Below are 56428 nucleotides of genomic sequence, written 5' to 3' on the forward strand. Positions count from 1 at the left end.
CGTAATTGGTCACCACGATCACGGTCCGGGCCGCCACATGGCGCATCGCCGCCTCGGCCATGGTCCGCGCCGCCTTGCCCACCGCAATGATGATCGGGTCCCTAAACGACCGGCCCGCAAGCGCCGCCTCGACCGCATGACCGGGATCGGCGGCCGCCACGCCTTCGAGGAAAATCTCACGTGCTCGCGCACGCAGCTCTTTGATTTGAGAAGGATCATTCGTCATGGCCGGATGTTGGCATGTTGCCCAAGCGACGTCCAGCGCCCTTGCCAAGCCGCGCGCTTCGCGTCAGGTTTCACGTCAGGTTTGGTGGGGACAGGCGCGCCGTGAGACCCCGCCCGGAGATGGACCCCACAGGAGCCGACAGATGCATGAGTTTCCCCTCACCCGAGAGCTGGTCCTGATCGGTGGCGGACACAGCCATGCGCTGATCCTGAAGCGCTGGGGCATGAAACCGCTGCCCGGCGTGCGCGTGACGGTGATCAATCCGGGAGCGGTCGCGGCCTATTCCGGCATGTTGCCCGGTTTTGTGGCCGGGCATTACGAACGTGCGGAACTGGAGCTCGATCTGGTGCGGCTGGCCCGCTTTGCCGGTGCACGTGTGCTTTTGGGACGCGCGACTGGGATCGACCAGGACAACCGTCTGGTGCATATCGAAAACCACCCGCCGATCCGCTACGATACCGCCTCCATCGACATCGGCATCACCTCCGCCATGCCTGAACTCGACGGGTTTGCCGATCACGGCGTGGCAGCCAAGCCGCTCGAACGCTTTGCAACCCAATGGGACGCGTTTCAGACCGCCGCGCGCCGGGGCGAGGTTCCGCCGCAGATGGCGGTGATCGGCGGCGGCGTTGCAGGGGCGGAACTGGCCGCCGCCATGGCGTACCGGCTGGGCGATCTGCCGCAGATGGAGATCACCCTGATCGACCGGGGGGAGATTCTCTCCGAAATGCGCGCGCCGACCCGTCACCGCCTGCTCGAAACGCTCGCACGCCTGCGCGTCACACTGCGGCCACAGACGCAGGTCATCCGCGTCGAGGCTGATCGTGTCACCTTCAGCGACGGCAGCACACTCGGCAGTTGCTTCACCCTCGGGGCGGCAGGCGCGCGGCCTTATGGCTGGCTCGCGGACACGGGGCTTGATCTGCACGACGGCTTCGTCTCCGTCGGTCCGACGCTGCAATCCTCCGACCCGCGCATCTTTGCCGCAGGCGACTGCGCGCATCTCTCGCACGATCCACGCCCCAAGGCGGGGGTTTACGCGGTGCGCGAGGCCCCCGTGCTGTTCGACAACCTGCGGGCCTGCCTGAGCGATGGCACCAATGCGACATTGCGCAGCTATCTCCCGCAAAAGGACTATCTCAAGCTGATTTCTCTGGGCGGAAAATCCGCGCTGGCGGACAAGGCGGGTCTCGTGACTTCCGGTCCGCTGATGTGGCGTTGGAAGGATCGGATCGACCGCAAATTCATGCGCAAACTCAAGGATCTGCCCGCAATGACGCCTCCCGCCCTGCCCGCGCAGATGGCCGAAGGTCTGCGCGATGAGGCCCTCGGCAAGAAACCGATGTGCGGGGCCTGCGGCGCCAAAGTAGGCGGCGATATCCTGCACCGGGTTCTGAGCGAACAGCCGGGCGTGGAGCGGCGCGACGTGCTGCATCTGGCGGGCGATGACGCGGCGCTTCTGACCCATGGCGACACCTGGCAGGTGGCCTCCGTCGATCACCTGCGTGCCTTTGTCGAGGATCCTGTCCTGATGACGCGGATCACCGCCATCCATGCGCTCGGCGATGTCTGGGCCATGGGGGCCAGTCCACAGGCCGCTTTGATGACCGTCACCCTGCCGAAGATGAGCAGCGCGTTGCAGGAAGGCTGGCTGTCGGAGATCATGCAGGCCGCGCGCGACGTGTTCACCGCAGAAGGTGCGGAAATCATCGGCGGGCATACCGCGATGGGAACGGAATTCTCCGTGGGTTTCAGCGTCACCGGACTTCTGGACCAACCGATCACCTTGAAGGGCGCGCGTCCCGGCGATCAGATCGTCCTGACGAAACCTCTGGGCACCGGGGTGATGCTGGCCGCCGAAATGGAGATGAAGGCCAACGGGCGTGACATGGAAGCCGCCTATGCCTCGATGGTGAAAAGCTCCGGCGAGGCGGCACAGATTCTCGGCAATGCGCATGCAATGACCGATGTGACCGGTTTCGGACTGGCCGGACATCTTCTGGGCATCTGCCGCGCTTCCGAGGTTGGCGCCACGATCCGGCTGGACGATGTGCCCCTGCTGCCCGGCGCGTTGGATCAATCGGCGGCGGGGATGCGTTCGACGATCTACCCGGCAAACCGGGCCTATGCGGCAGAATATCAGGGACCGGAAGGCGCGCGTGCGGATCTCTTGTTCGATCCGCAGACGGCGGGCGGGCTTCTGGCCTGTCTGTCGTCGATACGAGCGGAGAAATGCCTCATCGCCCTACGCGCGGCGGGCTATGAGGCCGCACTCATCGGCGAGATCACCGAAGGGCCGGTGCGCCTGACCGTCGAGGCCTGATCAGAGCTCGGCCAGAAAACGCGCGATCCGGCCCGCCGCATCCTCGCGCGCACTTTCGCTCATGTCACAAAGATCGAACCGTTCCAGCACTTTGGGCGCATGGCGGGCACGGGATTTCTCGTAACGCGGATCGTAATGCAGCGCCATGAGCGCCCCCGCGAGATCGACGAAATCCCCCTTCGCCGCCATCTTCCGCCAGGCTTCGACACGCGCATGGCCTTGCAGCGGGATAAGTTGATCGAGGCGCGTTTCCATGAGAGACACATCTTCCACGAGATCGGCATAGGCCTCCGAGAGATAGCGTGCCCGGGCGCTCAATTGCGCGGTCACGTCGATGCGCGGCGCGGCGCACATGGCGGTCCAGAGCGAGGGCGGCACAGACAGATCGCCGATCCGTGAGCTTTCCGCCTCGACCAGCACGGGCGTCGCGGGATCGAGCTTGGCCAGCGCAGCGGCCAAACGGCTCTCGAACCCTTTCTGCGCCGGCTGTTCTCCCATCCCGCCAAAGATCGACCCGCGATGATTGGCCAGCCCTTCGAGATCGAGCACCTGCGCGCCGCGCGCCGCCACCCGGTGCAAAAGATCGGTCTTCGCCGTGCCCGTATTCCCGTCGATCAGCACGAACCGATGCGGCAGCGGTGCCTCATGCAACATGCCGATTACGGCTTTGCGCCAGTTCTTGTAGCCGCCCTCGACCACCTCGACCCGCCAGCCAATCTGGCGCAGGATGGTGGCAAAGGAATTCGAGCGCTGCCCGCCCCGCCAGCAATAGACCAGCGGTCGCCAGCCCCCCTCCTTCTCCGCCAATGGCCCCTCGATGTGATTGGCGGCATTACGCGCGACCAGAGCCGCACCGATCTTGCGCGCGAGAAAGGGCGATTGCTGTTTGTAGACCGTGCCGACCCGTGCCCGCTCGGCATCGGAAAGCACCGGCAGGTTGATCGCGCCCGGCACATGGTCCTCGACAAACTCGGATGGCGCACGCACGTCGATCACCGTGTCGAACGGCGCATCGAGAAAGGCTCGGACGGAAGAAAAAGCGATGCTCATAGGCCTTTGTAGCGCCCGTTTTATGAGGGGAACAGAGGGCTTTCGCATCGCCCAGAAAGATCCGATTGCAGACCGGGAGCTCCACCTCAACGAAGCCCGCAGAAAAATTACGATTGCGACCCTTGGTGCAACCTTTGTGATGCTGCGCGAAACTGCACGACCAATTCGAGTATTTTGGGAACTTTCAACTTGCAAATGGTGCGGGTGAAGGGACTCGAACCCCCACGCCAAAGGCGCCAGAACCTAAATCTGGTGCGTCTACCAATTCCGCCACACCCGCATTGTCGCAGCAGATAACAAAAGCGCAACACAAGGAAAAGAGCCAATCGCGTTCACAGGCGAGGCGGCAAAAAATCCTGTCCGTTAACACAAAATTAACCTATTCTCATGAGCATCTGAGGCAGAGACATCCAGAGGCCCTGACATGACCTATAAAGGCAGCGGGCACGATCATGAGCAGGGCGACGGGCGTGCTCCGTCGAAACGGCTCCACGTGCATGACATTTTCCCCAATTATGACAAGGGTTTGCCCCTTGGCACCGAGGTGATAACCGCCGATGGCATCCTGCCGGTCGAATATCTCGAACCGGGCGACCGGGTGGTCACGCGGTCGGGGATGCGTACACTTCTGGGCATCGACACACCCGCACCGAAACGGTTCAAACTGACCTTCGAGCGCGAAGAAATCATCTATGCCGACGGGCTGATGCTGATGAGCGAGACGGGATTGCCGTTCCCTGCCTGATTTTTGGGCGCATACCAAATGGAAAAGCCGCCCTTCCGGAGGCGGCTTTTGTTTTGGGTATTAGCCCTGCAATGAAGATCATGCCCCGAGCGCGCGGAAGACCTTCGGCAGTTCTTCGGGAAGATCCTCGGCGATCAGGCCGGGACCGAAACTGCGAGCCGCCTCCACATGGAGCCATGCGGCCGTCTCCGCTGCATGGTGGGGCGCAAAGCCGCGCGCCATAAGACCCGTGATCAGCCCCGCGAGGACATCGCCAGAACCGGCGGTCGCAAGCCATGGTGCAGCGCGCTCATAGACAGCGGCATTGATGGAACAGCGCCCGTTTGGCGAAGCGATGACCGTATCCGGACCTTTGAACAGCACCGTGCAGCCAGCGCGTTTGGCGGCCTCGCGCGTGGCGTCCACTTTACTATAGGCGGGGCCTTTGGTGGGCGGCTCGGCGAGTTTGGCGGCAATGTCGGGAAAGAGGCGTTTGAATTCGCCTGCATGGGGCGTGAGAACACAGTTCTCATGGAGATCGGCGAAACCCGTCTCACTTTCCGCAAGCGCCGCGAGCGCATCGGCGTCGAGCACGGTGGCGCGTTTCGCGGCAAGCACATGCGGCAGGAATTCCCCTGCCCGTTCGACCCCAAAGCCGGGGCCGATGCAGAGCGCGTTGAGACGTTTGTCAGAGAGCACACGGGTTAGAATTTCCGGCGCGTCGATCTCGGTCAACATGATGGCGGTGATCTGGGCGGAGACTTCGGTGACGGCCTCATGCGGCGTGCCGAGGGTGACGAGCCCCGCGCCGACACGCAGGGCCGCACGCGCCGCGAGACGGGCGGCACCGGTTTTGCCAGAGAGACCGGAGAGGATCAGGGCGTGGCCATGGGTGTATTTATGCCCCGTTCCCTTCGCGATACATCCTGAGAATGGCGCCTGAACGTCGAAAACGCATCCTTTCGGGAGGATCGTTACCACAGATGGCAACTTCGGGCCGGATGAAAGCCCGATATCCTTGGTCACGACCTTTCCGCACATGATCGGTCCCTGCGCCAGGACATGCCCTACCTTTCTGCAATGAAATGTCACTGTCAGCGTTGCGGCGAGCGCGGAAGGCGCCACACCTTTGGCCTCGCTTTGCACCGCAAACTTCTCCATCCCGAGAAGGCGTCCACTGTCGCCGCACAATCCCGAGGGAAGATCGACACTGACCAATCTGTGTATCGGCCCAGTGTCGAGATCAAACGCGTGCCACAATTCGTTATGAAGCGTGCCAAGGGGGCGGGTGAGCCCGGTGCCGAAAAGCGCATCCACAGTAATCGACGCGCCGAGCATGTGTAATCGCAATGCCTGCTCAGCCTTGTAAATCGTCTCCCAGTCTCGGTGAACATGGCCGCCCCCCGCCCCCCACCGCTCATAATTCACCTTTGCATCCGGCGGGAGCTTTGCGGGATCACCATAGAGAAACACCTCCACCGCCCAGCCGCGTTGCCTCAGGAGGCGGGCAATGACGAAGCCGTCGCCGCCGTTATTGCCGGGACCGCAGAGCACGACGGCTTTGTGGGACGACTGTGCAAGCTCCGGCCATTCTTCGAAAACCGCCTCGACAACGCCCTGCCCCGCCCGTTCCATCAGTTCGAGCCCGGTGACCTTGCCGCTGGCAATCGCCGCCTGTTCAATGGTGCGCATTTGTGCGGATGTAAGGAGTTCGGTCATCGCTTTGACCTCCGTTCAACTGTTGCGACCGCGTCTGAAGACGCTGGATGAATGGCGCGCATTTGTGCACTGGTCAGTAATTCTGCCATGTTTTGCCTCAAAAGTTTACAAAATGCCCTTTTTAAGGTCGCATAGCTCAAATACTGTGCATGCATATGCGAATCCTGTGGGCGTTTTACGCCCCCTCAGGTTAGTCGATTGTGACCGCATAAGAGAAATGGTCTGACAGTCAGCGAACGAAGTTTAGGGAGTCGAAGATCCATGAAAAAGATCGAAGCTGTGATCAAGCCCTTCAAGCTCGACGAAGTGAAAGAGGCGCTGCAAGAGATCGGCGTTCAGGGTCTCTCCGTGGTCGAGGTCAAAGGGTTCGGACGCCAGAAAGGCCATACGGAGCTGTACCGCGGCGCGGAATATGTGGTGGACTTCCTGCCGAAAGTGAAAATCGAGGTCGTCCTCTCCGACGATCAGGTCGACGGCGCCATTGAGGCGATCGTGACCGCTGCCAAGACCGACAAGATCGGCGACGGCAAGATTTTCGTCTCGCCTGTCGAACAGGCAATCCGCATCCGCACTGGCGAGTCTGGCGAAGACGCGCTGTAAGGGAGGGCGCCGGGCGCGTCGCAGGGGGACCCGGGCGTGCGCCTTTCGCCACAAACGCAATAACTCAACCAAAGGGATAAGGTCGAATTATGAGCATCCAAGACGTTCTCAAGACCATGAAAGACGAAGACGTCCAGTACGTCGACGTCCGTTTTACCGACCCGCGCGGTAAGCTGCAGCACGTGACGCTGCGCCACACCGAAGTGGACGAAGACTTCTTCGAGGAAGGCTTCATGTTCGATGGCTCTTCCATCGCTGGCTGGAAGTCCATCGACCAGTCCGACATGAAACTGATCCCCGATCCGGCAAGCGCCTACATCGACCCGTTCTACGCCGAGAAAACACTCTGTGTGCACTGCACCGTGGTCGAGCCGGACACTGGCGAATCCTACGACCGCGATCCGCGCGGCTGTGCGCAACGCGCCGAAGCCTACCTGAAATCCTCCGGCATCGGCGACACATTCTACTGCGGTCCGGAAGCTGAATTCTTCCTGTTCGACGATGTGCGCTACTCCGTCGCCCCGAACAAAGTGGGTTACGAGATCGACGCCGATGGCGCCGCCTGGAACACCGACGCGGAATTCGAAATGGGCAACCTCGGTCACCGTCCGGGCTACAAGGGCGGTTACTTCCCGGTGAACCCCTCCGACGACGGTCAGGACATCCGCGGCGAGATGCTCACCACCATGGCCAACATGGGCATGAAGGTCGACAAGCACCACCACGAGGTGGCGACGTCGCAGCACGAGCTTGGCATGATCTTCAGCACGCTCACCGAACAAGCCGATAACCTGCAAAAATACAAATACGTGATCCACAACGTGGCTCTGGCCTATGGCCGCTCCGCCACCTTCATGCCGAAGCCGATCAAAGGCGACAACGGCTCGGGCATGCACGTGAACATGTCGATCTGGAAAGACGGCAAGCCGCTGTTCGCCGGCGACAAATACGCCGACCTCTCCGACGAAGCCCTGTGGTTCATCGGCGGCATCCTGAAGCACGCGAAAGCGCTCAACGCCTTCACCAACCCGTCCACCAACTCCTACAAACGCCTGATCCCGGGCTTTGAGGCTCCGGTGCTGCGCGCCTACTCCGCTCGCAACCGCTCTGGCTGCGTACGTATTCCGTGGGCGGAATCCCCGAAAGCGAAACGTGTGGAAGCCCGCTTCCCCGACCCGTCTTCGAACCCGTACCTGTGCTTCGCGGCCCTGCTGATGGCTGGCCTCGACGGCATCAAGAACAAGATCGACCCGGGCCCCTCGTCCGACAAGGACCTCTACGATCTGCCGCCGGAAGAACTGGCCGAAATCCCGACCGTCTGCGGCTCGCTGCGTGAGGCGCTCGAAGAGCTGGAAAAAGACATGGACTTCCTGCTCGCTGGCGACGTGTTCACCAAGAGCCAGATCGAGGGTTACATCGACCTCAAATGGGAAGAGGTTTACGCCTTCGAACACACCCCGCACCCGGTCGAGTACGAAATGTACTACTCCTGCTAAGCGGGACATCGGTTTTCAGACCAAGAAAGGGCTCCCTCTCGGGGGCCCTTTTCTTTTGGGCGGTGTTCAGGTTATCCCGTCTACATGATCCACCTCCGCCCCCATCATCTCCTTTGTCTGCTCACCTATGTCGGCAAAGGCTACTCCCCTACTTTCGTCGAAAATTACGACCGGATCGTCGCGCGTCTCAACGACGGGGAGGAGATTGAAATCACGGACGGGCCGGACGATATTTGCGCACCGATTGCCTGTGACATGAGCGAACATTGCCACGGTGCCTCCGTGATCTCGCGCGATGCTTTAGCGGCGCGGGATGTGGGGCGTATTTTGGCGATGGAGATCGCCCCCGGCACACGGACCCAACTCTCTCCCGAGACAATCACCCGGCTCAGAGCGGCCTTTACCAGCAATGAAATCCGCGACGCCTGCACCGGCTGTGACTGGGAGGCGCTATGTACGCAGATTGCGGCAAAGGGCTATGTCGCAACCCGGGTTTTCCCGTCCGTTGGGTGAATCCTTTACCTTTTGTTAACCTTTGTTAGAATGGGTCATTCATTTCGACCGGACTCATTCTCATGAAACACGTTCTTCTGGCCCTGAGCCTCATTACCCCTTGGTCTGCCTTTGCGGACGGCCCTGCACGAACGCCCCCGCCCATCGACCTGTGGCAAAGCCTGCTGACGAGTCAGCGGCAAACCGCGCCACAAATTTATGAGGCCGCCTGCTGCAAAGTCTGTCGCAAAGGATATGCCTGCGGCAATAGCTGCATCAGCCGGGACAAGGCCTGTCACCAACCTCCGGGCTGTGCCTGTAACGGTTGAGGGACACAACACCCGACAGTCGTCATCCGGGCAAACGAATGGCGCCGCCGTTTACCCCCTCCGATAGATCGACTTCGACAGGTAATCCTTGCGCGGCCCCCTGACCCGCCAGACGGCGGACCAGAGCGGCCAATTGGAAAAATCGTAACGCACAGCATAGGCATCCGGGGCGCAGTCGTGGTCCGCCCGGGGAGCGGGATCGTTCGGGTCGAACCGATGGAAAAACTGCCCGTCGTCAAAAAACACGGCAATCCCTATCGGATCGGTCTGCCAGAGATAACGCCGCTCCGCCGTGAAACCCGTCTCCCGCCCCGGCAGGCTCAGTGTGCCGCCTTCGGTACAAAGTAGCCCGCCCTCCTGTGGCTCGAACCGGCAGAAGCCTTCGAGCCGCGCCGTGCCCTTTGCCAAGGCATCCTCGATATGTCGGGACAGACACCACTCCCCCGCGAAATCGTCCAGTATGATCATGCCGCCTTATAACCCGCCGTGCCGCTCGATGGCGAGGCGTTCGAGCGCACGGGCACTGTCGCGTACGGCCTGCACCTCCTCATGGGACCAGGAACGTCGATGCGTTGCAACCGCGGATATGCCACCGAAGGGGCGGCCACGAAACCGGCAGGGCACCCCAACATAGGCCATGATTCCCATGACGGTGACCGCCCCCGTATCTTTGACCAGCGGATGCACGAGCGTATCGTCGATGACAAGTTCACGATCGAGATCGACCACCAGATGACCGATGGTGTTTTCTGGCGGCAAAACCCGATCGAGTTGCAGCCCCACCGGATGATCGGTGTTGCTGAGCACCTCAAGCTGCGTGCCCACCTCTGACGGCAAAGCACGGTAGATCAGCACACCGGAAGGCGCGATTTGTGAGTGGAGATCGAATGCGATCTCCCTCACTTGAGGATCATCTTCAACAAACACAGACTATCTGGCCTCATCCCTAAAGCCGAGAAAGCACTTCGCAACGCACTTGTGGCACAAGACTGTTACAGGAGGCTCTCATAGAACAGCAGTCTAACACGCGTGGACCGGGTCCTGAAAGTGTTTTGCGCGGCTCGGCGGCTTGCGTGCAAGCCCCCTTCGCCGTATGAGACCCGCGACGCGTTTGCAATCGAAAGGCCTGCCGATGATCCCCCGTTATGCCCGCAAAGAGATGGTCGACATCTGGGAACCCGCCACCAAGTTCAAAATCTGGTACGAGATCGAGGCTCATGCCTGCGACGCACAGGCGAAACTCGGCGTGATCCCGCAGGAAAACGCGGATGCGGTGTGGAAGGCCAAGGATGTCGAGTTCGACGTGGATCGCATCGACGAAATCGAGGCCGTGACCAAACATGACGTCATCGCTTTTCTCACCCACCTCGCCGAACATGTCGGTTCTGAAGAGGCGCGGTTTGTCCACCAAGGCATGACCTCCTCGGACGTTCTCGACACCTGCCTCAACGTCCAACTCATGCGCGCCGCCGACATCCTTCTGACCGATCTCGACAAGGTGCTCGCCGCGCTCAAAACCCGCGCGATGGAGCACAAATATACCGTCCGCGTCGGTCGGTCCCATGGCATTCATGCCGAACCGACCACCATGGGCCTGACCTTCGCACGGTTCTACGCCGAAATGGACCGCAACAAGGCCCGGCTTCAGGCCGCGAAAGAAGAGATCTCCACCGGCGCAATCTCCGGTGCGGTCGGTACCTTCGCCAATATCGACCCGGCCGTTGAGGAACATGTCTGCGAGAAAATGGGCCTCAAGCCCGAGCCGATCTCCACGCAGGTCATTCCGCGCGACCGTCACGCCATGTTCTTCGCGACCCTCGGCGTCATCGCTTCCTCGATCGAGAACGTCGCCATTGAGATTCGCCACATGCAGCGCACCGAAGTGCTTGAGGGTGCGGAATTCTTCTCCATGGGGCAGAAAGGCTCCTCGGCCATGCCGCACAAGAAGAACCCGGTCCTGACCGAAAACCTCACCGGTCTCGCACGCCTTGTCCGCATGACCGTGGTGCCCGCAATGGAAAACGTGGCGCTCTGGCACGAGCGTGATATTTCGCACTCTTCCGTCGAACGCGGCATCGGGCCTGATGCGACGATCACCCTCGATTTCGCGCTCAACCGTCTCGCAGGCGTGGTCGAGAAAATGCTGATTTTCCCGGAGAACATGCTCGCCAACATGAACAAGTTCCCAGGGCTCGTAATGTCCCAGCGCGTTCTTCTGGCGCTCACCCAGGCCGGTGTATCGCGCGAGGACGCCTATACGATGGTGCAGCGCAACGCCTTGAAAGTCTGGGAAGATCGCGTCGATTTCCGCGAACAGCTTGTGGCCGACAAGGACGTGGTCGCGGCCCTTGGCGTCGACGGGATCAACGAGAAATTCGACATGGATTATCACACCAAACACGTCGACACGATCTTCAGGCGGGTTTTTGGCGAATAACCCCGCCACAGCTCCAAGCGCAAAACCCTGAGAAAATCACCGATTCTGTGATACGATCTCCCGAAAGCACTTCGTTTTCGGGAGATTTTCATGTTGAAACGCACGCTTCTCGCCCTCGCCCTGCTCGCCCCTCTCTCCGCTCCGCTTGCGGCGCAGGATTTCACTTGCCCCCATGAACAAAAACTCGCCTCCTGCGCGGAAGGCTACACATGGGACAAGGAATCCGGCACCTGCGTCGAACAGATCGTCGGATAAGGAACAATTCTCGGCAAATTTTTGTCCGCCAGTCACCTCTCGTTAAGCCTCGTCGTGGATGTTGGGATAACGACGAGTGAATCGCGAGTGGAGCGCCTGTGGACGGATTGCCGCAAATGAACGACATGGGGAGCCTGCCCGATCTCGGTAATATCGGAGGAATGCCCGATTTCGACATACCTTCGCCAGTGTCACGTATGCCCGCGCACCTGCCGAAAAGAGCGAAAGCGGCGATCATCGTCAAATTGCTCGCGGGCCAGGAGGTCAGGCTGCCGCTGGTGAATTTCCCGGAGGAGATGCAAGTCGAGTTGGCGCATCAGCTCACCGAACTGCGCTATATCGACAAGCACACGCTGACCTCCGTGGTCGAGGAATTCCTCGAAGAGATTGAGGCCATCGGTCTCTCCTTTCCTGGCGGGCTGGAGGGCGCTTTGAAGGTGCTCGACGGCACGATCTCTCCCACCACTGCCTCGAAACTGCGTTCGAACGCCGGGTTCTCGTTCACCGGCGACCCGTGGCAGCGCATCTCGGACGTGGACATCTCCCGCCTGCTGCCGATCCTACAGGAGGAAAGCGTCGAAGTGGGGGCGGTGCTCCTCTCGAAACTCAAGGTTTCGAAAGCCGCCCAACTCATGTCCATGCTGCCCGGAGAGCGCGCCCGGCGTGTCGCCTATGCCATCTCGCTCACCTCCGGCGTTTCTCCCGAGGTGGTGCAGCGGATCGGCATTTCGCTGGCTGCCCAGCTCGATGCCCAGCCTTCTGCCGCCTTCGAGGAAGAGCCGCCGGAACGGGTCGGTGCCATCCTCAACTTCTCCTCCTCCACGACCCGCGACGGCGTGCTCGAAGGGCTCGATGAGACCGACAGGGATTTCGCCGCGCAGGTGCGCAAGAACATCTTCACCTATGCCAACATCGCCACCCGGATCGACCCGCGCGATGTCGCCAAAGTGGTTCGTACCGTCGAACAGGATGTGTTGATCAAGGCGCTTGCAGGCGCTGCGGGCGAGGCCGCCACCTCCACCGAATTCATCCTCTCCAACATGTCGAAACGCATGGCCGAAAGCCTGCGCGAAGAAATGGCCACCCTCGGCAAGGTGAAAGAGAGCGATGCCGAAGAGGCGATGAACGCCGTGGTCGCAGGCATCCGCGACCTCGAAGCCACGGGCGAGATTTTCCTTTTGACCGGGGATGATTGATCGACCGGAGATGACAGGGCGCGGGCCCTGTCACGCTTCATCTGCGTGCTTGCACGTCCGATATTCCCCTTCGAGAATGGACATGATCACATCGTCCTGCCAGACGCCGTCCATCAGAACCGTTTCGCGTTCGACACCCTCACGCCGGAACCCTGCCGCCTCATAACAGCGGATCGCGCGCGCGTTAAAGGCCAGTACCCGAAGATCGACGCGATGAAGCCCCATCTCCCCGAATGCCTGCTCAAGCGCCAGCGCGATCGCGGCCCGTCCGATCCCGCGCCCGAGAAACGCCTCCGCCACCAGCCCGATCGCCAGCCGCGCACGCCTGTCCTCCCGGTTGAGGTCATGCAACCGCACCTGCCCGGCCAGCCTGCCATCCACCTCGATCACCTGTCCCCAATCCGACTCACGGATTTGCTGCAACCACTGTTCCGCCGCCCGACGCGAGGTCGCCCCGGCAAACTTGCCGGTATAACCGTACATCCGCAGGATTTCCGGCGAAGGCGGATGGATCATGCGCGCCTCCACATCGGTATCGCAAGGCGCACGCAAGCGCACGGTCGGAATGGGCATCGGAAAACCTTTGAACAAATCAGTCCGGCAGAGTTTACGTCTCAACGGTTGCGAAGCAACACCGACCTTCGTCAGCATCGCACAACCGGCTTGCCCCGGCCATATGGACAAATCCGCCGCCCGCCCCTAGCGTCCGCGGATGATCTGGTTTTCCCGCCTGCCCGCGCAATCGCGCGGCATCCTCTACATGTTGATCTCCGTCACCGTGTTTTCCTCGATGGACATGACCGCCAAGCTTCTGGGCCAGCGGGTCGATCTCTCGCAGGTGCTCTGGGCCCGTTACGGCGGCCAGCTCTTGGTCCTCGTGCTGATCTTCGCCCCACGCCTTACACGCGCCCTGCGGACCGAACACCCCTGGCTGCAACTGGCGCGCGGGTTGATGCAACTCGCGGCCGCCGCCTGTTTCTTCAATGCCATCCGCACGCTGGGTTTGGCGGAGGCGACCGCCGTCGCCGATCTCGCCCCGGTGCTGATCACACTGGGCGCGGCGCTCCTTCTGGGCGAAAAGGTTGGCGCGCGCCGCATGGCCGGGATCGGCGCGGCACTGATCGGCGCACTGATCGTCATCCGTCCGGGTGCTGCGGTGTTCTCCCCCGCTTCGCTCTGGCCTCTGGGCTCGGCAACCTGTCTCGCGGGCTATGCTCTGGCGACGCGCTACATCGGCCTCAAGGAAAGTCCGCTCACCGGGTTGTTGTATTCCGGGCTGATCTGCACCGGGGTGATGAGCCTTATCGTGCCCTTTCGCTGGGTTGCTCCGGACGGGCCAGCAATCGCGCTCATGGTGCTGATCGGCTGTCTCGGCACCGTCGGTCAGTTGATGATGATCCGCGCCTATGCGGTCGCTGAAGCCTCTGCGATTGCGCCTTTCACCTATGTAGGGCTTCTGGCGGCTTCCGGTTGGGGGCTGTTAATCTTCGGCACGGTGCCAGACCGCTGGACCGTTTTGGGCGCCCTTGTGATCGTGGGCGCCGGGCTCTATGTCTGGCATCGGGAACGCAAGAGCGGCACGGCGGAACCCGTGCCCGAGGAGATGGGGCAGCCATGAAGATCAGGCGCGGAGAGATCGAGGGCACATTGGGCCAGTACCTTGGCAACCTCGCCACGCGCGGCCTGTTGTCTCTGGCCCTCGCTCTACCCTATCGCATGCGCGTGCGCACCATGGGCTGGTTCATGGCGCATGTGTTTGCACCGCTGGCGGGCTATACCAAACGGGTGCGCGCAAACCTGCACCATGTGATGCCGGATATGCCGGAGGCCGAGATCAGGAGGCTGATGCGCGCGGTGCCGGACAACGCCGGGCGCACCCTGATCGAGATTTATTCCGGCCCCGAGTTCATCGCCAGGATGAAGGACATCCGGTTCGAGGGGCCGGGCGCAGAGATCCTGCGCGAGGCGCGTGACAATCGCCGTCCCGTGATCCTGCACACCGGGCATTTCGGCAATTACGACGTGCCACGCGCCGCCCTCATTGCCCATGGCTACGATGTCGGCTCGCTCTACAATCCGATGAAGAACAAGTTCTTCAACGAACATTATGTGAAGGCGATCGGCACCATCGGCCAGCCGTTGTTTCCGCGCGGACGTCGGGGCTATGCCCAGCTTTTGAAACATCTGAAATCCGGCGGCATGATCGGGTTCCTGTCGGATGTTTACGTCAATGAGGGCGCAATGCTGACATTCTTCGGCCAACCCGCCCCGACGGCGCTTTCGGCGGCCGAACTGGCGCTGAAATACGACGCGCTTCTGGTGCCGATCTACGGCGTTCGACTTGAGGATGGGCTACATTTCCGGGTGCAGGTCGAAGCCCCCGTGCCACACACCACGGCCGAGGAGATGGCGCAGGCGCTCAACGACAGTCTCGAAGCAATCACCCGTCAGCATATGGAACAATGGTTCTGGATTCACCGCCGTTGGAAACCCGAACGTCAGGCGCGTCGGCGGGCGAAACTTGAAGAAGCGGCGCGTCATAGCGTGGCTGAGGGCAAGTCGGACAGGAAATAGGCGGCGCGTTCGGTGCCGGGCGCCGGGCCGCTCAGGTTGCTCGCCTCAATCGAGACGACTGGCCGCAAGGATCGGTCCTGGTCCTGCCGGCGTTGCGGCCTGAAGGATCACGGCCACGCTGTCCGGACCGTTCGTGTCGACGGTCACGACCAGAGGCGCAAGCCCGTTCCATTCCGCCAGCGGCCGCCAATCGGTGACGATATTGCTGTAATCGACCACGCGCCCGGCATTTTCGCCGCGCTCAATAGTGACACGTTCATGCGGATCGAAACGCACGATCTGGAGCCGCATCGCGGATGGCAGAGGGCCTTCGGGTACTGCCGTGATCGACAGACGCTCACCCTCACGGCTCAAGGTAAGATCGACCGGCGCGGGCGGCGTGCTCATCTGGCGCAGCACCATGTCGGCCAGCCGCATCGGTTTCGCACCGACCAGAAAATCCGCCCCCTGCACGATGATCTGCGGCGTGTAGATGGTGCGTTTTCCGATGGCGTGGGCATAGGCCTTCTGGCGCAGGGTGAATTGCGGTTGCGCAAACTCATCGCGCCAGCCGATGTAGTCCCAATAATCGACATGCAAGGAGAGCGGCAAGACCCCCTGACGGGTCGCAAGCTCCTGCATCATCGCATCGGCGGGCGGACAGGAGGAACACCCCTGCGAGGTGAAGAGTTCCACCACCACGAGATTGTCGTCCGGGTCGGCCATTGCGGGCAGGGAGGACAGAGTGGCCAGAACCCCCGCGACCAGAAACTTCCCACGGGATCGGGGGAGGATACGGGTCAGGTGTGTCAGGATCTGTTGCATGAAGGCTCCGTCAGTTGCCCTACAGGTCTAAGCCGAGAACGCGCCGGAGGCCAATCAAGGATTTGCGAGAAGCTGTTACAGCGAACAAGATTTCCCGAAAACCGAATGTAATCAAAGAGGGGCGGCACATTGCTGCACCGCCCCCTCGATTGCTTTGACCACTCAGATCGAAACCGGGATCAGAAATGTGCCGATTTCGACGTGGCCGGCACTTGCAGCGGCGGTGCGAATTTGGTCAGGTCGATGCCTTCGACCGCCTTCTTGTACTCGTCGAGCGTCGGCGTACGGCCCAGAATGGCGGAGAGCACCACCACCGGCGTCGAGGCGAGAAGGCTTTCGCCTTTCTTCTCAGCAGAGTCTTCCACGACCCGGCCCTGGAACAGGCGGGTCGAGGTCGCAAGCACGGTGTCGCCCTTCTCGGCTTTCTCCTGGTTACCCATGCAGAGGTTACAGCCCGGACGTTCGAGATAGAGCGTGTTCTCATACTCGGTGCGCGCCTGCGCTTTCGGGAAGAGATCGTCGAACTCAAACCCCGAGTATTTCTGAAGCACTTCCCAGTCGCCCTCTTCCTTCAACTCGTCGATGATGTTGTAGGTCGGTGCCGCGACCACGAGCGGGGCCTTGAATTCGACCTTGCCAGTCTCTTTTTCGAGGTTCTTGAGCATCTGAGCGACGATTTTCATGTCGCCCTTGTGCACCATGCAGGAGCCGACAAAGCCCAGATCGACCTTTTTCTCCGCGCCGTAGTAGGAAACCGGGCGAATGGTGTCGTGGGTATAGCGCTTGGACACGTCGGGGTTGTTCACGTCCGGGTCGGCGATCATCGGCTCGTCGATCAGGTCGAGATCGACCACAACTTCGGCGAAGTATTTCGCGTTCTCGTCCGGGGTCAGCGCCGGTTTCTCGCCGGATTTGATCTCGGCGATGCGCTTGTCCGCCTTGTCGATCAGGCCCTGAAGCGTGCCCGCCTCGTTTTCCATGCCCTTGTCGATCATCACTTGAATGCGGGATTTCGCCAATTCCAGCGAACCGATCAGCGTGTCGTCATTGGAGATACAGATGGAGGCTTTCGCCTTCATCTCCGCGGTCCAGTCGGTGAAGGTAAATGCCTGATCGGCCAGCAGCGTGCCAATATGAACCTCGATCACACGGCCCTGGAAGACGTTGTCGCCGCATTGCTTGAGCATCTGCGCCTGGGTCGCGTGCACCACATCGCGGAAATCCATATAGTCCTTCATCTGACCTTTGAAGGTCACTTTCACAGAGTCCGGGATCGGCATGGTCGCCTCACCGGTCGCCAGCGCCAGAGCCACGGTGCCGGAGTCAGCCCCGAAGGCCACGCCTTTGGACATGCGGGTGTGAGAGTCGCCGCCCACGATGATGTCCCAATCGCTCACGGTGATATCGTTCAGCACTTTGTGGATCACGTCGGTCATGGCGTGATAGTGATGCTCAGGGTCGCGCGCGGTGATCAGGCCAAATTTGTTCATGAAGGCCATGAGCTTGGGGATGTTGGCTTGCGCCTTCTTGTCCCAAACCGACGCCGTGTGACAGCCAGACTGATAGGCACCGTCCACGCAAGGCGAAATCACGGTCGCGGCCATGGCTTCAAGCTCCTGCGAGGTCATGAGACCCGTAGTGTCCTGAGACCCCACGATGTTGACTTTCACACGCACGTCAGACCCCGCAAGCAGCGGTTCCTTGGCCAGCACACCCACGGCGTTCTTGTTGAAGATCTTTTCAACGGCGGTGAGGCCCTGCCCCGGATTGGTGATCTCTTTCGAGGGTGCAAAAACCAGCGGCGGCTCGACACCGAGAGTTTCGGCGGCAATGGTCTGGAGCTTTTTGCCGAAGACGACGGCATAGGAGCCACCGGCCTTCATGAATTCCATCTTCTGCGGTGTGAAGGCAGACGAAACATCGGCCAGTTCAGTGCCGTCAGCGTCGTAGAGTTTCTTTTCCTTGGTGTTGATGGTCAGCACCTTGCCGGTTTCGACCGAGTATTTCTGCTCCAAAATCGGATCGCCATTCTCATCGAGCACCGGCTTGCCGTTCTCGTCGAGCTTCTTGACCCAGTTCTTGAGATCGAGCCCAATGCCGCCGGTCACGCCGACGGTGGTGAGGAAGATCGGCGAAATGCCGTTGGTCCCGGCCACCACGGGCGCGATATTGACGAAAGGCACGTAGGGGGAGGCCTGTTTGCCGGTCCAGAGCGCGACGTTGTTGACGCCGGACATCCGCGACGAACCCACACCCATGGTGCCCTTTTCCGCAATCAGCATGACGCGGGCTTCGGGGTGCTTTTTCTGAAGCTCCTGAATTTCCGCCTGCGCCTCGGGCGTGATCATGCATTTGCCGTGCAATTCACGGTCGGAACGCGAGTGCGCCTGATTGCCCGGGGACAAGAGATCGGTGGAAATGTCGCCCTCGGCAGCGATATAGGTGACGACCTTGATCTCTTCCTCGACCTCGGGAAGTTTGGTAAAGAATTCGGCCTTGGCGTAGCTTTGCAGAATGTCCTTGGCGACCGCACTGCCGGCCTTATAGGCGGCTTTCAGGCGATCGGTATCGGCCTCATAGAGGAAGACCTGAGTCTTGAGCACGTCTGCGGCTTTTGCGGCCAGCGCAGCATCGTCGCCCAGCGCGATGTCGAGCAACACTTCGATGGAAGGCCCACCCTTCATATGGGACAGCAACTCAAAAGCGAAATCCGGGGTGATCTCGGCCACCTTGGCCTCGCCCAGAATGATTTTCTTGAGGAAGGCCGCCTTCACACCCGCGGCAGACGTGGTGCCCGGCAGGGTGTTGTAGATGAAGAAATTCAGACAATCCTTGCGGTGTTCGCTGCCCTCGTCTTCGATATGTGCGATCAGCTCTTCGACCAGCGCGCCATCGTCGATGGGCTTGGGGTGCAGACCCTCACCTTTGCGGGTTTCGATTTCGGTTAGGTAGTCGGTGTACAAGCTCATGACGATCCCTGAGAGTTGGTGACGAAAGCTCGGGAGCCGGGCCACGATTTGCTGTGAAACCCGACTCCCCAGATTTGTATGCAAAAGTATACCATGCGATTTCCTCTTGCAAGACACCCGGCACTGTCGAAGTGGATTCTCTGCGCTTTTTCACTCCTTTGCGTGCCCTCACATCCGGGCATCTGTGCACATCTCAGACTCCTGCACACGTCTGCCCGAATCATTGTGCAGATGTGATCAGCATCATGGACAAAGCCCGCAAAAAGACTAAGTTTCGGGCAGCACCACGCAGGCGGAATCACGCATTCCGCCACGCAGTTTCACATATCCGGAGGTCCCCATGACTGTTGTTGTCGGTAAAGATACCGCAAAAACCCGCCGCGAGCTTGAGGTGAACGGACAGAAAATCGCCTATTACTCGATCCCTGCCGCGCAAGATGCCGGTTTTGGCGATTTCTCCAAACTCCCCGCATCCCTGAAAGTCGTTCTCGAAAACATTCTGCGTTTCGAGGACGGTGGCTTTTCCGTCTCCACGGATGACATCAAGGCCTTCTCCGAGTGGGCCGAAAAAGGTGGGCAGAACCCGCGCGAGATCGCCTATCGCCCGGCCCGTGTCCTGATGCAGGACTTCACCGGCGTGCCCGCCGTCGTCGACCTTGCCGCCATGCGTGACGGGATCAAGGCGCTCGGCGGCGACGCGAAAAAGATCAACCCGCTGGTGCCCGTCGATCTCGTGATCGACCACTCGGTGATGATCGACGAATTTGGCAATCCGCGCGCTTTCCAGATGAACGTGGACCGCGAATACGAGCGCAACATGGAACGCTACCAGTTCCTCAAATGGGGTCAGACCGCGTTCGAGAACTTCCGCGTCGTCCCCCCGGGCACCGGGATTTGTCACCAGGTGAACCTGGAATATCTGGCCCAGACCGTCTGGACCGACACCGACCCGGATGGCGCCCTCGTCGCCTATCCTGACACGCTCGTCGGCACAGACAGCCACACCACCATGGTTAACGGCGCGGCTGTTCTCGGATGGGGCGTCGGCGGGATCGAGGCAGAAGCCGCCATGCTCGGCCAGCCGATTTCCATGCTGATCCCCGAGGTCGTGGGCTTCAAACTCACCGGCGAGATGGTCGAGGGCACCACCGGCACGGACCTCGTGCTCAAGGTCGTCGAAATGCTCCGCAAACATGGCGTTGTCGGCAAGTTCGTCGAATTCTACGGCAACGGCCTCGACAATCTGCCGCTGTCTCAGCGGGCGACGATTGCCAACATGGCCCCGGAATACGGCGCGACCTGTGGTTTCTTCCCGATTGACAATGAAACCCTGCGCTACCTCCGTCAGACCGGCCGCGACGAAGACCGCATTGCTCTCGTCGAAGCCTATGCGAAGGAAAACGGCCTCTGGCGCGGGGCCGATTACGAGCCGATCTATTCCTCGACCCTGCACCTCGACATGGGCACCATCGTTCCGGCGATCTCCGGCCCGAAACGCCCGCAGGACTATGTCGCGCTGACGGACGCCGCCGCGTCCTTTGCGAAAGTGGTCGCCGATTACCGGGGCATCGACGTCTCGGACGAAGCCAAGGACATGCTGGACGAAGGCCCCGCTGCGACGAAATCCGTCGAGATCAGGAAATCCCAAGCCGTCAAAGGTCAGGATTACGAGTTGCATGACGGCTCCGTGGTGATCGCCTCAATCACGTCCTGTACCAACACCTCGAACCCCTATGTGATGATCGGCGCGGGGCTTGTCGCGCGCAAAGCCCGTGCTCTGGGCCTCAATCGCAAGCCCTGGGTGAAAACCTCCCTCGCGCCGGGCTCGCAGGTGGTGACCGAATATCTGGAGGCCGCCGGTCTTCAGGAAGATCTGGATGCCATCGGGTTCAACCTCGTGGGCTATGGCTGTACCACCTGTATCGGCAACTCCGGCCCCATCGCGCCGGAACTCTCGGAAGCCATCGCGGAAGGCGATCTGATCGCCACATCCGTGCTCTCGGGCAACCGCAACTTCGAAGGCCGCATCTCCCCCGACGTGCGCGCCAACTACCTCGCCTCCCCGCCGCTCGTTGTGGCCTATGCCATCGCCGGAGACATGAACATCGACCTGTCTTCCGAACCGATCGGTCAGGACAAGGACGGGAACAATGTCTTCCTGAAGGACATCTGGCCGACCAACGCGGAAATCGCGGAACTGGTCGACAAGACCGTGACCCGCGAGGCCTTCCTCAAGAAATACGCCGATGTGTTCAAGGGCGACGAGAAATGGCAGGGCGTGAAGGTTTCGGGAGGAGAGACCTACGACTGGCCGCCGGAATCGACCTACATCCAGAACCCGCCGTACTTCCAGGGCATGGGAGCCGAGAAAGGCGCGATCCAGAACATCGAGGGCGCAAAAGTGCTCCTGATCCTCGGCGATATGGTCACCACCGACCACATCTCTCCGGCGGGCTCCTTCAAGGAATCGACGCCCGCGGGCAAATACCTCACCGAACGCGGGGTGCCGGTGCGCGAGTTCAACTCCTACGGCTCTCGTCGTGGCAACCACGAGGTGATGATGCGCGGCACCTTCGCCAACATCCGCATCAGGAACGAGATGTTGGACGGGGTCGAAGGCGGCTACACCAAAGGCCCGGATGGACAGCAAACCTCCGTCTACGAGGCCTCCATGGCCTATCAGGCGCAGGGCACGCCTCTGGTCGTGTTCGGCGGCGAACAATACGGCGCCGGCTCGTCGCGTGACTGGGCCGCGAAAGGCACGGCGCTTCTGGGCGTCAAGGCCGTGATCGCGGAAAGCTTCGAGCGTATCCACCGTTCGAACCTCGTTGGCATGGGCGTCGTGCCTTTTGAGTTCACCGGCGGTGACACGCGCAAGACGCTGGGGCTGAAAGGCGACGAGACTGTCACGATCATGGGTCTCGACAGCGTGAAACCGCTTGAGACGCTGGATTGCGAGATCACCTATGGCAACGGTTCGACGAAGACCATCAAGGTCAAGTGCCGCATAGATACCGCGCCTGAGATCGAATACATCGAAAACGGCGGCGTGCTGCATTACGTGCTGCGCAACCTCGCGAAATCGTAAGCGAACCGCCCATCAGACACACAAAAGCCCCGTGGCGACACGGGGCTTTTGTTTTGAGTATTTAAGGCACAAAGGAAACGGTCGAAGATCAATCCGCCAGTCGGATTGGGCGCTCTTTCAGGGCCTCCGCCTGCTCGGGCGTCAGCGCCGAAGGCTCCACCACCTGCGTGTGGATGGTAAAAACAACCGCACGCGTTTCGGGCAGGCGCACGAGGCTTTGCCGCTCCACCCGGATGTATTTCGACGTATTCGTGCCATGGCGCAGCTCACCTTCGGAGCGAGGATCGCAGAGATGCGCATCGGAACGCGACGCCGTGCCGCGCATCAGCCCCCTGCCCTCCTGCACCCCGTTCATCATCCGCTGCACCCGCGCGGCCAGATCGGGCGTGTAAATCTCGATCGGCTGATGAATCCGCAGCATGGGCTTCATGAATTTCTGCCGCAGACGCCAACCGGAGGGGAAACAAAGCACCGCGCCGGTGAGCACGCTCTCATCGGTCTCGCCCGTCGGGTCCGGCTGCATCAGACAGATGTCGCATTGCAGGAGCCGCCCCATGGTGTGCATCGGCCAATCGCGATCCAACGCAACAGTCACGCCATCGGGGCGGGTCACCTCATCTGACGTCACCCCAAACCCCAGCCCCGGCAACAGGCCGAGCAGCATGTCGAGCAATTCCAAGGCTGCCGGGCGGGCGCTCTCGTCCAACGCCACGACCTCCTCCGGCGTGGTGGCGATCAGCTGATCGCGCAGCGCCATTTGCGCGCCATAAGCCGTATCCACCTCAAGCCAATCGTCCAGTTCGAACGGGATCACCCCCGGAAGCCGCGCGGTGCGTGGGTCAGCCCAAGGGGCAAAGCTCAGTTTTGTCTGTAGAATCGGCTCCATAACGGAATGCTGCGCCGGAATTATGCGCACCGGGAGGGGCCAGATCGGCGCATCCTTGAGACCAGCCGCTCAGCCCTTGAAAACCGCCTCCAATGGCGGCGCAGTGAGCACAAATTGATCGTCGGAACCCACGTAATTGTCACCATGCAGGCGCGCGATAGGCCGGTACGCCTCCGGGTTCACATAGCGCCCCTCGGCATCGAGACAGTCGCGCCGGACATGCATCTGCACCACCTCGCCAATCACCAGAACCCGATTCGTCCAATCGAGCAGGCGCTCGGTCCGGCATTCGAACACGCATGACGCGCCCTTGATCTTCGGCGCGGAAATCGCCGTGCAAGGTTCTGTCTCGACCCCTGCCAAAGCCAGTTCGTCAACGCCCGAAGGCACTGGGAGACCAGCAATCAGCATCGCCTCGGACAGCGCCATATCCACCATGTGAATGGCAAACTCGCCTGTGCGCCTGATGTTGGCCGCGGTGTCTTTTTCCTGCTCCGGTTTCGAGGCGATGCCGAGCACCAGAAGCGGCGGATCAGAGGACATCACGTTGAAAAACGACATCGGCGCCGCATTGTGCGTGCCGTCTGGGTTCACCGTCGTCACCAGCGCGATGGGGCGCGGCCCGACGAAATTCGTCAACAGACGGTAGCGGTCGCGGACGGGTAGCGTGGTGAAATCGAACTGCATCTTCTCTGTTTCTCTGGCCGGAATGTGACCAGAGAAACAGAGGAACACGGGAATGACAATCAGGCGACCGAAAGTCCCATCTCCTGCGCGGCCTTGGCATCGAAGGTCGCGGATTGCGCGATGCAAGGTTGGGCCGCACAGCGCGCCACCCAATCGCGGATCACCGGCACATCGGGCGTGGCCTCGGAAAACCACAAAAACGGCGAGGCAATTAACAGATCGGCGACGGTGTAATGATCGCCCAACAGGAAGTCGCGCCCTTCAAGCCCCGCCGCAAGACAGGCCACCGCTTCCGGCATGCCGCGAAACGTGATGTCGAGAAGCCGATGCGACAGCCCCGACAGATGATGAATATAGACCGGCTCCAACACATTGCCGTACCAGAACAGCCAGCTCAGATAAGCTCCCCGCCCCGGTTCCCCGACCTGCGGCGCAAACTCTGAGGGAAACCGATCGCTGAGATAGAGCAGGATCGCATTGCTTTCCCGGATCATTTCGCCTTCTTCGGTGATCAGCAGCGGCACCTTGCCCTCGGGATGCGGATTGTTCGGATCACGTGCGCCGCTTCCATCCTGGCGTGGAATATCGGTGAGACGTATTTCGACCTGATCAAGCACATCGAGCGCGATCAACAGGGTGACGATCCGCGAACTGCGGGAATTCGGAGCGTGATGGAGAGTGAGCATGGCCTGTCCTTTCGGGTCCGTCTTTGCAACTGTTTAAAAGCATGGCAGGCTCATCCTGTCAGAAACCGTCAGCAGGGTTTTGGCATCATCGGCTCGAAAGGAGGCCTCATGGCCAAATCGGATCGCCTGTTTCGCCTCATGCATCTCCTGCGCAGCCTGCACCCGCCTGTAACGGCGGGGGATTTGGCGCAGGAGTTGGGCGTGTCGCAACGCACGCTCTACCGTGACATCGACGCGCTCCGGGCTTGCGGCGCGCGGATCGAGGGCGAGGCGGGGTTCGGTTATACGCTGACCGAGGATTACGCCCTGCCACCACAGAGCCTGACGCAGATCGAGATCGAAGCGCTTGTGCTGGGTCTCTCCGAGGTGCGGCTGCGTGGCGATCCGGCCCTGTCGCAGGCAGCACGCGATGCTCTGGCGAAGATCACCGCCAGCCTGCCCGAAGAAAAACGTGCACAAATCGAACATTCTGTTGGGTTGGTTCACCGCTATTTACCGCAGAAACAGTATGTAGCCGATCTTTCCCTGATCCGGCAGGCCTGTTGGGAGGAACGCGCGCTCCGGCTTTTCTACCGTGACAGACAGGGGCGGGAAACCCGGCGCGAGATTTGGCCACTGGCCATCGTCTATCTCGACGAGGAACTGATGCTTCTGGCGCATTGCCGGTTGCGCGGGGCCTTCCGGCAGTTCCTCGTCGGTTCGATCCTGTCGCTCGAATGGGCCAAAGGCTCCTTTCGTCCCCGCCGGGTGCCGATGTTGCGCGACTATATATCAGAGCTCAGAACCCGCCACGCGATTGCCCCCTATTGCGAGGACGGTCGCCGGATCATGCGCGAAGAAAATCTCACAGCACCGCTTTGACGGCCTCGGGCGGGCGGCCAAGCGCCACGCCCTTTTCTGTCTCGACCACCGGGCGCTCCATCAACCGCGGATGCGCCGCAATGGCGTCGAGAATGGCCTCCGGATCGGACTTGGCGCTGATTCCAAGCTCTTTCGCCTCCGCCTCTTTCGCACGCAGGAACGCGCTCGCGGGCAGTCCCGAGCGGGCCACAAGTTCTGCCAACTTGCCACGCGACACCGGCGTTTCGAGATAAAACACCACCTCCGGCGTGATCCCCTGCTCTTCGATCAGCTTCAACGTCTCACGCGATTTCGAGCAGCGAGGGTTGTGATAGATACGAGTCATCCCGATCTCTTTCCTGATTTTTGTTCGGAACAGAAGGCACGTCTCCCCCGGTCCAGCCAGCCGGGAACAAAGGAGAAACGCAATGTTTCCAATCTGCCGCGATTCAAGTGATGTCTGATTAACCTTTACCGTCTATTGCTATCCACATGAAACAGATCTTTACCGATATTCCACTGCCCGCAACGGAAGTCCTGCTCCTCCTCTCCTTCTTCATCCTTATGGTAATGAACGGCTGATCCGTCACGGGAGATATGCTGTGGAACGTGCGGTGCAGGCCGTGCCCATCATGCATGTGCCTCATGATCTTCCTGAACATACCGACGGTTGAAACCCTCCCACCCCGGGCGTAATGTCGCAGGGATCTTTCGATTTGGGAGGGCAAGATGTCCGAAAGAAAACAAGGCTTTGACACGATACAGGTGCATGCGGGAACCGAACCGGACCCGGCCACCGGCGCACGTCAGGTGCCGATTTACCAGACCACGGCCTATGTCTTCAAAGATGCCGAGCACGCGGCACGCCTCTTCAACCTCGAAGAGGTCGGCTACATCTATTCACGCCTGACCAACCCGACGATCTCCGCCTTGCAAAATCGCATGGCGGCACTTGAAGGCGGTGCGGGCGCAGTGTGCTGTTCTTCCGGTCACGCGGCGCAGATCATGGCGCTTTTCCCGCTGATGGCACCGGGCAAGAACATCGTCGCCTCGACCCGTCTTTATGGCGGTACACTCACGCAATTCACCCAGACCTTCAAACGCTTCGGCTGGTCGGCAAAATTCGTTGATTTCGACGATTTCGACGCCGTGCGCGCGGCGATCGACGAGAACACCCAGGCCTTGTTCTGCGAAAGCCTCGCCAACCCCTCGGGCGCGATCATGGATCTCGACGCACTGGCCGAAATCGCCGATGTGGCGGGGATTCCGCTGATCGTCGACAACACCTCGGCAACGCCCTATCTCTGCCGCCCGATCGAGCATGGCGCGACGCTCGTGGTGCATTCGATGACGAAATTCCTCACCGGCAACGGCACCGTGACCGGCGGCTGCGTCATCGACAGCGGCAAGTTCGACTGGGCGGCTTCCGGCAAGTTTCCGTCGCTCTCGGAACCGGAACCCGCCTATCATGGCCTTGATTTTCAAGACACTTTCGGCGAACTGGCCTTCACCTTCCATGGCATCGCCGTGGGACTGCGCGATCTCGGCATGACACTGAACCCGCAGGCCGCGCATTACACGCTGATGGGGATCGAGACCCTGTCGCTCAGGATGCAGAAACACGTCCAGAACGCGCGCGAGATCGCCAACTGGCTCGAAGGCGACGCGCGGATCGAAGCGGTGACCTATAGCGGCCTACCCTCCTCCCCATATTACGACCGGATGACGCGGATTTGTCCGCGTGGCGCGGGCGCGCTGTTCACCGTGGCACTCAAGGGTGGCTATGACGCCTGTGTCGAAACAGTATCGAAGCTTGAGCTGTTCTCCCATGTGGCGAACCTCGGCGATACGCGGTCGCTGATCATCCACCCGGCCTCGACGACCCACCGTCAGCTTTCGCCCGAGGGTCAGATCAAGGCTGGCGCCGGCCCGAACATCCTGCGTCTCTCGATCGGGATCGAGGATGCCAACGACCTGATCGCCGATCTGGATCAGGCGCTGAGCTGAGGAGGTGCACAGGTAAAAATGCAAAACCCGCCGGAACTCGGCGGGTTTTTCTTTGTGTTTTGAGGGACGTTTGAAATCCGAACAATAAACGCATTCCGAACATCTCTCACGTTAACCTTAATCTGATTACGCTTAACGCACGCCCCAAACACGAACCGGCCCAAATCGAAGAGACAACAGTGATCTCCAACGGAGGGAAACGAGACGGCTACCCCGTTTCACTCCCCCGCCTTCGCGATCTCCGGCCTGATATATTTCTCTGCAATCTCCGCCGTGATCGGTCCGGCGAAGCGGTAGGCGATCTTGCCCTCGCCGTCGATGATGTAGGTCTCCGGAACACCATAGACACCCCATTCCAGCGCCGTGCGGCCCGGTTCGTCCTGCCCGATGGCGGCATAAGGATTTCCGAGATCGCCAAGGAATTTCAGGGCGTTGGCCGCCTCGTCCTTGTAGTTGATGCCGTAGATCGTGACGCCTTCCCCGGAAAGCGCCTCAAGCTGCGGGTGCTCGGCGCGGCAGGGGGCGCACCAGGAGGCCCAGTAATTCACCAGTTTCACCTTACCGTCGCGCAGCATCTCATCGGTCAGCGGCGGCAGATCGCCCAGAGGCGTCACAGTGGCAATCGAGGGCGCGTCGCGACCGATCTGAGAGCTTGGCAATTGCTGGGCATCCTCGCGCCCCATGCCAAAGATGAAGAGCCCGGCCAGACCGGCAAAAAACACCAGCGGCAGCACGACAAGCGGATTGATCTTAGCCATGGTTGCGACGCTCCTCGGCCTCTTTCAAAAGACGTTTCATTTTCGCGGAGCGCGCCAGAGAGCGCCAGATGAGCAAAGCCAGAAGCAGCAACGTCACTCCATAGGCCATCAACACATCGCCCGCATATTTTCCAAGATCCGGCATCATTGCTGCGCCCTTTCCCGCATTTCCAGCGCGTGCAGACGCCGCGCACGAATCTCCGTCCGGGTGCGCAGGAGCACGAGCGTGACGAACAACAGGACAAAACCCACAATCGCCACAAGCGCCGGATACCAATAGACGTCGGCGACGTTCTCCTCGGCATCCATCGACAGCGACGCGCCCTGATGAAGACCCTGATTCCAAAAGAGAACGGCATAGCGCGACAGGATCGCAAAGACCGACCCGACAAGGCACAGAACCGAGGTCAGATCCGCCGCCGTATCCGGATTGTCGATCGCTTCCCAAAGCGCCATGTAACCGAGATAGAACAGCAGCAGGATCAGGAACGACGTCAGCCGCGGGTCCCATTCCCAATAGGTGCCCCACATCGGCTTGCCCCAGATCGCGCCGGTGAACAGCGCGATCAGCGTCATGGTCATCCCGATGGCGGCGGCGGATTTGGCCGCAAGGGCCGAGACGTGATGCCGCCGCACGATCCAGATCAGCGAGGCCACCAGCATCATCGCCCAGATGTTGATCGCCATCATCGCGGAGGGGACATGGATGTAGAAAATCTTCACCGTCGCGCCCTGGCGATAGTCATCGGGGGTGAAGAAAAAGCCCCAGACCAGACCGGAGGTGAAAATCACCGCCGCCAGCACCGCGAAATACGGCAGCGCCCGGTCGGTCCACCACATGAATTTCCGTGGATTTGCCCATTCCCAGAAGGCATTCCAGTTGATGGCCATATGCTATCTCTCTCCCCAATGATCCGCGCCAGCCTAAGCGCAAGCGCGGCACATCTCAACTCACCTTAAAGCGACACGAATGGCCGCCGCTGCGGCAAAGGGCAGCAAGGCGACCGCCCCCGCCGTGATCCCCGCCTGCATCGCCAGAGGCGTACCGACCAGAAAGCCCCCAGCCCCGCGACGCACCACTTCGGCGCCGAAAATCAGCGTCGGAATGTAGAGCGGCAGGACCAGAAGGCTCAGAAGTAATCCCCCACGTTTCAGCCCCACGGTCAGTGCCGCCCCGAACGCCCCGATGAAGGACAACGCGGGCGTGCCGATCAAAAGCGTCACGATCAGCCAGCGATAGGCAGCACTGTCGAGATGCAGCAAAAGCCCGAGCGCGGGCGCGGCGATCACCAGAGGCAGGCCGGTGGTAATCCAATGGGCAAAGGCCTTCATCGCCACGACGCCTTCGAGCGGGATCGGGGCTGTGGCCAGCAGGTCGAGCGATCCGTCTTCAAAGTCGAGCGCGAAAATCCGGTCGAGCGACAGCAAACAGGCGAGCAATGCCCCGACCCAGAGGATGCCCGGCGCGATGGCCGAAAGCATCTCGCCATTCGGCCCGACGCCGAAGGGCACGAGGGTGACGAGGATCAGGAAGAACCCGAGGCCAAGTCCGAAACCGCCGCCTGAGCGAAAGGCAAGGGTGATGTCACGCCAGAACAGCCGGATCATAGGAAACTCTCGTCAAAATCGTTGCGGATGACGTCATGACGCGCCTTGTAGGGCGTCACATCGAACACGGTTTCCTCGAAACCCAAATGGATATGGGTGGCGATCACCGCCGCCCCGCCCCCGTCCACATGGGCTTTCACGGCCTTGGCGAAAAGTTCAACGGAGGCCACATCGAGCGACACGGTCGGTTCATCCAGCACCCAGACCGGCCGCCCGGTGACCATGAGCCGCGCAAGCCCGAGACGGCGTTTCTGCCCGGCGGAGAGATTGCCTGCGGGCCGGTCGCGCAGGGCCTCCAAATTGAAATCCCGCAACGCCGGCGCAATGTCATGCCCGCCATACACCCCGGCCCAGAAGGCGAGGTTTTCCGTGACCGTCAGCGTCGCCTTCAACCCATCGGCATGGGCGGCATAGGCCACCGCATCTGGCGCGGCCTCCACCGTCCCGGCATAGGGCGGCTGCAAGCGCGCGAGCGTGCGCAGAAGCGTGGTCTTGCCCACGCCGTTCGGCCCGCGCAGCACAAGGATTTCCCCCGGCGAAACGGTGAAACTCAGCCCTTCGAGGACCGGCATACCGCCTCGGGAGACGGTAAGATCTTTCACGGAAATCAAACTCATGGGCGTCTGTTTACAGCGATTCTAAAATTCCGACCTGACACGGATCAAACCGGCAGCAGAGCGACCGCGACACGACGCCCCTCCGAGGCCAGTACATTATAGGTGCGCGCGGCCGTCGGTGTCGCCATATGCTCAAGCCCCAGTCCCGCTTCATCCATCGGCACACGGAACTCTTTCGGCAGATGCGTCATCTCCGCGCCAGTGCCGATAATGACGAAATCCACCCGCTCGCGGATCTCCAGAAGCGCCTCGGTGTCGGCATAACCGCCCCATGGGATCACCTGCTCGCCACAGATCAGCACCGCGCCCTCATAGACCTTGCCGCCCACGCGGAACATGTTCGGCCCGTAGCCATCGACCGGCACGGCATCCTCGAACGGCATTTCATTGAACTGCATGGCGCCCTCCTGTTACGAAAAGGCCCGCGACGCGCGCGAGCCTCTCCTTTGTGCTTAAAATACTCAAACCCGAGCGCGCGTCAAACTGCGCTGCCGTCGGCCTGAATGCCCTTGGCGGGCTCTTTCTTGTCCCAGTCGCGTTTGACGCCGAGCCACAACAGGATATTGGAGGCTACGAAAACCGACGACCATGTCCCGACCACAACACCCAGCGTCATCGCGAAAACGAAGCCCCGGATCACGTCGCCGCCTAGCACCAGAAGCGCGATCAGCGCAATCAAGGTGGTGCCGGAGGTCATCACGGTCCGCGACAGGGTCTCGTTGATCGACATGTTCAATACGCCGCCAAGGTCCAGCTTCTTGTACTTGCGCAGGTTCTCCCGCACCCGATCGAACACGACCACGGTATCGTTGAGCGAGTAGCCCACGATGGTCAGAAGTGCGGCAATTATAGTCAGGTCGAACTGGATGCCGAAGAGCGCGAAGACCCCGATGGTGATTGCCACATCATGCACAAGCGCCACGACCGCACCCAAAGCGAATTGCCACTCGAACCGTAGCCAGATGTAGAACAGCACGGCGACGATGGCGGCGGCCACGGCCTCGACCGCAGTCCAGATCAGCTCGCCCGAGACCTTCGGCCCGACGGATTCCACGGAGGGGAAGGTGATCGACGGGTCGACGGTTTTGAGCGCATCCTCGACCTGCTGCACAGTTTCCGGCGTGATCGCCTCCACCTCGTCCTGAGCCTGAATGCGGATTTGCGAGACGTGTTGGTTTTCGGCGAAATTCGGATCGTACACCTCCGTGATCGACACATCGCCAAGACCCAGCGTCGAAAGGGCAGCGCGGTACTCGCCCACATCCACGGCGGATTCGGACTGGGTCCGAATGGTGGTCCCACCCTTGAAGTCGATGCCGAAATTGAGGCCCAATGAAATGAAGGACACCATCGCCACCACGACCATCACGGCGGAAAATCCGAAGGTGATTTTGGCGCGTTTGAAGAAATCAATCGCGGTGTTCACGGGCACGAGATGCACGCCCTTAAGCGTCCAGCCCTTGCGATTCTTGCGCCCGTACCAAGCAACCACCATGGCCCGTGTCACGTAAATCGCGGTGAAGAGCGAGGTGATCAGCCCCAGCGCCAGCGTCACGGCAAACCCCTTCACCGGGCCGGAGCCCATGACAAAGAGGATTGCTGCGGTGATGAAGGTGGTGATGTTGGCGTCGACAATGGCGGAAAGCGCCTTTTCATAGCCAAGCTCAATCGCGCGGCCCGTGGATTTCGAATTCTTCAGTTCCTCACGGATACGCTCGAAAATCAGCACGTTGGCGTCCACGGCCATCCCGACCGTCAGCACGATCCCGGCGATCCCCGGCAGGGTCAGCGTCGCCCCGATGGAGGACAAAAGCCCGAACAGCAAGCCGACGTTGATGATCAGCGCGATATTGGCGAAGAGGCCGAACAGCCCGTAGGCCAACGCCATGAAGATCAACACGGCGGCAAAGGCAACCATGGTCGCCACTTTACCGGCCTCGATACTGTCGGCGCCAAGCTCCGGCCCGATGGTGCGTTCTTCGAGGAAGTTGATCTTCGCCGGAAGCGCACCGGCACGCAGCAACACGGCCAGTTCAGTCGATTCCTCGACGGTGAAAGAGCCGGTGATCTGACCCGAGCCGCCCCGGATCGCATCCTGGATGCGCGGCGCGGAGATCACCTCGTTGTCGAGCACGATGGCAAACAAAGCGCCCACGTTGGCGGCAGTATAGTCGCCGAATTTGCGCGCGCCCGTCGGATTGAAGCGGAAGGTTACGGAAGGCCGCCCGTTCTGGTCAAAAGCGGGCTGGCTGTCGGTCAGTTCATCGCCGGAGACAACAGCGGTCTGTTCGAGAATGTAATAGACACCCGGTTCATTGACCGAGGGCGCGATGAAGTTGCGTGCGCCGGGGGCCTCGTCCGGGTTGGTGGTGCGCCCTACAACAGGGTGGAAGGTCAGCTTGGCCGTGGTGCCGATCAGTGATTTCAACTCGGCGGCAGAGCCGATGCCCGGCACCTGAATGAGGATACGATCCTCGCCCTGACGCTGGATCGTCGGTTCGCGGGTGCCGACTTCGTCGACCCGGCGGCGGATAATCTCAAGCGACTGCTGCATGGTGCGATCATCCGTTGCGGCTTTCTCCGCCTCCGAAAGCTCGACCGTGATGACATCGTTGACGGCGGAGACCGTGATGTCCCTTTCCCCCGCAGCGGTCAGCGAGACCACCGGCGTGCCGAGCTTGCGCACGGCTGCGAGCGCGGTTTCCATGCCCGAAGCTTCGGAAATCCGCACGCGGAGCTGGCCTGCGGGCGCATCCAGACGGCGGATCGTGCCCACCGTGTCGCGCTCGTCGCGCAGCGCGTCGCGCACCTCCGGCCAAAGCGCATCCATGCGGGCGGCATAGACCTCTTCGACCTCGACCTCCCCCAGCAAATGCGCCCCGCCCCGCAAGTCGAGACCGAGATTCACCAGTGAGGACGGAAGATATGACGGCCAGGCATCGCGTGCGGCGGCCCGCTCCGGGGTTTCGCCGGACTTCTCGATCGCCACGATGGCATCGTTATGCGCCTCGACCCGTGGATAAAACGCGTTGGGCAGAGCAGCGAGAAGACCGAGGGCCACGAGCCCCCAGATGACGATCCGTTTCCAGAGAGGCATTTGCAACATGGGAATGTCCTGAGACGTCTAATGGGAAAGGCCCGCACGGGCGGCGGGCCTTGGAAGTTTGCGCTCGGGGATCAGGCGTCCGCGGCAGGTTCGGTTTTCGAGACCACAGCGCTCAGCGTGGCTTTCTGCACCTTCACCTTCACGCCCTCGGCGATCTCGACCTCGACGAAACCGTCTTCGCGTACCTTGGTGACCTTGCCCATGATACCGCCGGCGGTCACGACCTCATCGCCACGGCGCACGGCTTCGATCATCGCCTTGTGCTCTTTCATCTTCTTCTGCTGCGGGCGGATCATCAGGAAATACATGATCGCGAAGATCAGGATCAGCGGCAGGAAAGACATCACCGGGTTGGGGGCGGCACCTGCGGCCTGCGCATAGGCGGGGGTCACGAACATCTGTTGATCCTTTGTGTCTCTTGTTTGTCTCTGGGTCGGGATGGGCATCGCCACCCCATGAAAGTCGCCGCGCACCCTATAGACGGGATTTGGCCTTGTCCAGCGGGCCCCGCCCCGTTGTTTCGATGGGTCACGCGCTCGTTAGAGGGTTATTTGAACCGCCCGCCGCGCTGGATCACTTCGATCTTGTAGCCGTCCGGGTCGGTGATGAAAAAGAACTTCGCCACGCGTGTGCCTGCCGGGGCGAAATCGACGATCTTACCGGGGGAAAGACCTTCCGCCTCCATACGGGCATGTTCGGCGTCAAGGTCCTCGACCGACACCGCAAAATGCCCGTAACCATTGCCGAGATCGTAAGGCTCCGTGGTGCCCTTGTTGATCGTCAGTTCCAGCTCGAACTCGGAGAGCGGGTTCGACATATAAATCAAAGCGAAATCGGGGAAATCGAGCTTTTCTGCCACTGTGAGCCCGAAAGCCGCCTCATAGAACGCGACCGAGCGCGCCTCGTCGAGCACGCGGATACAGGAGTGAATGGCTTTGGCTGGCATATGTCCCTCATCATCTGTTTCCCGTTAGATGTGCCCAAAGCGCCGCAAGAGCAAGAGGCCAAGGTGGATTAACCCAAATCCCCCTTCCCTCCTTCCTTCCCCTGTTGCATAACCGCGCCGAGTTCAACCCAAACCCCGAGGACCCAACCGATGCATGACATCAAGGCCATTCGCGAAAACCCCGAAGCGTTCGACGTCGCCATGGCGCGCAGAGGGTTGTCCGGGGTGTCTGCCGGATTGCTGGCTCTCGATGCCGACCGCCGCGCGAAAATTGCCGCCGCCGAAGAGGCCAAAGCCGAACAGAACAAAGCTTCGAAAGAGGTCGGTGCCGCCAAGGCCCGTGGCGACGAGGCCGAGTTCGAGCGGGTGCGTGCACTGGTCTCAGAGAAAAAGGCCGAAATCGCCCGTCTGAACGACGAGGCGAAGGAAGAAGATGCGCGCCTCAACGATATGCTGATGGCACTGCCGAACGTGCTTTACGATGACGTGCCGGTCGGCGCGGACGAGAACGACAACGTGGAAATCCACCGTTGGGGCACGCCCGCCAGTTTCGATTTTACGCCGAAGGAGCATTATGAGCTCGAAGGCGTTAAGTCGGGTATGGATTTCGAGGCGGGAGCCAAGATCTCCGGGGCGCGTTTCGTCGTGCTCAAGGGCGCGGTCGCGCGCATCCACCGGGCGCTCGCGCAATTCATGCTCGACACCCATGTCGACCAGCACGGTCTGACCGAGGCGATTACCCCGGTGATGGTCCGCGAAGAGATGATGTATGGCACAGGTCAGCTGCCGAAATTCGGCGAGGACAGCTACAAGACCACCAATGGCTGGTGGCTGATCCCGACCGCCGAAGTGACGCTGACGAACCTCGTCAATGGTGAGACAATCGACGAAGCCGCCCTGCCGATGCGCTACGCCGCCCATACCCAGTGTTTCCGTTCCGAGGCAGGAAGCGCGGGCCGTGATACCTCCGGCATGCTGCGTCAGCACCAGTTCGAAAAGGTCGAAATGGTCTCTATCGTCCACCCGAATGAGAGCGAAGCCGAACACGCCCGCATGACCGAGCAGGCCCAGAACATTCTCGAAGCGCTGAACCTGCCCTACCGCACCGTCAAACTCTGCGACGGAGATATGGGGTTCGGCATGAAGCGCACCCATGACATCGAGGTCTGGCTGCCGGGTCAGGACAAATATCGCGAAATCTCCTCGGTCTCGACCGCAGGCGATTACCAGGCCCGCCGCATGAACGCCCGGTTCAAACCGAAGGACGGCGGCAAGCCGGAGTTCGTCCATACGCTGAACGGCTCGGGCCTCGCGGTCGGGCGCTGCCTCATCGCGGTGCTGGAGAACGGCCAGAACGCGGACGGTTCCGTCACCCTGCCGGACGTCCTGTCGCGCTACCTGAACGGCAAGCTGACACTGACCGCCGAGGGACAGCTCATCTAAGTTTCCTTTGCTCCGGAAAATACTTGGAAAACGGCGCCCTTTCCGGCGCCGTTTATCGTTCTATATCAGGGTTATGGATACATATCGCATGATCGCCGTTTTTCACTTCGCCGCAGCCCTGGCCTTTGCCATTGCCGGCCCCCTTCTCGCCCCCGATTTTCGCGGCTACGATCCGAACGCCTTCCCGATTCCGCAAGGCGATGCACCCGTGGGTCCCGTAGGGTATGCCTTTTCGATCTGGGGCGTGATCTACATCTGGCTGATCGTCTCAGCAGGTGTCGGACTGTTCAAACGGTCTGATGCGCCCGACTGGGCCCCGATGCGCCCGCCACTGATCGCAGCGCTTGTGATCGGCACCCCATGGCTCAGCGTCGCGGTGATGAACCCGGTGATCGCCACCGTAATGATCTTTCTCATGCTCGCTCTGGCGATGGTCGCCATGAAACGCGCCCCCATACTCGACCCGTGGCTCGCCCGCGCCCCCACCGCGCTCTTCGCAGGTTGGCTCACGGCGGCCTCCTTTGCTTCGCTGGGTTATGTCGGTGCGGGATATGGCGTTGTGTTCGATGCTGTCGGCTGGGCATATCTCTGCCTCATCGGCGCGCTGGCCGTTGCGATCTATGGCACACGCCTGCGCCCCGACGCGCCACTTTATCCCTTCGGCACTGCCTGGGCGCTGATCGCCATCGTCGTCAGGAACTGGGGCAGCGCATGGGGTGTCGCGACGCTTGCGGGGCTTGGCGCGGTCCTCCTTCTGGGGCTGAGCGCAAGGGCCTTCAGCCCACAGAACACACCCGCCTGAGCAGGGTCTCATGGTCGCGGACCATACGAAACCCATCCGTGATCGCCTTTTTCGCCTCGTGGAAATCCAGCACCGTCATCTCCGACAATTCCGCCGAGAGCAGCACCTGCGGCGGCTCGCCCGCCATGCGCGCACGGCGGATATGGTCGGTCATGATGTCGATCGAGGTGGACAGCACATCGAGATAACCCGGCGCGGGCGGCATGTCCGGCGTCGGGAGTGTCGGCCATAGCCCCCTGAACGCCTCCGGCAAACGCGCCTGAAAGGCGGTCAGCCCGGCGCTTGGGCGTCGCACCTCCGGTGCCTGCCAGAGCGTTCCGTCGAGCCGTGCGTTCGGGTTCACCGCAATCACCACATCCGCTCCCATGGCGCGCGCCAGAGACACCGGCACCGGGTTCACCATCCCCCCGTCCAGAAGCCATTTGCCTTGATGATAGAGCGGTGAAATGACGCCCGGCATCGCCGCAGAAGCCCGCACCGCCAGATCGAGCGGCCCGTCGCGCAGCCAGACCTCGCGCCCGGTTTCCAGATCGGTCGCAACAGCGGCAAAGGGGTGCTCAAGCTCTTCAATGCGCTTCGGAAGGCCAAGCCTTTCGATCAGCGTCATGATTTCGCGCGCCTCGACCAGACCGCCTCCCGAAAAGCGCAGATCGACGAGGGACAGGAACGAACGCCGGGTGATCGCCCGTGCCCAGAGTTCCAGCGCATCGAGCCGCCCCCCCGCATAAGCCGCACCAACGAGCGCCCCCATGGAACAGCCCGCAATGACATCCGGGCGGATGCCGATTTCCGCAAGCCCCCGCAACACGCCGATGTGACAAAACCCGCGTGCCCCACCAGAACCGAGAGCCAATCCGATTTTCAGGCGTCTGGACATGCGATGTCTCCCTCAGCCGAGCGCAGCCTTCGCGACTCGGGTGACATTTTGGGACAAAGGACGGTCAGTCGTCAAAAGGTCCTCATAGCGCATCCAATCGACCGCCGCGGCATCATCCGCGGCAACCGGTTCCCCCGCGATGTAGCGACAGGACACCGCCACGAGCAGGAAATGATGCGCGACCCGATCCCCTTCGCGAAAAATCAGTTCGACATGATCAATCACCGCACCCGCCTCCGCGATGACGCCGGTTTCTTCCTCAAGCTCCCGCGCGGCGGCCTCGGCCAGCGTTTCGCCGAATTCGACATGCCCGCCGGGAAAGCCCCATGTGCCGCGCGCGGGATCCTTTCCGCGTTCGACCATGAGAAACTTTCCGTCTCTCTGGCAGACGGCCAGAACGGCAAGTTTCGGCTGCTCACCCATGACGGGCCTTCGCGCGTTCGAGAAGCGGTTTGAGATAGCGCCCGGTGTGCGAGGCCGCGACCTCCGCCACCTCTTCGGGCGTGCCGGTGGCCACGATCCGCCCGCCGCCATCACCGCCCTCGGGTCCGATGTCGATGATATGATCGGCGGTCTTGATCACGTCGAGATTATGCTCGATCACCACGACCGTGTTGCCCTGATCCACCAGCTCGTGCAGCACTTCGAGAAGTTTACGCACATCTTCGAAATGCAGCCCCGTGGTCGGCTCATCAAGGATATAGAGCGTCCGCCCCGTCGAACGTTTCGACAGTTCCTTCGAAAGCTTCACCCGCTGCGCCTCGCCACCCGACAGCGTCGTCGCCTGTTGCCCGACCTTGATATAACCAAGCCCCACCCGCATCAGCGCGTCCATTTTCTCGCGGATCGAAGGCACGGCCTTGAAGAACTCCTGCGCGTCCTCGACGGTCATATCCAAGACGTCAGCAATCGACTTTCCCTTGAATTCGATCTCAAGCGTTTCGCGGTTGTAGCGCTTGCCATGACAGGTCTCGCATTCGACGTAAACGTCTGGCAGGAAATGCATTTCGATCTTGATCACCCCATCGCCCTGACAGGCTTCGCAGCGCCCGCCCTTGACGTTGAAGGAGAACCGCCCCGGTTTGTATCCGCGCGCTTTCGCCTCCGGAAGACCCGCGAACCAGTCCCGGATCGGGGTGAAGGCCCCGGTATAGGTGGCGGGGTTCGAGCGCGGCGTGCGGCCGATGGGACGCTGGTCGATGTCGATTACCTTGTCGAGATGCTCGAAGCCCTTGATGGTCTCACAAGGTGCGGGCGTCTCCCGCGCGCCGTTCAGTTTCATCGCCGCGTTCTTGTAGAGCGTCTCGATGGTGAGCGTCGATTTCCCGCCGCCCGACACGCCGGTGACCGCCACGAATTTGCCAAGCGGGAACTCGGCGGTCACCTCCTTGAGGTTGTTGCCGGTCGCCTTCACCACCTTGAGCGTCTTGCCATTGCCCTCGCGCCGCGCGGGCGGCACGACGATCTCACGCGTGCCGACAAGATACTGCCCGGTGATCGAGGCCGGGTCTTTCTCGATCTCCTCCGGTGTGCCCTTGGCGACGACGACACCGCCATGAACGCCCGCGCCGGGACCGAGGTCGAAAACGTAATCGGCCTCGCGGATCATATCCTCGTCATGCTCGACCACGATCACCGTATTGCCCTGATCGCGCAGGTTCTTGAGCGTGCCGATGAGCCGGTCGTTGTCGCGCTGGTGCAACCCGATGGAGGGTTCGTCGAGCACGTAAAGCACACCCTGAAGCCCGGAACCGATCTGCGACGCGAGGCGAATACGCTGGCTCTCCCCGCCCGACAGCGTACCAGCGTTGCGGCTCATGGTGAGGTATTCGAGGCCGACGTTGTTCAAGAACCCAAGCCGTTCGCGGATTTCCTTGACGATGGCGCGGGCAATCTCCTGTTTCTGCGGCGAGAGCGTGTCCATAACGCCAAGGGTCCACGTATAGGCTTCCTTGATCGACTTTTCGACCACCTGCCCGACATGCAGCCCCGCAATCTTGACCGCCAAAGCCTCGTCCCGAAGACGATAACCGTGGCAATGTCCGCAGGGCCGGTTGTTCTGATAGCGCTCGAATTCCTCGCGCACCCAGTTGCTGTCGGTCTCGCGATAGCGCCGCTCCATATTGGGGATCACCCCCTCGAAGCTGCGTTCGATCTCATAGACCCGCCCGCCATCGTCATAGCGGAATTTGATCTCTTCCTCACCGGAGCCATAGAGAAAGACTTTCTGGATTTTCGGGTCGATGTTCTTCCACGGTGTCGAGGGTTTGAACCCGTAATGTTTCGCAAGCGCTTCAATGGTTTGCAAAAAATAGGGCGTCTTGCCTTTGCGCCAGGGCGCAATCGCCCCATCGGCGATTTTCAAGGCCGCATCGGGCACCACGAGACGTTCGTCGAAGAACAGCTCAACCCCCAGCCCGTCGCAATGCGGACAGGCCCCGAAGGGCGCGTTGAAGGAGAAGAGCCGCGGTTCGATCTCCGGGATAGTGAAACCCGAGACGGGACAGGCGAAATTCTCGGAAAAGGTGATGCGCTCCGGGTCGCCCTCTTTCGGCGCGGTCTCCAGAATGGCGATCCCGTCGGCGAGATCGAGCGCTGTACGCAAACTGTCCGCCAGACGTGTTTCCAACCCCTCGCGCACCACGAGGCGATCCACCACCACGTCGATATTATGGCGGAATTTCTTGTCCAGAGTGGGCGGCTCATCGAGTTCATAAAACGCCCCATCGACTTTCACCCGTTGGAAGCCCTGCTTCCGAAGCTCCAGAAATTCCTTGCGATATTCGCCCTTCCGATCCCGCACGATGGGCGCCAGAAGATAGGCGCGCGTGCCCTCCTCCATCCGCATGGTGATATCCACCATGTCCTGCACCTGCTGCGCTTCAATGGGCAGGCCGGTTGCAGGCGAATATGGCGTCCCGGCGCGGGCGAACAGAAGGCGCAGGTAATCGTAAATCTCCGTCACCGTACCGACGGTGGAACGCGGGTTCTTGGACGTTGTCTTTTGCTCGATGGAAATCGCGGGAGACAGGCCCGAAATGTGATCCACATCCGGCTTACCCATCATGTCGAGGAACTGGCGCGCATAGGCCGACAGGCTCTCGACATAGCGCCGCTGCCCCTCCGCATAGATCGTATCAAAAGCGAGCGACGACTTGCCGGACCCCGAAAGGCCGGTGATCACCACAAGCTCGTCGCGTGGGATGTCCACATCCACATTCTTGAGATTGTGCTCGCGCGCACCGCGCACTTCGATGAATTTCAACTCGGCCATAGGGCACCCCACTCGGATTCTGCCCTCATATCTAGTGGAGCCTTGCGTCCGATCCAACAGGAAATTGAGAACATAACAAGAACTGGCATTCCCTTTGCCCGGTTTTTCACCGATCGCAACTTTGGGACAGGGCTGCTTCCCTTTTCGGTGATTTCATCACAGACGCCCCATTGACCTCTGACTAGAAGAGGCGCAATCAACAAGAAATGACTGCAAGGGTAAGCTGAAATGTTTGGATTGTTTGGCGGCGGCTCGAAAATCTCCGTCGAAGAGGTCAAGGCCGGGATGGCGAAGGGCACCACCGTGCTCGTGGACGTGCGTGACGGCATGGAACTGCATATGTCCGGCACGGCGAAAGGCGCGCTGCACATTCCGTTACAGGAGCTCAAGGAGAAATGCGATCCGAATTCCCCCTCCTGCCTGCCCGAGATGAAGGACACCAAGACCACGAAAGTACTCTATTGCGCCTCGGGTGCGCGGTCTGCGGGCGGTGTGCGCCTCTTGAAATCGCTCGGGCATGAGGATGTGCAGAACCTCGGCGGTCTGCACAACTGGGTTTCCGGTGGTGGCGAGTTGCACAACGTCTGAAACGCCCCGATCGGAACGACAAAAGCGGCCCTTGCGAGGCCGCTTTTTCATGTGGTCCACCTGATATCTGGCCTCACTCCACGGTTTCGGACAGCGTGCCTTCGAGCTTGGCGCCATCCGCACGGGTCGCAGTGTTGGCGGAGGCCTTGTCCGGCCCCATGTAGAGCGCGCGACGCGCGGTGAACCGCCCGGCGATGAAACGCATGAACTCGGTCACACGCGGCACATGGCGCAGGTCCGGGTGGGTCAGCACCCAGATCGGGGTGTGATCGCTCAAAGGCAGCCCCGGCACGCGTTCCAGATGTGGGTCACAGGAGCCGAGAAGATGCGAGGTGCGCACCATCCCCATCCCCTGCCGCGCCAGTGACATGGCCGAAACCATGTCATCGGTCTTGAGCGCAGCCCGCGCCGGTGGCAGATCGGAGAACAGCCCCGCAGGTGCCGAATTCACCCAAGTCGAAAAGGCGATATAAGGTAGCGGCGTCTCCGTGTCCTGCCGCTCGATCATCGGTCTGTATTGCTCGATGAAGGCTTTCGAGGCGAACCAGCCCGCGCGCTGCGGTGTGACCATCCGACCCCAGAGGCTTTCCTCCGGCGATTGCGTCACCCGGATCGCCACATCGGCCTCGCGCCGGTGCAGGTTCAGAACCTCGGTCGCGCCCAGCAGATGAATGTCGATCCCCGGATGCAGCGCCTTGAATTCCTTGATATCTTCGGCGAAGTGATCCTCCGCCATCAGGGGCGGAATGGTAATCTTCAACTCGCCTTCCTCGGTCTCGTCCCGCGCAGCCAATGCCATGTCGAGCGCCACCATGCGCGCTTCGACCTCTTCGGCATGGGCAATGGCGACCTGCCCCGCCTCCGTCGGTTGAAGCCCGGACGCGAGCCGGGTGAAGAAGCGCACGCCCGCGGCATCCTCCGCCTTGGCGAGTTGCCGCGATACGGTGGCATGGTTCACACCAAGGATGCGCGCGGCCCCTGAAAGGCCGCCCTCACGTGCCACCGCGAGAATATATCGAAGAGAATCCCAATCCGTCATGCAGGTCAGATTACATGTCCTTCATTTCTGCACAAGAGGGGCGCATATAATATCACCCATCACATATGTTGATGGGTGATTGCGCCAGCTTGTGCGGAAAAGCGGTCCGCTTACCCCTTTGTCTTCGGCACGCTCAGATATGAAGCGCGCGCCCATAGGCGGCGAGCACCGCCTCGTGCATCATTTCCGACATGGTCGGATGCGGGAAGACGGTCTCCATCAGGTCCTCTTCCGTGGTCTCAAGCTGGCGCGCGATGACATAGCCCTGGATCATCTCGGTAACCTCGGCGCCCACCATATGCGCCCCCAGAAGCTCTCCGGTCTTGGCGTCGAACACGGTTTTCACAAGGCCCTCGGCCTCGCCCATCGCAACGGCTTTGCCGTTGCCGATAAAGGGAAATTTCCCGACCTTGACCTCATACCCTGCCTCTTTCGCCTTATCCTCGCTCAGCCCCACGGAGGCCACTTGCGGATGGCAATAGGTGCAGCCGGCGATGGAGTTCGGCTTGATCGGATGCGGGTGTTTCCCGGCAATCAGCTCGGCCACCATGACGCCCTCGTGGCTGGCCTTATGCGCAAGCCAGGGCGCGCCCGCGATGTCGCCGATGGCATAAAGCCCTTCGACACCGGTGCGGCAATATTCGTCCGTTATCACATGGGTGCGGTCGATTTTCACGCCCGCCTCTTCGAGCCCAAGCCCTTCGACATTGCCGACGATCCCCACGGCAGAAATCACCGTGTCGAATTCCATTTTCTCGGTCTTGCCGCCCATTTCGATATGCGCGACCACACCCTTGCCCAGCGTGCGGTCGAGTTGCTTGACCATCGCCTTTTGCAGGATTTTCATGCCCTGCTTTTCGAACTGTTTCTTGGCGAAGGCGGAAATGTCTTTGTCTTCAACCGGCAAGACGCGGTCCATCACCTCGACCACCGTCGTATCCGCGCCGAGCGTGTTGTAGAAGGAGGCAAATTCGATGCCGATTGCGCCCGATCCGATGACAAGAAGCTTCTTCGGCATCCGCACCGGCATCAAAGCATGGCGGTAGGTCCAGACCAGATCGCCATCGGCCTCAAGCCCCGGCAGTTCGCGCGCCCGTGCGCCGGTGGCAACGATGATGTTCTTCGCCGTGAGCGTCTCGGTGCCCTTCCCTGTTTTCACCTCGACCTTGCCTTTGCCAGCAAGCTTCGCTTCGCCCATGATCGAAGTCACCTTGTTCTTTTTGAACAGGGCCTTGATCCCGCCATTCATCTGCGCCGCCACACCGCGCGAGCGTTTGACGATGGCGTCGAGATCGAACCCCGGCTTTTCCACCGACAGGCCGAATTCCTTGGCGCGATGCATGGTATGGAACACTTCCGCCGAGCGCAAAAGCGCCTTGGTCGGGATGCAGCCCCAGTTCAGGCAGATGCCTCCGAGGTTTTCGCGCTCCACACAGGCGACCTTGAGGCCCAACTGTGCGGCACGGATGGCGGCAACGTAACCGCCGGGGCCTGCGCCGATGACCACAAGGTCGAAAGATGTGTCAGACATGAGGAATCCTCCCGAAACCAGATTAAAGCGTTCCGCCACATCCATCAAACCGGCAGGCGTTACAATTTAGTTTGACGCTAAACTATCTGGGAAGTCGGGGCAACGACCGGCTGCGCTCATCCGGCGAAAGGCTGCATCCCACTCAATGCATAGCTTGAGCGAGAAATGCATAACTTGAAATTTTCCCTTGATAAATCAAGAGGTCAAGCGACCAGAGGCTCCATCTCACGCAGCAGGGCCGGATAACCGCCGCGTGTCATGAACGCCAGTTCGCTTTCCGTCGAAGCCCGCGACAGTGCCTCGTTGCGATACGGGAAACGTCCGAACAGGCGGATCACCTCGCGATGCACACGGGCATGGAGCAGGTTGCTCTCTTCACCCTTGAGCCGCTCGAACATCAGCCGCACGCACCGCTCCTGATCCGTCAGGCATTCGGAATGCATCAGCGGTAGGTAAAAGAATTGCCGCGCCGGGGCGTCGATCTTCATATCCCAGCCCTTGTCCAACGCCGCCTTGGCCGCCGCCAACGCCATCCGATCAGAAGCAAAGGCTTTGCCCGACCCACGGAACATGTTGCGCGACATCTGATCGTTCAGAATGATATAGGCCAGCGCACCCGACGGGTAGGTCAGCCAGAGAGAATAAGCCCCCTCCTGTGCCTTTTCCCAAGTGACGAGGAAGTCATCGCGAATCCTTTGATCGAGTGCATCATCCACCCGATACCAATCTGCAGGTGTCAGATCATCGAGCCAGAAGGCCAGAATCTGTTCCGGGGTTTTCTCTTCGCCCCTGATTTCGGTGCCTTTGATTTCGGTCCCTGAGTGCGCCATCAGCCTCGCTCCTTTCGACGGCCTGCTTTTACCAAACCGTTACAAAACCCGAACCTCAAAGCAAGTTCATTATCACCGACACGGCGTCACTTTGCCAAATGTTGCCCACGGGCATCAGGACACCATGACATCCGACGCATCTTCGGCCCGCTCGATCGCCACTTCCTGAGCCACCTCGGCAGCGACCGGGGTTGTCGAGGGCATCACCGGCACATAGCTCGCGCTGTCCTCGACGGAGATAGGGGCCCGCCGCGTCATCCGCCAAAGCGCATAAAGCGCCACGCCGCCCATCAGCACGATCTGGAACAGCCAATACCCCCGTGGGCCGGTGATGCTCATCAACCAACCGGCGATCAGCGGCCCGCCCACGGCGCCAACCCCGTTGATAAAGATCAGCCCACCGGAAGAGGCCGCCATGTCTTCAGGCGCGAGATAGTCGTTGGTATGGGCGATCAACAGGGAATAGAGCGGGCTCGACATCCCCCCGGCAATGAACCCCGCAACCAGAGCCAGCATGTAACTGCCTGCAAACAAGGCCCCCAGCACACAGGCCAGCGCGCCCACCCCTGCGGCTGCAAAGATCACCTTGCGCCGGTCGGAGTGATCCGACAGCCAGCCGATCGGCAGCTGGAACACCAGTGCGCCGAGGTAAATGGCCGCGACGAAAATCGAAATTTGCGTCAGGGAAAACGCCGCCTGCCCGCCATAGACCGCCGCCATAGCCATTTGCGAGGCAAAAACGCCGCCCATCAGGAACATGCCGACACAGCCCAGTGGCGAGGCTTTGAAAAGCTGGCGCAGGGTCATCGGCTTGGTGGTTTCGAAAGCGGGTGTGGGTGCGACCGACAGAAGGATCGGAGCGAAGGAAATCGACACCAGCACCGAAGGGATAATGAAGAGGACAAAGCCGGAGGGATCGCCTTGTGCCAGAATCCATTGCGCGAGAATGATGCCCAAGGTCTGCACCAGCATGTAGGCGGAAAGCACCTTGCCGCGCATCTCGTTGGTGGTCGCGTTGTTGAGCCAGCTTTCGGCGGTCACATAGACGCCGGAAAAACAGAACCCAAGGCCCACACGCAGCAGGGTCCAGACCCAGGGGTTCGCCACCACCGGAAACAGGATCAGAGCTGCGGAGATGAAGGAGGCCAGCGCCGCGAAGACCCGCACATGGCCGACGCGCCGGATCAGCAGCGGCGCCACCTGAGACCCGCCGAGGAAGCCCGCGAAATATCCGGACATGACGATGGAAATCTCCAGCGTCGAAAAACCTTCAGCCACGCCCCGCACACCGAGCAGCGTGCCCTGAAGCCCGTTGCCGATCATCAGAAGGAGAATACCGAGCAACAGCGAGGAGGTATTGGCAAGAACGTAACGCATGGGAAGAAGCCTAGGGGGATTCGGAATTGGGGGAAACCGGTTGGCGCAAAGACCCGATATGTCCGCCCCTGCCCGGATCGTGTTCGTTTTCGCGTTAAGGTTAATCAGATTAAGGTTAACGCTTTAAGAAGGTGTATGGTGACAAGTTGAGCCGCCCCACCTCACGGCTCCTGCGGCAACAGAAGCGACGCATCGCCATAGGAGAAAAAGCGATAGCGCTCCGCCACGGCATGATCGTAAACCTGCATCATCCGCTCCCGCCCCATCATGGCCGAGACCAGCATCATCAGCGTCGATTTCGGCAGGTGGAAATTGGTCATCAACGCATCCGCGATGCGGAACTCATAGCCCGGCTTGATGAAAATATCGGTTTCGCCCAGAAAGGGTGCGATCACACCGGGCGCAGGGGCAGCGCTCTCAATGAGCCGCAGAGCCGTGGTGCCCACCGGGATCACCCGGCCCCCACGTTGCTTCGTGGTGTTGATCTCGATCGCAGCGCCTTCGGAAACCTCGCCCCATTCGGAATGCATCTTATGCTGCGAGACATCGTCCACCTTGACCGGCAAAAACGTCCCCGCGCCGACATGCAGGGTCACATAGGTGAACTCGACGCCTTTCTCGGAGAGCGCTTTCAAAAGCGGCTCGTCGAAATGCAGCGAGGCGGTAGGGGCGGCCACAGCGCCGAGGTTCTTCGCCCAGACGGTCTGGTAATCGGCCTTATCCTGCTGATCGGCCTTGCGTTTGGCCTCGATATAGGGCGGCAACGGCATCGAACCCGCCGCGTTCAGCGCCCGGTCGAAGTCCTCTCCCGTGAGGTTGAACGCGACCAGCGCCTCACCCTCTTCTTTTGCGACCAAAGTGGCGGAAAGGTCATCGGAGAATTTCACCTCCTCGCCTTCCCTGATCTTTTTCAAAGGCTTGATCAACGCCTTCCACTGTCCCGGCACCGATTGCGGCTCCAGAAGCGTGAGTTCAATCTTCGCCTCCTGATACCCCTGTGCCGTGTCCCGTCCCCGCTTGCCGGTGAGCCGTGCGGGCAGCACCCTGGTGTCATTGAGCACCAACCGATCACCGGGCCGGAACCAGTCCAGAAGATCGGTCACATGCCTGTCCACGATCCGCGTCGGCGTCGCCACCAGCAAACGCGCCGAGGAGCGCGGCTTGGCCGGACGGGTGGCGATCAACCCCTCGGGCAGATCGAAATCGAAATCAGAGAGTTTCATAAAGGGTCTTTATATCCGGGTATCTGACGTTCAAGTGTATGCCTCTCCGTCTCATCAGGCATCGGGAGAAAAACACTCACAATGTCCTCCTGCCATACGCGTTTCAGAAATGAAACCATGACCTGACCCGATATCGAAACCTGCAACAGGCTCATTTAATCGACAATGTCAGTCGCAAAAGCAGGCATCGGTGCCCAATACTATAGCAGGCCGGGGCAAATCAATGAGTCCAATTGCTGACATTCCATGAGGCCAATGGGGCATGAAAATGCGAGTCGCTCCCGTCTCTTCCTATACTCGGAAATTGGAAAACAAATTTTTTCCCCGGCTCGCAGATGATCCGTGTGACTGCCAGAACGATTGCATGAAAGGAAAAGAACGCATGTGGAAATTTGATGATTTAAAGCCTCTGATCGTCGAGCAGACAATGGACGACCCCGAACGCCCGAACCTGTCCCGGCGCGGCTTTTTCGCAGCCGCGGGCGCTGCGGGTGTTGCCGCTGCCGGCGGATTGCTGCGCCCGACACCGGTGCATGCCCAGTCGACCGACTGGCTGCAATCCGGCAACAACAATCACGTCATCGCGCTTCAGGAGGCCACTTCCTACCCGGACGGAGCGCTCGGCATCGAATTTTATGGTCATTGCGCGATCAAGATCACCTCGCCCGGGGGGGGGGGCGACATTGCTTTTCGATCCATGGCGCGATGATCCCTCCGGCGCCTGGGGTCTGTGGTTCAAAAACCAGTTCCCCGAAACGCGGGTCGATATCACGCTTTCGACCCATACCCATTTCGACCATGACGCGATCGACCGGCCGAATTCGACAATGGTGCTCGACCGCATGGTCGGCGCGTTCAATTTCGCCGATGTGAAGATCACGGGCTATGCCGACAAGCACGCCTGCGTCGCGCCGGGCTGGTACCCTTGGACGGACGCGCTTGCGGAGTTCGGTGTCCAGGCCTGCCCACCCGACAATGTCGGCCATATGGACATGGTGGTCTATCTCGTCGAAACCGGCGGTATCCGCACCCTGATCTGGGGCGACAACCGCCACAATCCGGCACCGGGTTTCTGGGACGCAATCGGAGAGGTCGATGTCCTCACCCTGCCGGTCGACGGGTCGCAACACATCCTGTCTTATGACATGGGCAATACGATCATCGAGAAACTGAAACCGAAAATAGTGATCCCGACCCATTATCTGAGCGAGACCACGACCTATACGCTTTCCACACTGCAACCGGCAGAAGACTGGGTGAAAACGCAAAAGAGCTACAAGATGCTCGACAGCGCAAGCCTGTCGCTCGCGGCGGAGGATGTGAAGAAGATGGACCGGGAATTCATGTATTTCGGCCATCACGCCCAGACGGCATAAAGACAACAAAGCGGGAGGAAACTTTCCGCACCTGAAGCGTTTCGGGAAAAGCCTGTACTTCAAGTTTTATCCAAAACGCTTCAGGTCACAGGTTTCGCGTCACTACTGATCCCCAGCCGGTTTCTTGCGGAAGATTTCCCGCAATGCGCCCGGGGTGAAAAGAGACAGCGGGTTGACACCGACCACCGGTTGTTTCGCCGATCCCGTCAGCGTGTAGGTGAAGCCGAAAAGCCCCTCTCCACGACGCGACACGACTTGGCCCAGCGCGTTGATAAAATAGACGGGCGACACCACACCCTGTAAATCCACCACACCGGCGGCGCTGTCATAGAGCCCTTCCATGGAAATGCCAAGCGATGGACCTTCGGCGGTGCCTTCCTTCACGGTAAGCCGTCCGGGTTTCATGATAAAGTCGCTCTGCACATGGGAAAACAGGATGCCGCCCCCGCCGGTCATCTGTTCGATCAGACCGACCACGGAAATCGCCGACAAAAGCTCCGCCAGAGAGGGCGCGGAAAGCACGCGGACGTCGTCGATCATCACCCGCCCGTCATAGCTGCCTGTCTCCGGCAGGGCCGTGAGACCGATGTTCAGCTCTCCGCCCGTGGCGCGCTCCAGAAGACCCGAGGCCTGCACCACCGCCCCCGCATCCTGCGAGGTGGCGGTGATGGTCGGCCCGTGGGGGCCGGGGCGTATGGTGCCGGTGAGCGGCCCCGTGCCGTTGAGTTGACCGCGGAAGGAGCCGGTCACACCATCCGCCGCCGCCGACAAACGCGCGGAAAAGCCGGTCAGCTCCTGCCCCTCGGCGATCCTGAGCCGGTCGAGTTGCACCTCGATCGGCACGGCGGCCCCCGAAGGCGCGCCCGCGCCGGAACCGCCAAAACTCGCACGGGGCAGATTCAGCGTGCCACCAGTGATCACCACTTTCACAGGGTTCCCCTTGCCCTGCCCGATCAGCGTCGCGGGCACATCGAGCCAATCGCCAAGCCGCACTTTCCCGAAAGACAGTCGGTCGAACTGCCCTTCGGGCGTGAGGCTCAGCCGCCCCTCCGTCGCCTTAAGCCCCGCACCTTCGAGCGTAAACGCCGTGATCTCCGGTTGCGCCCCCGCCGTCCCCTCAAGACTCAGGAGCCCCTTTGTCCCCGCCGGCTTCCCCCAACCCAGCGGCCCGAAGGACAGGCGCAGCCCGGACAGATCGGAGGCAAGCGTGAATTTGGGCGCTTGCCCCTTGCGCAACGCCACGGACAACTCACCCCAGGCTTCGCCCGCGACCATACCCGAGGGCAGCGCGATGTTGAACGTGTCGAGCAGTGCCTGATTGATCCGCGCCCGCCCGGTGAGATCGGATTTCCCACGATGCTCCGCCCCGAAGGCCTTGCGCCAAAGCCCCGCCATCTGCGCCGTCCCAATACGGGCCTCTCCCGCAATCGACAGGCCCGACGGGTCCACGGTCAGACGCAAGAGTTCGGCGGAAAGCACCTGTCCCGGCATGAGCTGATCGGAGGAAACATCGCTCAACACCCCGTTCAGCAGGTAATTCACATCCGCGGGCATCACTTTCTTGATCAGGGGCAAGGTAATCTGCCCATGCAACTCGGCCTGCCCCTGCACCACATCGGGACCGAAACTCGCCTCTTTCAACACCGAAAACGGCGGCTCCGCCATCAGCGCCAGCCCCGCCTCGATGCTCGAACGGGTTTCAAGACCGATCTCCAGCCGCGCCGGTTTGGTGTAAATATCCGGGATGCGCAGCGTCGTGCCCGCCACCGACACCATCCCGCCCGAAGGCGCCGTGATCTCGCCACCGGCCATGGTGATCGCCATGGCGGGACCGAAAATCGCACCATGGCCCGATCCGCCCCGCACCGGCGGCTGGCTTTTCATGAAGCTCAGATCGAGATCGTCGAAATCCCAATCCATCGCCAGCACCGGCTGGCTCTGCCCCGGATGGAAGCGCAGCGCGAGATTGAGGTCATGATATGTGGCGCTTTCGATATTCTCAGCCATCCAGGTGCGGGTCTTGGCAATGGCTGCGGGCGGCCAGAGGGCCAAAAGCTGCGCGATGCTCATCTCATCGACCGAGAGATCGAGCCCCGCCTGCCAGCCCTCCGGCGTCGCCTCCGCCCGGCCCTTGCCACGCAGCCAGAGATCGCCCTCGGGCGTTGTCTGCCCCAGATCGAGTTGCCCGATGTCGAGCCGGAACGGCGCAAGCCGCATACGGACATCCGCCATTACATGATCAAAGACCAGCGGTGCATCGAACAGCCCTTCGGGCGCGACCTTCAGCTCGGAAAACTGCCATTGTCCGGTGAAGCTCTGCGGCCAGTTGTTCTCGAAATCGCCCAGGATCACATGACCGCGCCCGGTCATCTCCAACGCATCGGTCGCGAGGCTCAACTCGGGAAAGTCGATCCGCTCACGCTCCGGATCGTAATCGAAATAGCCGCGCGCGCCCTCGAAAGCGATCGGATCGGCCCCTTCGCCCGCCACGATCTGTCCCGGCGCGATCGCCAGCGTGCCGGTATATTGCGACAACTGCCCCTCAGCGTCGATTTCCGCCCGCATGGAGGCCGACAACGGCGCATCCACCACCGACAGGAAAGACAGCGCCGGACTTTGCAGGGCGAAATCGCGGGTCGGCGCGCGCTCCATATTGAGCGAAATCGTGGTCGCGAGAGAACCCTTGGTGGAGGTAAAGCCAAGCGCAATACGCGACAGGTTTTCAGTGCCGTTGAACAACTCGAAATCCAGCGCCATATCAAGAAGCTGAGTATCATTCTTCAACACAATCGCGGCGTCCGTCGCCTGCCATATCCGCCCGGAATGCGCGTCCTCAAGAGACACCGTGATCTCGCGCGCCTCGACCCGCGTGATCTCCGAGAGCGGCGTGCGGGAAAAGGCCCCGTCGATGGCTTTGAGAACCTCGATACCGGAACCGACCACCCCCTGCGTGCCACCGAAATCGAGCGCAAAACTGCCATCCGCGCGCCGCCGCACGGTGATCTGCGCCCCCGAGAGCCGTAACGTGTCAGGCTGCAACCGCCCTGATTTCAGAGCCTCTCTCGAGAGCACGGCCCGCAGCGTGTTGAGCCGCCCGATTTCCGCCCCCGACCCGTCGGTGATGCCGACATTGCGGGCGGTGACACGCGGCACGAAATTGCGGTCGACCACGGCAACGATCTGACCGATGGAAACTTTTGGTCCGTCGAGCTTGTGGTTGATCCCCGCTTCGATGCGCGCGGTCACCAGTTCCGGGAAGGTAATCACCCGCCCGGTGATCGCCAACACGGCAAGCCCCGCAAACAGCGTCAGAGCCAGCATCAGCGCAACCGTCCAGATCCCGATCTTGTGATGGGTCTTCAAGGGCTTGCGCGGACGTGGCTCGGGCGTGAGCGGCGGCTCTGCGGCTTGATTTCGGGTCTCGTCGGACAAAGGGCTCTCGTGAATATTCCGAAGGGAACGACTGTCGGTTTCATCTTGTCGCAATGCGGCCTAAAACGAAAGCAAAGCGCTGTGCAACTCACGAATGCCTGTTGAGAGGAAAAGACGATGATCGAACCCGGAGCAATGGCCCCCGATTTCACCCTGCCCCGCGATGGTGGCGAGACGGTAACCCTGTCGGCACTGCGCGGTCGGAAGGTGGTACTTTACTTCTATCCAAAGGACAACACGCCGGGCTGCACCACCGAGGCGCTGGATTTCACCGCACTCAAGGACGAATTCGCCGCCGCCGGGGTCGCGGTGTTCGGGATTTCCAAGGACTCTGTGAAGAAACACGAGAATTTCTGCGCCAAACATTCTCTCGGCATCCCGCTTCTGTCCGATGAGGCTGGCACGGTCTGCGAAGATTACGGCGTCTGGCAGGAGAAAAAGAACTACGGCAAAACCTATATGGGCATCGTGCGTTCGACCGTTCTGATCGACGAGGCCGGCAAGGTGGCCAACGTCTGGGACAAGGTGAAAGTCGCGGGGCACGCAAACGAGGTGCTTGAGGCCACAAAAGCATGAATCTGACGCTTTCCGGCATGGCCGAGGAGGTGCTGCGCACCGCCGACGGGCGTGAAAAAACCGCGCTGTCCCACAAATATGCTGCGATGTGGCGCGAAGCCCGGGCGGGCGGCACTCCGATCCCGCTGGGCACGGCCAACCCGCCGATGCAGCCCGCCCGGCCCGAAAAGCCGGAGCTTCTGAACCCGCGCGACGTGCCGAAACGTAAGCCGGGAAGCCCCGAGGGGCGCAAGGCGATCCTTCATGCAATTGCACATATCGAACTGAATGCGGTGGATTTACACTGGGATATCGTCGCCCGCTTTACCGATATCGACATGCCGCTCGGGTTTTACGACGACTGGGTAAAATCGGCGGACGAGGAGAGCAAACATTTCAATCTGGTCTGCGACCGGCTTGAGGCGATGGGTTCCTTCTATGGCGATCTGCCCGCCCATGCGGGCATGTGGCGCGCCGCCGAGGATACGGCTCAGGACATTATGGGGCGACTTGCGGTCGTGCCCATGGTGCTGGAGGCGCGCGGCCTCGATGTTACCCCCGGCATGATCAGGATTTTCCAGAATGCCAGAGACCCGGAGACGGTGGCAGCGCTTGAGGTGATCTATGCCGAGGAAGTCGGTCATGTCGCCTATGGCGCGAAATGGTTCAACTTTCTCTGCGGTCGTCAGGGCATCGACCCGAAGGACGAATTCCATGCCCTGATCCGACGCTATTTTCCCGGCGGCACCAAGCCGCCCTTCAACGAGGAAAAGCGCGCGGAGGCCGGTCTGCCACCGGATTTCTACTGGCCTCTGGCCGACGAACTGCCGCCCGCTTGGAGCTGATCCCGAAGTTGGCTCCACCAGACCTCTGAGGCAGCCCGTCGCAGCCGCCAGAGGTCGCACCGAACCGGGAGCGCTAACATCGGCGAAAAACCGCCCACATCCGGAACTTTACGGCTGGAATCCCCCGCTCACCCCCGCTGATGGGGCAAAAAAGTTGCCCCACTGGTCGAGCTTCGTTAACAGAGGGCAACCGCTTACGGGTGACGGGCTTGAAGCTCCGCATGAGACGGATCGCCCAATGTTTCGGACCGGGTCGGCGCGGTGGGCGCCCAGACGAAGGTCCCCTACCTAGTGTACGGGGTGCAAAGCGGGTCGAGGGAACGGGACAACAGAACGGCAACGACAAGACGATGATCAGAAAGCTCAACCACCTGCTTGAGCGCAGATTCCCCGAGCGTCGGGTGTTTCTGCGGTCCGACAACGACACGCGTTATCTGCGGATCACGCCCCTCACCCAAGTGGTGGCCATAACGGGATCGACCGTTTTCGCAACCTGGATGATTATCGCCACGGCGATCATCCTGATGGACAGCATCGGCTCCGGCAATCTGCGCGAACAGTCGAACCGCGATCTGGTCCTGTTCGAGACCCGTCTGGCGGAACTCGCGCATGAGCGCGACATGCGCGCCGAAGAGGCCGCCGCCGCACAGGAACGCTTCAACACCGCGCTCACCCAGATTTCCGATATGCAGAGCCAGCTTCTGGCTTCCGAGGAACGGGTGCGCGAACTGGAAAAAGGCGTCGAGGTGGTACAGACCAATCTGCGCCGGGCGCTCAAGGACCGCGATGCGGCCGTGGCCGACAAGGCCCAACTCATCGCCCAGCGGGACGGCGGGCCGGATGCCGCCAATGGCATGAGTTCCGAAGAAGTCGAGGCCACCGTCGACGTGCTGGCCACCGCTCTGGCCGACACCGCTGCCGAACGCGACGAGATGGTGATTTCCGCCAACCACGCGTTGCAGATGGCCGACAATCTCGAAACCGATCTCAAGCTGATGGAAGAAAAGAACGACCGCATCTTCTCGCAGCTCGAAGACGCTGTGACGATCTCCGTCGCACCGCTGGACAAGATGTTCAAATCCGCCGGCATGGACCCCGAACACCTGATCGCCACAGTGAAAAAGGGCTATTCCGGTCAGGGTGGCCCGCTCACACCCATCACCTTTTCCACCAAGGGCGGCATGATCGACCCGGATTCGATGCGCGCCAATGCGATCATCGACAAGATGGACCGCCTCAACCTCTACCGCATCGCCGCTCAGAAAGCGCCCTTCGCCCTGCCGCTGAAAAACGCATTCCGCATGACCTCTCCTTTCGGTCCGCGCTGGGGCCGGATGCATGAGGGGCAGGACTTCGCCTCCGCTTACGGCACACCGATCTATGCCACCGCCGATGGTGTCGTGACCTTTGCCGGCTGGCAGTCGGGTTACGGGCGTCTGGTCAAGATCCAGCACGAGTTCGGTATCGAAACCCGTTATGGCCACCAATCCCAAATTCTCGTGAAAGTCGGGCAAAGGGTCTCGCGTGGCGAACAAATCGGTGCTATGGGAAATTCTGGCCGCTCGACCGGCACGCATCTTCACTATGAAATCCGTGTCCAGGGCAAGGCCGTCGATCCGATGACTTACATTAAGGCTGCCAACGATGTTTTCTAAAAGCAGAATCAACGAACCGGGCCCGAAACAGGGCGATGACGCGAAGAAACCCGAGGCGGCGGCCACGAAGCCCCCTCTGCCGAAGACCCCGGCACCCGATTTCGCCGCATCGTCCGCGAAACCGAAACCGCCGGCGTCCGTGCTGTCTTCCGACCTCACCGTCGTGGGCAATCTCAAGACCTCCGGCGATATCCAGATCGAAGGCACGGTCGAGGGCGACATCCGCGCCCACCTCCTGACCGTCGGGGAAAGCGCCACGATCCGGGGCGAAGTGATTGCCGATGACGTCGTGGTCAACGGTCGTATCGTGGGCCGTGTGCGCGGTCTGAAAGTCCGCCTGACCTCGACCGCGAAGGTCGAAGGTGACATCATTCACAAGACCATCGCCATCGAGTCCGGTGCGCATTTCGAAGGTTCCGTGCAGCGCGCCGACGATCCGCTCGCCACGGGCGCGAAACCGGCCCCCTCTGCCGCCCCCGCCGCGCCGCAGACCTCCGCCGCCGTGTCGAAAGCGACCGCGGCCGCCAAGGGCGAATAAGCCTCCCTGCTCAGAATGCGAAAGGCGGTCTTCGGGCCGCCTTTTCTTTTGCTTCCGGTCCATTTCCCCTTTGTCATGATTTCTCTCAGTTTCATCTCCCTGATCCTTGCGATTTCGCTCTATTTCGGCTGCCCCTTCTTCTATGGAAATCGTCACCACTGATGTTCTCTCCGTCAGATATGGCCGCAAACATCAGGGGCGTGATTGCAGTCTCTGGTTCATCCATCCGCTCTCTTCATCCTACCCGTTCTGTACACTCGGGCTGCCCCGCCTAGCGGGGCTCGTCTTTCTCTCTTGAACCGGCCCGCCGCCTCCGCCATCGTGCGCAGAGACAACCCGGAGTCCCCATGCCCGCCGAAGCCCTGCGCCAGCTTGAGAAAGTCACCAATCTCTATCTCTCTGATTTTCGCATGGGGCGGTTCGACGAACGCCGCCTGACTGCCATTTTCGACGAGGGCATTCCCGGAGAGCCAGGCCCGGCACAGACCGGAAGTTCGGTGATCGACGACATCCTCGGCCCTGTCTCCGCCATCGAAGTGCGTCCCGGATCACGTCGCTTCACCCTGCGCTTCGACGAATACGTGTCCTTCAAGATCACCGACGAAAGCCAGATCCGCGCG

Annotated in this window: 53 protein-coding genes and 1 tRNA gene (2 of these 54 running past the window's edge); 23 read left to right on the top strand and 31 right to left on the bottom strand. The window is 61.0% G+C overall.

Annotated elements, in window-relative coordinates:
- A protein-coding gene (locus C8N42_RS07145) for a glycerate kinase type-2 family protein (protein ID WP_107815856.1) crosses the window boundary here: on the bottom strand, positions 1-226 show its 5' end (the start). 1025 nt of this gene lie to the left of the window's left edge; only the first 226 of its 1251 coding nucleotides appear in the window; its start codon is at positions 224-226; its stop codon lies beyond the left edge, outside the window.
- A gap of 142 nt (positions 227-368) precedes the next feature.
- Between C8N42_RS07145 and selD the strand changes: the two genes are divergently transcribed.
- On the top strand, positions 369-2549 hold the full coding sequence (selD, locus tag C8N42_RS07150) for a selenide, water dikinase SelD (protein WP_107815857.1): 2181 nt from the start codon (positions 369-371) through the stop codon (positions 2547-2549).
- Here the strand turns inward: selD and mnmH are convergent, their stop codons facing one another.
- Positions 2550-3599 (bottom strand): tRNA 2-selenouridine(34) synthase MnmH, encoded by a 1050-nt coding sequence (mnmH, locus tag C8N42_RS07155; protein WP_107815858.1) that lies wholly within the window; start codon positions 3597-3599, stop codon positions 2550-2552.
- Between the two features lie 196 nt (positions 3600-3795).
- Positions 3796-3879, bottom strand: a tRNA-Leu gene (locus tag C8N42_RS07160).
- Positions 3880-4023: 144 nt separating this feature from the next.
- On the opposite strand from C8N42_RS07160, the gene C8N42_RS07165 reads away from it, so the two are divergent.
- On the top strand, positions 4024-4344 hold the full coding sequence (locus tag C8N42_RS07165) for a Hint domain-containing protein (protein WP_107815859.1): 321 nt from the start codon (positions 4024-4026) through the stop codon (positions 4342-4344).
- Positions 4345-4422: 78 nt separating this feature from the next.
- Here the strand turns inward: C8N42_RS07165 and C8N42_RS07170 are convergent, their stop codons facing one another.
- On the bottom strand, positions 4423-6042 hold the full coding sequence (locus tag C8N42_RS07170) for an NAD(P)H-hydrate dehydratase (RefSeq protein WP_107815860.1): 1620 nt from the start codon (positions 6040-6042) through the stop codon (positions 4423-4425).
- 261 nt (positions 6043-6303) lie between these two features.
- Here C8N42_RS07170 and C8N42_RS07175 point away from each other — a divergent pair, with 261 nt between their 5' ends.
- The 3 genes from C8N42_RS07175 to C8N42_RS07185 all read left to right on the top strand — a co-directional run bounded on the left by C8N42_RS07175 (position 6304) and on the right by C8N42_RS07185 (position 8651).
- On the top strand, positions 6304-6642 hold the full coding sequence (locus C8N42_RS07175) for a P-II family nitrogen regulator (protein WP_066708988.1): 339 nt from the start codon (positions 6304-6306) through the stop codon (positions 6640-6642).
- 89 nt (positions 6643-6731) lie between these two features.
- Complete coding sequence (gene glnA, locus C8N42_RS07180; protein WP_107815861.1) at positions 6732-8138, top strand: type I glutamate--ammonia ligase; 1407 nt, start codon at positions 6732-6734, stop codon at positions 8136-8138.
- A gap of 84 nt (positions 8139-8222) precedes the next feature.
- Positions 8223-8651 carry a DUF1284 domain-containing protein gene (locus C8N42_RS07185; RefSeq protein WP_107815862.1) on the top strand — a complete coding sequence of 143 codons (429 nt, stop codon included), beginning with the start codon at positions 8223-8225 and terminating at the stop codon, positions 8649-8651.
- A 359-nt stretch (positions 8652-9010) separates the two neighbouring features.
- Here the strand turns inward: C8N42_RS07185 and C8N42_RS07190 are convergent, their stop codons facing one another.
- Together C8N42_RS07190 and C8N42_RS07195 are read right to left on the bottom strand one after the other, a co-directional pair.
- A complete protein-coding gene (locus tag C8N42_RS07190; RefSeq protein ID WP_107815863.1) occupies positions 9011-9427 on the bottom strand; it encodes a DUF6314 family protein in 417 nt (138 codons plus the stop codon).
- A 6-nt stretch (positions 9428-9433) separates the two neighbouring features.
- Positions 9434-9862 (bottom strand): GAF domain-containing protein, encoded by a 429-nt coding sequence (locus C8N42_RS07195; protein ID WP_170109238.1) that lies wholly within the window; start codon positions 9860-9862, stop codon positions 9434-9436.
- A gap of 229 nt (positions 9863-10091) precedes the next feature.
- On the opposite strand from C8N42_RS07195, the gene purB reads away from it, so the two are divergent.
- The 3 genes from purB to C8N42_RS07205 all read left to right on the top strand — a co-directional run bounded on the left by purB (position 10092) and on the right by C8N42_RS07205 (position 12847).
- A complete protein-coding gene (gene purB / locus C8N42_RS07200) occupies positions 10092-11396 on the top strand; it encodes an adenylosuccinate lyase (protein ID WP_107815865.1) in 1305 nt (434 codons plus the stop codon).
- Positions 11397-11486: 90 nt separating this feature from the next.
- Complete coding sequence (locus C8N42_RS21580) at positions 11487-11651, top strand: hypothetical protein (RefSeq protein ID WP_170109239.1); 165 nt, start codon at positions 11487-11489, stop codon at positions 11649-11651.
- A 116-nt stretch (positions 11652-11767) separates the two neighbouring features.
- Positions 11768-12847, top strand: coding sequence for a flagellar motor switch protein FliG (locus tag C8N42_RS07205; RefSeq protein ID WP_342747966.1), 1080 nt, complete (start codon positions 11768-11770; stop codon positions 12845-12847).
- 30 nt (positions 12848-12877) lie between these two features.
- Here the strand turns inward: C8N42_RS07205 and C8N42_RS07210 are convergent, their stop codons facing one another.
- A complete protein-coding gene (locus tag C8N42_RS07210; protein WP_107815866.1) occupies positions 12878-13420 on the bottom strand; it encodes a GNAT family N-acetyltransferase in 543 nt (180 codons plus the stop codon).
- A 139-nt stretch (positions 13421-13559) separates the two neighbouring features.
- Between C8N42_RS07210 and C8N42_RS07215 the strand changes: the two genes are divergently transcribed.
- Both C8N42_RS07215 and C8N42_RS07220 read left to right on the top strand, forming a co-directional pair.
- The gene (locus C8N42_RS07215; protein WP_107815867.1) at positions 13560-14465 is read left to right on the top strand and encodes a DMT family transporter; all 906 of its coding nucleotides are present in this window, start codon (positions 13560-13562) and stop codon (positions 14463-14465) included.
- Positions 14462-15421 (top strand): lysophospholipid acyltransferase family protein, encoded by a 960-nt coding sequence (locus C8N42_RS07220; RefSeq protein ID WP_107815869.1) that lies wholly within the window; start codon positions 14462-14464, stop codon positions 15419-15421. The genes C8N42_RS07215 and C8N42_RS07220 overlap by 4 nt, the downstream gene beginning before the upstream one ends.
- Positions 15422-15466: 45 nt before the next feature.
- Here C8N42_RS07220 and C8N42_RS07225 read toward each other — a convergent pair whose 3' ends face one another.
- Complete coding sequence (locus C8N42_RS07225; protein WP_211309154.1) at positions 15467-16225, bottom strand: DUF1223 domain-containing protein; 759 nt, start codon at positions 16223-16225, stop codon at positions 15467-15469.
- 179 nt (positions 16226-16404) lie between these two features.
- Positions 16405-19194: a bifunctional aconitate hydratase 2/2-methylisocitrate dehydratase gene (locus C8N42_RS07230; protein ID WP_107815870.1), complete on the bottom strand. Its 2790-nt coding sequence runs from the start codon at positions 19192-19194 to the stop codon at positions 16405-16407.
- Between the two features lie 340 nt (positions 19195-19534).
- On the opposite strand from C8N42_RS07230, the gene acnA reads away from it, so the two are divergent.
- Positions 19535-22282, top strand: coding sequence for an aconitate hydratase AcnA (gene acnA / locus C8N42_RS07235; RefSeq protein ID WP_107815872.1), 2748 nt, complete (start codon positions 19535-19537; stop codon positions 22280-22282).
- Positions 22283-22370: 88 nt separating this feature from the next.
- Here acnA and C8N42_RS07240 read toward each other — a convergent pair whose 3' ends face one another.
- From C8N42_RS07240 to C8N42_RS07250, 3 genes are all read right to left on the bottom strand, one after another.
- Positions 22371-23168 carry a heme-dependent oxidative N-demethylase subunit alpha family protein gene (locus C8N42_RS07240; RefSeq protein WP_107815873.1) on the bottom strand — a complete coding sequence of 266 codons (798 nt, stop codon included), beginning with the start codon at positions 23166-23168 and terminating at the stop codon, positions 22371-22373.
- A gap of 69 nt (positions 23169-23237) precedes the next feature.
- The gene (locus C8N42_RS07245; RefSeq protein ID WP_107815875.1) at positions 23238-23855 is read right to left on the bottom strand and encodes a flavin reductase family protein; all 618 of its coding nucleotides are present in this window, start codon (positions 23853-23855) and stop codon (positions 23238-23240) included.
- Between the two features lie 59 nt (positions 23856-23914).
- On the bottom strand, positions 23915-24541 hold the full coding sequence (locus tag C8N42_RS07250; protein ID WP_107815876.1) for a glutathione S-transferase family protein: 627 nt from the start codon (positions 24539-24541) through the stop codon (positions 23915-23917).
- Between the two features lie 108 nt (positions 24542-24649).
- On the opposite strand from C8N42_RS07250, the gene C8N42_RS07255 reads away from it, so the two are divergent.
- Entirely contained in the window at positions 24650-25402 is a 753-nt protein-coding gene (locus tag C8N42_RS07255; RefSeq protein ID WP_107815877.1) for a helix-turn-helix transcriptional regulator, read from the top strand.
- Here C8N42_RS07255 and arsC read toward each other — a convergent pair.
- Positions 25386-25727 (bottom strand): arsenate reductase (glutaredoxin), encoded by a 342-nt coding sequence (gene arsC / locus C8N42_RS07260; RefSeq protein ID WP_107815879.1) that lies wholly within the window; start codon positions 25725-25727, stop codon positions 25386-25388. The two genes, C8N42_RS07255 and arsC, sit on opposite strands and share 17 nt — an antisense overlap.
- Before the next feature lie 383 nt (positions 25728-26110).
- Between arsC and C8N42_RS07270 the strand changes: the two genes are divergently transcribed.
- A complete protein-coding gene (locus tag C8N42_RS07270; protein ID WP_107815882.1) occupies positions 26111-27388 on the top strand; it encodes an O-acetylhomoserine aminocarboxypropyltransferase/cysteine synthase family protein in 1278 nt (425 codons plus the stop codon).
- Positions 27389-27606: 218 nt separating this feature from the next.
- Here the strand turns inward: C8N42_RS07270 and C8N42_RS07275 are convergent, their stop codons facing one another.
- The 9 genes from C8N42_RS07275 to C8N42_RS07315 form a co-directional block, all read right to left on the bottom strand.
- Entirely contained in the window at positions 27607-28146 is a 540-nt protein-coding gene (locus C8N42_RS07275) for a DsbE family thiol:disulfide interchange protein (protein WP_107815883.1), read from the bottom strand.
- Entirely contained in the window at positions 28139-28294 is a 156-nt protein-coding gene (gene ccmD / locus C8N42_RS07280) for a heme exporter protein CcmD (protein WP_170109240.1), read from the bottom strand. The genes C8N42_RS07275 and ccmD overlap by 8 nt, the downstream gene beginning before the upstream one ends.
- Positions 28291-29037: a heme ABC transporter permease gene (locus tag C8N42_RS07285; protein ID WP_107815885.1), complete on the bottom strand. Its 747-nt coding sequence runs from the start codon at positions 29035-29037 to the stop codon at positions 28291-28293. The genes ccmD and C8N42_RS07285 overlap by 4 nt, the downstream gene beginning before the upstream one ends.
- A 60-nt stretch (positions 29038-29097) precedes the next feature.
- Complete coding sequence (gene ccmB / locus C8N42_RS07290; RefSeq protein ID WP_107815887.1) at positions 29098-29754, bottom strand: heme exporter protein CcmB; 657 nt, start codon at positions 29752-29754, stop codon at positions 29098-29100.
- Entirely contained in the window at positions 29751-30371 is a 621-nt protein-coding gene (gene ccmA / locus C8N42_RS07295; protein ID WP_107815888.1) for a heme ABC exporter ATP-binding protein CcmA, read from the bottom strand. Before ccmA ends, ccmB begins: the two co-directional genes overlap by 4 nt.
- A gap of 44 nt (positions 30372-30415) precedes the next feature.
- On the bottom strand, positions 30416-30769 hold the full coding sequence (locus C8N42_RS07300) for an Mth938-like domain-containing protein (protein WP_107815890.1): 354 nt from the start codon (positions 30767-30769) through the stop codon (positions 30416-30418).
- An 80-nt stretch (positions 30770-30849) separates the two neighbouring features.
- A complete protein-coding gene (gene secD, locus C8N42_RS07305) occupies positions 30850-33477 on the bottom strand; it encodes a protein translocase subunit SecD (protein ID WP_107815892.1) in 2628 nt (875 codons plus the stop codon).
- A gap of 71 nt (positions 33478-33548) precedes the next feature.
- The gene (gene yajC / locus C8N42_RS07310; RefSeq protein ID WP_107815894.1) at positions 33549-33875 is read right to left on the bottom strand and encodes a preprotein translocase subunit YajC; all 327 of its coding nucleotides are present in this window, start codon (positions 33873-33875) and stop codon (positions 33549-33551) included.
- A gap of 149 nt (positions 33876-34024) precedes the next feature.
- A complete protein-coding gene (locus C8N42_RS07315; RefSeq protein ID WP_107815896.1) occupies positions 34025-34423 on the bottom strand; it encodes a VOC family protein in 399 nt (132 codons plus the stop codon).
- A gap of 150 nt (positions 34424-34573) precedes the next feature.
- On the opposite strand from C8N42_RS07315, the gene serS reads away from it, so the two are divergent.
- Positions 34574-35866: a serine--tRNA ligase gene (gene serS, locus C8N42_RS07320; protein WP_107815902.1), complete on the top strand. Its 1293-nt coding sequence runs from the start codon at positions 34574-34576 to the stop codon at positions 35864-35866.
- Positions 35867-35954: 88 nt separating this feature from the next.
- Positions 35955-36668 carry a hypothetical protein gene (locus tag C8N42_RS07325; RefSeq protein ID WP_245889988.1) on the top strand — a complete coding sequence of 238 codons (714 nt, stop codon included), beginning with the start codon at positions 35955-35957 and terminating at the stop codon, positions 36666-36668.
- Here C8N42_RS07325 and C8N42_RS07330 read toward each other — a convergent pair.
- Genes C8N42_RS07330 through uvrA form a run of 3 tightly spaced genes read right to left on the bottom strand, consistent with a single transcriptional unit; the run spans position 36643 to position 40819 of the window.
- A complete protein-coding gene (locus C8N42_RS07330; protein ID WP_107815906.1) occupies positions 36643-37545 on the bottom strand; it encodes a patatin-like phospholipase family protein in 903 nt (300 codons plus the stop codon). The two genes, C8N42_RS07325 and C8N42_RS07330, sit on opposite strands and share 26 nt — an antisense overlap.
- A 12-nt stretch (positions 37546-37557) precedes the next feature.
- The gene (locus tag C8N42_RS07335) at positions 37558-37968 is read right to left on the bottom strand and encodes an NUDIX hydrolase (protein WP_107815908.1); all 411 of its coding nucleotides are present in this window, start codon (positions 37966-37968) and stop codon (positions 37558-37560) included.
- Positions 37961-40819: an excinuclease ABC subunit UvrA gene (gene uvrA, locus C8N42_RS07340; RefSeq protein WP_107815910.1), complete on the bottom strand. Its 2859-nt coding sequence runs from the start codon at positions 40817-40819 to the stop codon at positions 37961-37963. The genes C8N42_RS07335 and uvrA overlap by 8 nt, the downstream gene beginning before the upstream one ends.
- A gap of 228 nt (positions 40820-41047) precedes the next feature.
- On the opposite strand from uvrA, the gene C8N42_RS07345 reads away from it, so the two are divergent.
- Entirely contained in the window at positions 41048-41407 is a 360-nt protein-coding gene (locus C8N42_RS07345) for a rhodanese-like domain-containing protein (protein WP_107815912.1), read from the top strand.
- Positions 41408-41480: 73 nt separating this feature from the next.
- Here the strand turns inward: C8N42_RS07345 and C8N42_RS07350 are convergent, their stop codons facing one another.
- The 5 genes from C8N42_RS07350 to queA all read right to left on the bottom strand — a co-directional run bounded on the left by C8N42_RS07350 (position 41481) and on the right by queA (position 47407).
- Positions 41481-42446: a LysR family transcriptional regulator gene (locus C8N42_RS07350; protein WP_107815914.1), complete on the bottom strand. Its 966-nt coding sequence runs from the start codon at positions 42444-42446 to the stop codon at positions 41481-41483.
- Between the two features lie 133 nt (positions 42447-42579).
- The gene (gene lpdA / locus C8N42_RS07355; protein WP_107815916.1) at positions 42580-43977 is read right to left on the bottom strand and encodes a dihydrolipoyl dehydrogenase; all 1398 of its coding nucleotides are present in this window, start codon (positions 43975-43977) and stop codon (positions 42580-42582) included.
- A 203-nt stretch (positions 43978-44180) separates the two neighbouring features.
- On the bottom strand, positions 44181-44807 hold the full coding sequence (locus tag C8N42_RS07360; RefSeq protein WP_107815918.1) for a DUF924 family protein: 627 nt from the start codon (positions 44805-44807) through the stop codon (positions 44181-44183).
- Positions 44808-44921: 114 nt separating this feature from the next.
- Entirely contained in the window at positions 44922-46184 is a 1263-nt protein-coding gene (locus C8N42_RS07365) for an MFS transporter (RefSeq protein WP_107815919.1), read from the bottom strand.
- A 161-nt stretch (positions 46185-46345) separates the two neighbouring features.
- Positions 46346-47407 carry a tRNA preQ1(34) S-adenosylmethionine ribosyltransferase-isomerase QueA gene (queA, locus tag C8N42_RS07370; RefSeq protein WP_107815920.1) on the bottom strand — a complete coding sequence of 354 codons (1062 nt, stop codon included), beginning with the start codon at positions 47405-47407 and terminating at the stop codon, positions 46346-46348.
- A gap of 382 nt (positions 47408-47789) precedes the next feature.
- On the opposite strand from queA, the gene C8N42_RS21845 reads away from it, so the two are divergent.
- Both C8N42_RS21845 and C8N42_RS07375 read left to right on the top strand, forming a co-directional pair.
- Positions 47790-48116: a twin-arginine translocation signal domain-containing protein gene (locus C8N42_RS21845; RefSeq protein ID WP_245889989.1), complete on the top strand. Its 327-nt coding sequence runs from the start codon at positions 47790-47792 to the stop codon at positions 48114-48116.
- On the top strand, positions 48091-48783 hold the full coding sequence (locus C8N42_RS07375; protein ID WP_245889990.1) for an MBL fold metallo-hydrolase: 693 nt from the start codon (positions 48091-48093) through the stop codon (positions 48781-48783). Before C8N42_RS21845 ends, C8N42_RS07375 begins: the two co-directional genes overlap by 26 nt.
- 102 nt (positions 48784-48885) lie before the next feature.
- Here the strand turns inward: C8N42_RS07375 and C8N42_RS07380 are convergent, their stop codons facing one another.
- Positions 48886-52215: a YhdP family protein gene (locus C8N42_RS07380; RefSeq protein ID WP_107815921.1), complete on the bottom strand. Its 3330-nt coding sequence runs from the start codon at positions 52213-52215 to the stop codon at positions 48886-48888.
- A gap of 117 nt (positions 52216-52332) precedes the next feature.
- Between C8N42_RS07380 and bcp the strand changes: the two genes are divergently transcribed.
- The 5 genes from bcp to C8N42_RS07405 all read left to right on the top strand — a co-directional run.
- Positions 52333-52791, top strand: a complete 459-nt coding sequence (bcp, locus tag C8N42_RS07385; protein WP_107815922.1) for a thioredoxin-dependent thiol peroxidase — start codon at positions 52333-52335, stop codon at positions 52789-52791.
- Positions 52788-53615: a ferritin-like domain-containing protein gene (locus C8N42_RS07390; RefSeq protein WP_107815923.1), complete on the top strand. Its 828-nt coding sequence runs from the start codon at positions 52788-52790 to the stop codon at positions 53613-53615. Before bcp ends, C8N42_RS07390 begins: the two co-directional genes overlap by 4 nt.
- 350 nt (positions 53616-53965) lie before the next feature.
- Positions 53966-55270 (top strand): M23 family metallopeptidase, encoded by a 1305-nt coding sequence (locus C8N42_RS07395; protein WP_107815924.1) that lies wholly within the window; start codon positions 53966-53968, stop codon positions 55268-55270.
- Positions 55260-55808, top strand: a complete 549-nt coding sequence (locus C8N42_RS07400; protein ID WP_107815925.1) for a bactofilin family protein — start codon at positions 55260-55262, stop codon at positions 55806-55808. Before C8N42_RS07395 ends, C8N42_RS07400 begins: the two co-directional genes overlap by 11 nt.
- A 347-nt stretch (positions 55809-56155) precedes the next feature.
- A protein-coding gene (locus C8N42_RS07405; RefSeq protein ID WP_107815926.1) for a hypothetical protein crosses the window boundary here: on the top strand, positions 56156-56428 show its 5' portion. Its footprint extends 231 nt past the window's final position; 273 of the gene's 504 nt are visible here — the first part of the coding sequence; the start codon lies at positions 56156-56158; its stop codon lies off the right edge, out of view.

The organism is Celeribacter persicus (genome assembly GCF_003050785.1).
In the GTDB taxonomy this organism is placed as follows: Bacteria; Pseudomonadota; Alphaproteobacteria; order Rhodobacterales; family Rhodobacteraceae; genus Celeribacter; species Celeribacter persicus.

Bases quoted from the DNA above. Each gene is read 5' to 3' on its own strand.
- selD (WP_107815857.1), top strand. From the start codon at position 369: ATGCATGAGTTTCCCCTCACCCGAGAGCTGGTCCTGATCGGTGGCGGA.
- mnmH (WP_107815858.1), bottom strand. From the start codon at position 3,599: ATGAGCATCGCTTTTTCTTCCGTCCGAGCCTTTCTCGATGCGCCGTTC.
- C8N42_RS07165 (WP_107815859.1), top strand. From the start codon at position 4,024: ATGACCTATAAAGGCAGCGGGCACGATCATGAGCAGGGCGACGGGCGT.
- C8N42_RS07170 (WP_107815860.1), bottom strand. From the start codon at position 6,042: ATGACCGAACTCCTTACATCCGCACAAATGCGCACCATTGAACAGGCG.
- C8N42_RS07175 (WP_066708988.1), top strand. From the start codon at position 6,304: ATGAAAAAGATCGAAGCTGTGATCAAGCCCTTCAAGCTCGACGAAGTG.
- glnA (WP_107815861.1), top strand. From the start codon at position 6,732: ATGAGCATCCAAGACGTTCTCAAGACCATGAAAGACGAAGACGTCCAG.
- C8N42_RS07185 (WP_107815862.1), top strand. From the start codon at position 8,223: ATGATCCACCTCCGCCCCCATCATCTCCTTTGTCTGCTCACCTATGTC.
- C8N42_RS07190 (WP_107815863.1), bottom strand. From the start codon at position 9,427: ATGATCATACTGGACGATTTCGCGGGGGAGTGGTGTCTGTCCCGACAT.
- purB (WP_107815865.1), top strand. From the start codon at position 10,092: ATGATCCCCCGTTATGCCCGCAAAGAGATGGTCGACATCTGGGAACCC.
- C8N42_RS21580 (WP_170109239.1), top strand. From the start codon at position 11,487: ATGTTGAAACGCACGCTTCTCGCCCTCGCCCTGCTCGCCCCTCTCTCC.
- C8N42_RS07205 (WP_342747966.1), top strand. From the start codon at position 11,768: ATGAACGACATGGGGAGCCTGCCCGATCTCGGTAATATCGGAGGAATG.
- C8N42_RS07210 (WP_107815866.1), bottom strand. From the start codon at position 13,420: ATGCCCATTCCGACCGTGCGCTTGCGTGCGCCTTGCGATACCGATGTG.
- C8N42_RS07215 (WP_107815867.1), top strand. From the start codon at position 13,560: ATGATCTGGTTTTCCCGCCTGCCCGCGCAATCGCGCGGCATCCTCTAC.
- C8N42_RS07220 (WP_107815869.1), top strand. From the start codon at position 14,462: ATGAAGATCAGGCGCGGAGAGATCGAGGGCACATTGGGCCAGTACCTT.
- C8N42_RS07225 (WP_211309154.1), bottom strand. From the start codon at position 16,225: ATGCAACAGATCCTGACACACCTGACCCGTATCCTCCCCCGATCCCGT.
- C8N42_RS07230 (WP_107815870.1), bottom strand. From the start codon at position 19,194: ATGAGCTTGTACACCGACTACCTAACCGAAATCGAAACCCGCAAAGGT.
- acnA (WP_107815872.1), top strand. From the start codon at position 19,535: ATGACTGTTGTTGTCGGTAAAGATACCGCAAAAACCCGCCGCGAGCTT.
- C8N42_RS07240 (WP_107815873.1), bottom strand. From the start codon at position 23,168: ATGGAGCCGATTCTACAGACAAAACTGAGCTTTGCCCCTTGGGCTGAC.
- C8N42_RS07245 (WP_107815875.1), bottom strand. From the start codon at position 23,855: ATGCAGTTCGATTTCACCACGCTACCCGTCCGCGACCGCTACCGTCTG.
- C8N42_RS07250 (WP_107815876.1), bottom strand. From the start codon at position 24,541: ATGCTCACTCTCCATCACGCTCCGAATTCCCGCAGTTCGCGGATCGTC.
- C8N42_RS07255 (WP_107815877.1), top strand. From the start codon at position 24,650: ATGGCCAAATCGGATCGCCTGTTTCGCCTCATGCATCTCCTGCGCAGC.
- arsC (WP_107815879.1), bottom strand. From the start codon at position 25,727: ATGACTCGTATCTATCACAACCCTCGCTGCTCGAAATCGCGTGAGACG.
- C8N42_RS07270 (WP_107815882.1), top strand. From the start codon at position 26,111: ATGTCCGAAAGAAAACAAGGCTTTGACACGATACAGGTGCATGCGGGA.
- C8N42_RS07275 (WP_107815883.1), bottom strand. From the start codon at position 28,146: ATGGCTAAGATCAATCCGCTTGTCGTGCTGCCGCTGGTGTTTTTTGCC.
- ccmD (WP_170109240.1), bottom strand. From the start codon at position 28,294: ATGATGCCGGATCTTGGAAAATATGCGGGCGATGTGTTGATGGCCTAT.
- C8N42_RS07285 (WP_107815885.1), bottom strand. From the start codon at position 29,037: ATGGCCATCAACTGGAATGCCTTCTGGGAATGGGCAAATCCACGGAAA.
- ccmB (WP_107815887.1), bottom strand. From the start codon at position 29,754: ATGATCCGGCTGTTCTGGCGTGACATCACCCTTGCCTTTCGCTCAGGC.
- ccmA (WP_107815888.1), bottom strand. From the start codon at position 30,371: ATGAGTTTGATTTCCGTGAAAGATCTTACCGTCTCCCGAGGCGGTATG.
- C8N42_RS07300 (WP_107815890.1), bottom strand. From the start codon at position 30,769: ATGCAGTTCAATGAAATGCCGTTCGAGGATGCCGTGCCGGTCGATGGC.
- secD (WP_107815892.1), bottom strand. From the start codon at position 33,477: ATGTTGCAAATGCCTCTCTGGAAACGGATCGTCATCTGGGGGCTCGTG.
- yajC (WP_107815894.1), bottom strand. From the start codon at position 33,875: ATGTTCGTGACCCCCGCCTATGCGCAGGCCGCAGGTGCCGCCCCCAAC.
- C8N42_RS07315 (WP_107815896.1), bottom strand. From the start codon at position 34,423: ATGCCAGCCAAAGCCATTCACTCCTGTATCCGCGTGCTCGACGAGGCG.
- serS (WP_107815902.1), top strand. From the start codon at position 34,574: ATGCATGACATCAAGGCCATTCGCGAAAACCCCGAAGCGTTCGACGTC.
- C8N42_RS07325 (WP_245889988.1), top strand. From the start codon at position 35,955: ATGATCGCCGTTTTTCACTTCGCCGCAGCCCTGGCCTTTGCCATTGCC.
- C8N42_RS07330 (WP_107815906.1), bottom strand. From the start codon at position 37,545: ATGTCCAGACGCCTGAAAATCGGATTGGCTCTCGGTTCTGGTGGGGCA.
- C8N42_RS07335 (WP_107815908.1), bottom strand. From the start codon at position 37,968: ATGGGTGAGCAGCCGAAACTTGCCGTTCTGGCCGTCTGCCAGAGAGAC.
- uvrA (WP_107815910.1), bottom strand. From the start codon at position 40,819: ATGGCCGAGTTGAAATTCATCGAAGTGCGCGGTGCGCGCGAGCACAAT.
- C8N42_RS07345 (WP_107815912.1), top strand. From the start codon at position 41,048: ATGTTTGGATTGTTTGGCGGCGGCTCGAAAATCTCCGTCGAAGAGGTC.
- C8N42_RS07350 (WP_107815914.1), bottom strand. From the start codon at position 42,446: ATGACGGATTGGGATTCTCTTCGATATATTCTCGCGGTGGCACGTGAG.
- lpdA (WP_107815916.1), bottom strand. From the start codon at position 43,977: ATGTCTGACACATCTTTCGACCTTGTGGTCATCGGCGCAGGCCCCGGC.
- C8N42_RS07360 (WP_107815918.1), bottom strand. From the start codon at position 44,807: ATGGCGCACTCAGGGACCGAAATCAAAGGCACCGAAATCAGGGGCGAA.
- C8N42_RS07365 (WP_107815919.1), bottom strand. From the start codon at position 46,184: ATGCGTTACGTTCTTGCCAATACCTCCTCGCTGTTGCTCGGTATTCTC.
- queA (WP_107815920.1), bottom strand. From the start codon at position 47,407: ATGAAACTCTCTGATTTCGATTTCGATCTGCCCGAGGGGTTGATCGCC.
- C8N42_RS21845 (WP_245889989.1), top strand. From the start codon at position 47,790: ATGTGGAAATTTGATGATTTAAAGCCTCTGATCGTCGAGCAGACAATG.
- bcp (WP_107815922.1), top strand. From the start codon at position 52,333: ATGATCGAACCCGGAGCAATGGCCCCCGATTTCACCCTGCCCCGCGAT.
- C8N42_RS07390 (WP_107815923.1), top strand. From the start codon at position 52,788: ATGAATCTGACGCTTTCCGGCATGGCCGAGGAGGTGCTGCGCACCGCC.
- C8N42_RS07395 (WP_107815924.1), top strand. From the start codon at position 53,966: ATGATCAGAAAGCTCAACCACCTGCTTGAGCGCAGATTCCCCGAGCGT.
- C8N42_RS07400 (WP_107815925.1), top strand. From the start codon at position 55,260: ATGTTTTCTAAAAGCAGAATCAACGAACCGGGCCCGAAACAGGGCGAT.